The organism is Microcoleus sp. S28C3 (genome assembly GCF_036700785.1).
Classification (GTDB): Bacteria; Cyanobacteriota; Cyanobacteriia; order Cyanobacteriales; family Microcoleaceae; genus Microcoleus; species Microcoleus asticus.
In genome coordinates this window covers 1-57,671 of the sequence record NZ_JAUBPO010000019.1, presented here as the reverse complement: position 1 = coordinate 57,671, position 57,671 = coordinate 1, and the positions used below count along the sequence as shown (strand labels likewise).

The window sequence follows — 57,671 nt, the reverse complement described above, 5'->3', positions numbered from 1 at the left end:
AACGACACCAGAGTTTATGTTGCCTATCTTCCTTTAGAACAAGCTGAATGGTCGATCGCCCTCGTAATTCCCCGCGACAATCTCGAAAAACAACTGCTCCCCTTCAATCTACTAGCAGTAGCCGCCGCCGTACTTGCAGCCGCAGCTATTTTCGCAGCAATTGCCGCACTCAAGCTGTTTGCCCTAAATTGCAGCCGCACTCGCACAGAAGCCCTTCTCCACCGCTTGACTGGCCGCATTCGCGCTTGTTTGCACCTCGATCGCATCATCCAAACTACAGTAGACGAACTCGGTACTTTGCTGAAGCTCGATCGAGCAATTTTCGGATGGTACGATCCCCGACAAGATACTTTAGAATTTAGCTGGGAATATTGCCGGGAAGGTTTGCCCGGGCGCTTGGGAATCTTCGGCGTTCCAGGAGGGCCCTCTGGAGATTTAGCTGCACGCCTCCACCGCTGCGAAACGATACTGCTATATAAAACCGTCGCCCCTGATAGCGGAACGTCTCAGGAACACGCCTATATCGAACTAACAAACAGCCACTACGCAGCAGTACCCGTACTGACTCAGACTAATCGGCTCGGATATCTGTTCGCCTGTACAAACCGGCGGTTTGCGACTCCCGACGAGGTGGAAGTTTTAGAAGCAATTGCAGACTCGCTGGCGATCGCAATTTCCCAATCCCAACTCAACGGGCAAGTTCAAGAAAAGCTCAAACTTTTGGAAGAAGTATTAGCCAAACTCAGAAGAAATGAAGAGCATTTAGTACAAAGCGAAAAAATGGCTCTTGTCGGTCAACTAGCAGCCGAAGTTGCTCAAGAAATTAATAACCCGATTAACTTTATTTACGGCCGCGTGCTTCACCTCAACGATTATATCAAAGATTTGCTTAATATAATTCGCCTCTATCGCGAACAATATCCCGAACCTGTGCCGCGAATTGCCAAAGAAATACAGTCTGGCGACATAGATTTTATTAGCCAAGAGTTGCCGCAAATTCTCAATCTTTTGAAAATAGGAACCGATCGCATTCGCCAAATAGTCCTTGCTTTGTGGAAATTTTCGCTTCCTGACGAAGCCAACAAAGTACACGCCAACCTTAATGAAAGCATCGAAAATATTTTGCTGTTGCTAGCGAGCAGGCTGGAAAAAAAAATATTAGTAGTCAAGGAGTACAACAACCTGCCGCCAATTTTGTGTTATCCCGCTCAACTGAGCCAGGTATTCGCGAGTCTCCTGAGCAATGCCATTGATGCTGTTAACAGTATTGAAAACTCTGCTCAAATTATTACAATTAAAACAAATATTGTCGAGGATTCTCCAGGCAGGTGTATTGCAGTATCGATCGCCCACAACGGGTCCCGAATTCCGCCGGAAATTCAACACATAATATTTGACCAGTTTGGCCATAGTAAATTATTTAATAAGTTTACAGGATTGGATCTGTCGGTTTGCTATAAAATTATTGTAGAATTGCACGGCGGCAGCCTTAAAGTTGAATCTCCGGTTCAATCTCAAACTGGGGGCGGTGCTGAGTTTATAGTAAAATTGCCGATCGTTTAATTGAAAATTTTAACAGTCGATCGAGCATCGTAAATGATGAATGCTTTTGCCTCCCTCTTCCTCCGCGTCGGATCGATTTCAATCGCCCAGTTTTTATTTCAATTTATCGAAGCGTTAAATGCTAAGCTGTCGGGCATCTTGCGCTGTATTTTTCGGGGGCGGGACACCCCAGCAGAATTTCATCAAACTTGACTTTAAAATTTAGATGCGCCTGGGCTTAGTTTAGTCCTGAACGCAGAACCTCTATATTTAGGGTGCTACTTATGGCGATCGGGTACACCGCTATAAGTAGCACGTAAAACCACTTTTTGCGTCCAGAACTGTAGCTCATAATTTTTCATTATCATACAGATAAGCCCTGAGCTTTTGAATACCGTCAATTATGAAACCAATGTGATTTAAAAATGAATCAAATATGAAAAAACTGCAACTTTATCAAAATTTAGTGTAAAGTAAAACAGTCAAGAGGAACACTTTACCTATAACATCTAACAATTTACAAAAATGGATGCAGCCACTACCGTATTACTTTCCTTGGGACTAGCAGCAGATGCTTTTGCTGTCGCTGTTTCCAGCGGTTTAGCAATCAAACACATGAAGGTCAATAAAGCTTTAAAAATTGCCTTATTTTTCGGAGTTTTTCAAGCTTTAATGCCCGTAATAGGATGGTTAATAGGTCTTAGTTTTAGTTTTTTGATAACACCGATCGACCATTGGATAGCTTTTGGGCTTTTGAGTTTCATTGGCGGTAGAATGATTTATGAATCGCTGCAAAGCGAAGAATGCGAGAAAAAGTTTAATCCCTTAGATACGGGAACTTTGATAACGCTGTCGGTGGCGACGAGTATCGATGCCCTCGCAGTTGGTCTCGGATTTGCAGTGCTAAAAACTTCGATCGGCCCTGTCGTTAGTGCGATCGGATTTATTACTTTCTTGGTCGTATTTGCTGGCGTGTTTATCGGTCACAAGTGCGGCAACTTATTTGGAAATAAAATAGAGTTCCTCGGAGGCGTAATTTTAATTGCGATCGGCAGCAATATCTTATTTTCGCATTTAACAGCAGTGTCGGCAGTCATTAGTCATTAGTAATGGGTAATGGGTAATGGGTAATGGATACTCCTTCCAGGCTATGCCTGGGAACACATACCCGGAGGCTGTGGCTCCAATGCCCAATTCCCAAAAAATGCTATAACAGCAATATTGCATTAAAGGATAAAAATTCCGTGCTGAAACTTTACGGCGGAGCCCGCAGCAGGGCATCAATTGTCAAGTGGTATCTAGAAGAAATAGCGGTTCCCTACGAATTCGTCACCCTAGATATGCCAGCAGGGGCACACTTGCAGCCAGAGTATCTCGAAATTAACCCGATCGGCCAAGTACCGGCAATTGTTGAGGGAGATTTTAAACTTTGGGAATCCGGTGCAATTCTGCTGTATTTAGCTCAAAAACATGGTAAAATGCCCGAGACTTTGGAGCAGCAAGCTCAAATCGTGCAGTGGGTGATGTTTGCTAATGCCAGCCTCGGGCCGGGAATATTTACAGAAGCAACTCGCGATCGCGAAACTCCCCGCTTGTTAACACCGCTTAATCAAATCTTCGAGAAACAGCCGTTTTTAATGGGTGATGAATTCGGCGTCGCCGACGCAGCAGTCGGGTCAATATTGGGTTACATTCCGATGGTGCTACAGCTAGACCTCAGTCCTTATCCGGCTGTTGTAGATTACATCAAGCGGATCTCAGAAAGGCCAGCTTTCAAAAGTGCGATCGGCGGTGGCTGAAGCCAGAAAGAAGAACGAAACAAAACTTAATAACTAAAAGCAGGGGCAATTTGTGAATTGCCCCTGCTTTTTATGAAATCAAACTTATCTAAATCCGACAGCGGCCTGCCAAACAAAAGCCAGCAGCAAGAAAAACACGGGAATAACGGGCAAAACATTAACCAAAGGCTCAAAAATCGAATAAGCTTCGGGCAGTTTTGCTAAGAGTAATGCAGCTTCCATGAATCAACCTACCTATCCAACAGAATTTTCATAATTGTCGCATATCTTCACCCAAGGCAATCACGATCGATCGACTCTTGGTGCGAGCCAGCTAGCAAACTCTTCAGTAAATCGATCGGCCAAAATCGCCTCCCGCATCCTCCCAGTAAAGCGAATCAACTCCGTCACATTGTGAAGCGCCAGCAAAGTATACCCCAGCACTTCGTTAGCCCGCGCCAAATGTGCCAAATAAGCCCGACTGAATTTTTGGCAGGTATAACAAGGACAAGACTCATCCAGGGGAGCAAAATCCTCCCGGAACCGAGAATTTTTCAAATTCCAGCGTTCCCCACCCACAAAAGCCGTCCCGTGGCGGCCCAGCCGAGTCGGAATCACGCAGTCAAACATATCTACGCCACTCGCCACAGCCAACGCCATTTCCCGATAAGTCCCAATCCCCATCAAATAACGCGGTTTATTTGCCGGCAACAGGGGCGCCGTCACCCTCACAATCTCTGCGATCAAATCCCCCGATTCCCCGACACTAACCCCGCCGATCGCGTAACCGGGTAAATCCAAATCTACTAACTGGTTCGCCGCGCGCGATCGCAAATCGGGGAAAACACCCCCCTGCACAATGCCGAACAAAGCTTGATCGGGGCGCGAGTGAGCTTGAATGCAGCGTTGCAGCCAGCGGTAAGTGCGATTTGTTGCCGCCTCCACCTCCTCCCGCGTAGCGGGGTAAGGGGGACACTCGTCAAAGGCCATAATCACATCGGCCCCCAACTGATTCTGAATTTCGATCGATCGTTCCGGCGTCAAATTAATCCTGCGGCCGTCGCGGGGAGACCGAAAAGTCACCCCATCATCACTAATCTGGCGCATTTGGCTCAAGCTAAACACCTGAAAGCCGCCCGAATCCGTCAGAATCGGGCCCGGCCAAGCCATGAATTTATGCAATCCGCCGGCGCCTGCGACAATCGCTTCCCCCGGCTGCAAATGCAAGTGATAAGTATTTGCCAAAACCATTTGAGAACCCGCCGCCTCAAGATGTGCTGGTGTCAAAGTTTTGACATTAGCTAGCGTCCCCACGGGCATAAATTTAGGCGTTTCCACAACACCGTGGGGAGTGGAAAAAACCCCTGCACGCGCTTGGGTATGGCTGCAATTAGCCTGACATTTAAAAGAAAATCCCGTGTTGTCTTCAGTCATTAGTCCCCGACGATCGTTAACCGCTACTCGGCCGTCCGTGTTATCTAATCTATTGTTGATGACATCGCGACAAAAAACTCATGACCCCGCCCAAAAACGGATACAAGTTTCCGACAATCGTCGTGGAGGGCAAAAAATTTTAGACCTTAGTTCTAACTCCCAGATTCAATGCTGCAAGTAAATCTAAAATCTAAAATCTAAAATCTAAAATCGACAGACTGACGATTAAAAGGGGGAATCGTCCTCATCCAATGGCAGATCCCAGTTGCCTGAGAGTACCTGATCGACAACCGCATCCAAAGCCGCAGCATTTAAATTCCGGGCGAATTGCTCTTGCAAAGGATTGGAGAGGGGAATTAAGCGCAACTGCCGTCCGTCTTGAATCAAGTCAAAATAAGCACCATCTTCAGGGGACTGTTTCAGTTCGAGGTAATCAAAACTATACACGTTCAAATAAAGCGCATGGTTGGCAATCAGGGTAGAACGATGGGGGTTGGCGAAGACTTCGAGCACATAACCTTCCCCTTCGCTGTAAATCTTGCCATCTTGTATGTGAAGGTAGCGGACACGTCCTAAATCAAACAGCAATCTTTTGATATCGCGTTTGTTGACGACAATCCCTGTATCGATGATGCAAGGAGCAACTACCCTGTTATTCAATTGGTCGTGACTCATGGAGTAAAAGCCTCTGTTGTATTATGTTCCCGTCTTGGAAATCAGGGAGTTAGCTAGAATTCTTGGGAAGGGAAACGGGGATCTTGAGTTTAGTCATTTTAGATAGGGAGCTTCGGGATCGCTGCCGACAGAGGTTTTCCGGGGAAAAGAGCTCGGACAGGAGGAATGCCCGATCCAAAAAACTAGGGTGTTACAGCTCCAATTCTGGCACACGCTAAGGGATTGACAACTGCATACGAGATGAAAAACTTTCTATCTTATGGTGGATAATAAATTGGTTCGCTCTACGATCGGCTTTTTCCGGAATCAAGGCGCTGCCATCGCAGCCGCAGTCGCTTTTTATACTTGTTTGCCGGTGCCGATGTCTTGGACTTTGGAGTTTCGGGGCATTGCTCGCTTGGCACCGGCGATCGGGCTTTTGATTGGGGGGATGCTGGGACTGGCGGATCTTGGGTTGCAGTTGTTGGGAATGCCTGCTCTGACTCGATCGGCCTTAGTGGTAGTGTTGGGCATCGCCGTTACTGGCGGGCTGCACCTAGACGGGGCTATGGACGCGGCAGACGGGCTGGCTGTACCAGACCCCGTGCGCAGGCTAGAAGTCATGCGGGACAGCGTTACAGGAGCCTTTGGGGCGATGGCTGCGATCGCGATCGTGCTGCTGAAAACAGCCGCTCTCTCGGACTTGAATAACTATCGGTGGCTGGCTTTGATGGGTGTCGCCGGTTGGGGAAGGTGGGGCCAACTGGTGGCGATCGCCCGGTATCCCTATCTCCGGGCTGAGGGTAAGGGAGCTTTTCACAAAGAATCGATTTATTCTCCTTTTGATTTTATCCCAGGGGTGCTGTTGCTGCTGAGTTTGAGCGTGGTGCAAGTTGTTTTGGAGGGCGATCGGTGGCTGTTGGCGGTGGGGATGGCTTTGGGGGGAAGTGCGATCGGAATTTTTGCCGGAGCCTGGTTTAACCACCGTTTGGGCGGCCACACGGGCGATACTTACGGTGCTGTCGTCGAGTGGACGGAGGCTTTGTTGCTGTGTCTGTTGGCGGCTTTGGAAGGGTGAAGATGCAACGCTTGCGCTTTTTGTTGGAGACTGTCGTATCCAGCCTTCGCAAGCCGCCGAATCTGCAGCTTGCGAAGGCCGATCCAAGTGCGATCGCCCCTATCGTAGAAGGCTTGTTGCACGTGGTGCATCATTAGTTTGATCGACACAGATAAAATCTATGTTTATCTGTCTGCGGTTAAAATCTCATAAATTTTTACCCTGAAACCGAGCGACCGCAGCCTGCAATTTTTCCCCCAGTATCCGAACGTGAGGTTCTTTTAACATCCCAAGGTGGTTGCTGGGAATGTCGTAAACCTCTATTCCTCCCGTAATTACCCCACCCCAACCCAATTCGCGATCGGCACCAAACGCGGCCGCACTCTCAACAGCCTTGAAAATAGAAGCCCGGCCCGGATAAACTCCCGCTACGTAATGTCTCAATGCCTCATTATTTAATTCCCCATGAGTGAAGTTTTCCAAATAAATTGGCAAGGGACGCCCGATCGCCCCGTACAACTTGCACAAAATTCTCCACTGAATATAAGTGAGATCCTGGATTTTTCCCATCAGATTGCTCTTCGCTTTCTTGATAAATAAAGCAGGCGTGAGCCGTAAAACTTTCATCCCGCGTTGACTCTTCTTAATCTCAGACAAATTTTTGGAATTAGCCGGGCCGTAAGTGTCCAACAATCCCAGCAAAGCTACCTTCTCACCTAGATCGTGAAGTTGCCGAGCCATCTCAAAAGCTACCGTCCCCCCAAAAGATACCCCTAACAGAAAATAAGGGCCGTGTGGCTGGAAAGTTTGCATTTCTTTTATGTAATAAGCTGCCAATTCCTCAACTCGATTGGGGGGAGCCAATTTTTCATCCATAATCTGGCTTGACAGTCCCAAAACAGGCTGCGATGGATCGATATAATTCATTAAAGGACGGTAAAATTCCAATCCTCTACCGAGTACGTGGATGCAGAACAGAGGCGGTTTGTAACTTCCGGTTCCCGGTTGAATCACGACCATTGACGGAGAAGGCGAAGACCATTCAGGTTCGCGGAGAATGTCAGCCAATTGCTCAACTGTTGGCGATTGGAAAATAGCAGACAGCGGCAGCTTTTTGTCGAATACTTTCTCAATTTCAGCTAACAGGCGCGCTGCTAGCAGGGAATGTCCTCCCACCTCGAAGAAATTGTCCCTGATTCCCGTTGAATTGATGCCTAAAACTTTTTCCCAAATTTCTGTCACTTGGAATTCAAACTTGTCGCGGGGGGCAACAGCAATTGTTTCATTGGGCGCAGCGTCGCTAGATTGCCACTTTTGAGTTGCCAAAGCGCGACGGTCTACTTTGCCGTTGGGGTTTAAGGGCAAAGCGTCGAGGAAGACAAACCCAGCAGGTATCATGTAGTCTGGCAGTCTTTCTTGCAGGAAACTGCGCAGGGTACCGGCTGCGAGAATTTGACCTGGGCGGGAAACTGCATAAGCTGCCAGACATTTGTTGCCCGAAGCATCTAACTGAACTGCGATCGCCGCTTGGCTAACATCTGGATGTGCGGCGAGCACTGCCTCAATTTCTCCGACTTCTATGCGGAAGCCGCGAATCTTTACCTGATTGTCGGTGCGTCCGAGGTACTCGATGTTACCGTCACTCAGGTAGCGGGCTAAATCCCCTGTTTTGTAAAGGCGATTTGAAGAAGGAAGAAGGCTTGAAACCGATCGATTTTCTGCATTTTCCAATCCATCTTCTTGGTTTGTAAAAGGATTCGGAATGAACCTTTGGGCTGTCAAATCGGGGCGGTTGAGGTAGCCTCTGGCTAAGCCTGCGCCGCCTGCATACAATTCCCCCGGAACGCCGATCGGCACTGGCTGCAAATACCGATCGAGTATGTAAACTTGAGTATTGGCGATCGCCCGCCCGATAGGAACGGAATTGCTAATTTGACTGGCAGAGTCGATCGGCGCGCAGCAAGTAAAAGTCGTATTTTCGGTCGGCCCGTAACCGTTAATTAATTTGCAGTTTGGAACTTCTCGCAGCAACTTCTGAACGTGGGGAACAGATAAAACGTCACCGCCTGCCAACAGTTGGCGCACACCCTTTAAATCCTCAATGCGATCGTCCACCATCAAGTGAAACAGTCCGGCTGTCAGCCACAAAATTGTCACATTGTATAAGCGAATCGCCTCTCCCAACTCTGCCAAAGAAGGGCTGCCGGGAGGGAATACCGCCAGTTGCGCCCCGTTGAGCAGCGCTCCCCAAATTTCCAAAGTCGAGGCGTCGAAGGAAATCGGAGCCAGTTGCAGGAATACTTCTGCTGCGGTGAGGCTGGCGAAATTAGTGTCTTTGACTAACCGCACTACGCCCCGGTGGACGACGCAAACACCTTTGGGCTTGCCTGTCGAACCAGAAGTATACATTACATAAGCTAGATTGTCTGCATTCGCGAGACTGGCTGGGTTTATCTCACTTTGTGCGCCTATTTCCTGCTGCGCCGCATCCAGACAAATTACTTTTGCTCCGCAGTCGGGAAGTTTTTCTACTAGGTTCTGTTGAGTCAAAAGCACCGATATTTGGGCGTCTGACAGCATGAAATCCAGCCGCTCTTTGGGATAAGCGGGGTCTAAGGGCAAGTAAGCCGAGCCTGCTTTGAGAACAGCTAAAAGCGAGACGATCGCATCCATAGAGCGATCCAAACAAATGCCCACTAAAACTTCCGGGCCAGCCCCCAAAGTTTGTAAGTAATGTGCGAGTTGATTGGCGCGACAATTTAGCTGTTGGTAGGTTAGCTGTTGCTCTCCAAAAACTACGGCTACAGCGTCGGGAGTTTGTTCTGCTTGAACTTCAAATAGTTGGTGAATGCAGGCTGATTCGGGATAATTTGTTTGAGTGTTATTCCATTCAACTAATAGCTGTTGCTGTTCCGCTGCCGTCAAAATTGGCAAGTTTTTCAGCGGTTGCTCTGGATTAGCAACTATCCCCTCTAACAGCACCTCAAATTCAGCCATGCGGCGGCGGATTGTCGCAGCATCAAATAAGTTGGTATTGTACTGGCACTCCAGCACGAGTTTGTTTTTTGTTTCGCTGGCATTCACTGCCCATTCAAAGTTTTCCGAAGTTCTCGGATTCGAGAAGACTTCAGCTTCAAAACCGTCAAAATTAAGTTGCTCTTCTGTAAGCTGTACGTCCAGATTAAAAGTTACAGGCACTAGCGGAATGCGGCTGAAGTCCCGCGGCACTGCTAGTTTTTTTACCAGAGTACCGAAGGTAATCTGCTGGCAGTCGAGAGCATCTAAAATTGCCGTGCGGCGCGATCGCAAATAATCTCTAAAAGATTGTTCCTCGTTAATGCGGGTGCGCAGCGGCAGCAAGCTCACGCAGTGTCCCGCAAGCTTGTCTTTTCCTCCAACAAGTTGTCCCGCCGCCGGCATTCCGACAACCAAATCTTCTTGCCCGCACAAGCGGTACATAAAAGCTTCAAATGCAGCAAAGAGAGTTGTAAAAAAACTGCACCCTGCTTTTTTCCCGAGACGTTTGAGGTTAGCAACCAAATCTGGATTGAGTTCCCAATCTTCCCGCGAACCCTGGTAAGTTCTCAAAGCAGGTCGCGCTCTGTCAGTCGGCAAATCTAGCACCGGAATTGTGCCTGAAAACTGTTCTAACCAATACTTTTCAGCCTCAATAATTTCGGTTGTTGTTGAGTTTTCTTCTTGTGAAATTGCGTATTCTATAAAACTTTCTGGCTGTGGAAGATTGGCAGCTAACCCATGCTTTTTGGCAGAATAAATTGCTCCCAAATCCGGGAATAGTATGCCCCAAGACCAGCCATCGCAAATGATGTGGTGGCCGGTGAGAATCACGATGTGTTCCTGCTCTTGCAGCTTAATAATTTGACTGCGAAACAGCGGCCCGCGCACTAGATGGAAAGGGCGATCGACTTCTTGGCTGCGCAAATAAGCTAATTTCGATTCGCGATCGCGATCGTCCACACTTGACAAGTCGATCACCGGAATGTCGAGTTCGAGCGACGACGCAATACAAAGAGTCGATCCGTCAGGGCTAAATGTTGCCCGCAGCGCCTCGTGCCGCTGCACTAATTCCTGAATGGAAAATCGGAGAGATTGAATGTCGAGGTTTCCTTGCAATCGCAGACACATCGACTCGTTATAAGCACAATTTGCCTCGTCTCCCATTTGCACGGCAATCCAGATTTCTTTTTGAGATTCCGTCGCGGGTACGCAAGCAAAAAGTTCTCCGCCAGCGAAAGGATCGAAATCTACAGCAGTAAGTTTTGGGGGTAAATCTGCGGTTGTTTTCATTAGCTATGCGTTGGTTAGTATTTTGTAAGGTGCGTCGCTACCAGACTTTCGATTTTGTTTGGAGATTGTCGAGGGCGACGCACCCTACGGTATGCGGTAGCAATCTAAAATCTAAAATCTAAAATCTAAAATCTCTACTCCGTCCCCATCAATCTTTCGCGAGCACTCAACAAAGCACCTGCACCAGTCAGATAAGCATTAATCATCTTGGCTTTGACCGAATTGTTGCCCCTGGGGATGCAACATTCGTTGGTAAAAAATTTCCAATTTGATTCGCAAAGTTGGTCAAATGCTACGGAAATTGTTAAAGTCAGCGACCTTGCCGTGTGATACCAGCCGCAGGGAATAAAGAGCGTTTCACCGGCTGAAATTGTAATAGTTATTGGCGTAGCTTCAGCCAAAAGCGGATATTTTTTTAAGTCTGGATTGTGATGGTTCTCAATCTCAGATAGCCAAGGAGAACCTGGTTTTGGGTAAAGATACTTTTGCTGCTCCGGCGAAAAAATTGTAAATTCTTTTTCCCCGTAAATTTGATTTATATACGCATAAAGCCCGAGAAAATCGTAGTGCAAATAAGGAAATTCTCCGCCCGGCCCGCCGAAGAATATTTCTAAGTCGTACAAATCATTGAGCAGCATCTTCGGGATTAAGCTGCTGTGCGTGCGATCGGGTGTGGCAATACTCGGTCTGGGAGAAATATCGGGTTCTAAATCGGCAAAATCTTTGCGAACATTTAGTTTGAAGGGATAGGGAGCCGGATTCTCTTTTGTGGAATTCTTGAGCAAATCGAACAATTTGTTGAGCGTGTAAATTTTACCACCTATTTCAATTTCTCGATCGCCAAATCTTTCTTGAAAATACTCCGGCGTAAATTTCGTTTTGGCAGGCCAATCTTTTGATAAATCCGTGAAAATAACTGGTTTGCCAGGATTGCGGTACTCCCTGACAAATTCCGCGTGAGTCAGACCTGTGCGGCGGTCTACTTGAATAGTTTTTGCTGTTTGGAGCATTTTGATTTTTCCTGTGTTGGTTAGTTGAAATTCATTGCCGATTTGAAGAGATTTATCGTGTTCGTGGGGCGGGTTTGCGAGATTGTTGGTCTGAGGTAATTATTGTTGGTCAAACCCGCCCCTACAGGTAGATTGAGATTTACCGTTGGGTGGGGGCGGGTTTGCGAGATTATTTGTCTTACCCATAGATGGTTTGTAAAACCCGCCCCTACAGGATTTAACTACCAACCCTAACCGTCAATTTGATAAACTATCTCCTACTTGTAAATGTTTTCCTGGACGCTCTGGATCTGCGATATACCAAGCTGGATTGCCATTGGGATCTCGCCCTAATTTGGCACCGGGTACAGGAGAATTGCTTGCGAAAACAGTTGAGGATTTCGATCCATTTGTATTGCCATTTTTGTGGAAATCGATCGCCGGAACAGTCCCGCCAGACGGAGCGGCAAAAAATCCGGCTGACTGCAATTCGGCAATGCTGTTTTTAAATGCTTCCTTGGCAAAAGCAATATCTGCGTCGGAATGCGCTAGCGTCAGAAAACACGGACGGTGATCCCAAATGTGAATTCCTTTTTCGCGCAGCGAGTAAAACAGCAGTTCTCCATGAGTAAAATCTTGCGGGTAGGTGATTTTGAACAGGGAACCAAAGTTTTTAACTGTGAAAGGTGCTTGCTCTCGATCGAACATGGCGTTCAATTCTGCAACGAATTTGTCGGTTTTGGCATTGAGTTCGCGCTGCAATGAAGGCCCGCCCCGTTTCAAATATTCTAGGGATGCCTTGGCGGCTGCTAAAGTCAGGGGATGGCGCACAAAAGTCCCTGCAAAATAGGTAACGCCTACTTCCGGGAACGAGTCGTCGCCGAACTGCCAAAAACCGCCGTCTAAAGCGTCCATCCAGGCTGATTTGCCCGCGATTACCCCGATCGACATCCCGCCGCCGACGACTTTGCCGTAGGTGCCGATATCCGCTTGTACGCCGAAATATTCTTGGGCGCCGCCCGGTGCAACTCGGAATCCGGTAATCACTTCGTCCATAATGAAGGCGCAACCGGCTTGCTCGGTAATCCGGCGCACTTCGTGGAGGAATTCTCGGGGTTGCCAGTCGGGACGGCGACTTTGTACCGGTTCTACCATGATGGCTGCAAACTCGCCCGCCCGCGCTTTGAGGATTTCCAGGGATTCGGGTTCGCCGTAGTCGAGGATCAGGGTATTGTCAACAGCGGATTGAGGAATGCCCGGTGCTGCAGGGAGCGATCGCAGTTTTTTGGTGCCGCGCACGATCACTTCGTCGAAAATCCCGTGATAGTCGCCCGTAAACATGACGATCGTACTGTTGCCCGTGACGGTGCGGGCCAGGCGCATTGCGCCCAAAACTGCCTCAGAACCCGTGTTGCAGAAGGCTGCGCGATCGTGTTTTGTCATCTCGCACACGAGCTCGGCAACTTCCCCGGCTAGCGGTGTTTGCGGGCCGATTTCATACCCGCGCTGCATTTGAGCTGCGATCGCTTCTGTAATAAATGCAGGCGAATATCCGAAAAAGTTCGACCCGAAACCGTTGGTTAAATCTACATACTCGTTACCGTCTTCATCCCAAAGTTTAGAACCGGACGATCGCCCCACCACGATCGGATAAACCAACTCTTTCATCGTCCGGTTAAACCCCGAAACTACCCGCGGATCGGCGAGGTGGTGGCGGTGTGTCTGAGTGTACTGTTTGGATTTCTGAGTTCGCGCCGTATATCGCTTGACAAATGTTTCTAAATATGCTGATTGCGACGGAGTTAATCCGTCGCGATCGGATGTGTCGATGCGGGCGGCGGCACCGAACACTTTTTTTGGTTCTGCGGTTGGTTCTGCTGTTGGTGCTGCTGTTGGTGCGATCGCGCTGCCGTTAGTCTGGGATGGAGGGATATTTTGAACGGGTGCCGGCGGCTGCGGCATAACTTGACCGTTAGTTGTCGGTGCCGGCTGTGCGGGAACCAAACCAGCGCCGCCCAACAGTTCTAGCTGTCGCGACATAATTTGCAACTGCTGCCCGATCAGGTATTCGAGATTGCCAGACTGTACGGGAATCGCTGCGGGCTGGAGACTGGGCAAGGGCAGATTTACAGGGGCGCTGACTGCAACGGGACTGGCAATGGGCGCAGGAGGTGCTGCTGTCGGTGCGATCGCCGGTGCTGGTGCTGGTACGGGCGCGGCTTGTTGGACGGCAGGAGTTGCAGGCAAAACCTCCGGCGGCAGAGCACCATCGATAAATTCAGATAAAGTGCCGAGAGTGGGGAAAGTTTCTAATAGCTGGCGAAAGGTAATTTTGATGCTAAATTCTTTTTGCAAATTCAGCGCTACTTGAGTCAAAGACAGAGAATCTAAACCCATTTCTAGGAAAGTTAAGTCCTCATCAACACTGCCTAAATCCTCGCCAGAAGTTTCTTCTAGGATGTTTTTAATTACAGGGATAAGTCTGTATTTGCGCGCTGCTTGTTTGGTTTCAACCTGTGAATTTGGCATCAGTAATTGGGAATTGGTAGTTGGTAACTGGGAAGTGGTAATTGGTAATTGAGAAGCGGGCAATTCCTCCACTATTTCACTCTTGCCCTCTGACACTTTTGGTTCTATCCAGAAACGCTTGCTCTCGAAGGGATAAGTCGGCAAGGGAAGGCGATCGCGCGTTTCCTCTTGATAAAAGCTCTGCCAGTCGATCGATACTCCGCAAAGCCAAAGCTGTCCGGCTGCACTCAACAAAGCCCCCCATTCATTTTGATTTTCAGGGCTGTCGCCGAGGGAAGAAATGGCAACTTGTTTTTTCAAATCTTTGGCTTGTTTGCGAGCTAAAGTAGCAGCCGTTGTTCTCGGCCCGACTTCCAAAAGTATCCGGTTCGGATCTTGCCAAAGCTCTTTTATCCCGTCGGCAAAACGCACTGTTGCCCGCAAATGCCGCGCCCAATACATCGGATCTGTTGCTTGTTCCGCTGTTATCCAACTAGCAGTTACAGTAGAAACAAATGGGAGAGTTGGCGCTGACAACTGCACTTTTTTGACATATTCGGCGAAAGGTTCGACGATCGAATCTACCATCGGCGAATGAAAAGCGTGGGAAGTGTGCAGTTGTTTGCAGACAACGCTTTCGCTTTCTAGTTGCTGCTGAAAAAGTGCGATCGCCTCCGTCGGCCCGGAAACCACGCACAAATCAGGCGCATTCACCGCAGCCACTGCCAAATCCGCACTCAAGCGCCCCTCGACTTGCGCCGCCGGCAACCGCACCGACAGCATCGAACCCCCCGGCAAATCTTGCATCAACCGCCCCCTCGCTGCCACCAGCATCAAGGCATCCTCAAGGGAAAACACGCCTGCGATAGTTGCCGCCACAAATTCACCGATGCTGTGCCCGATCGCACCTTGGGGAGTGACGCCCCAACTCTGCCACAGCTTGGAAAGCGCGTATTCTACGGTAAATATCGCAGGCTGAGTCAAGAAAGTTTGGCGCAGCGATTCGGCTGCTGTCGCTTCATCGCTGCCGGGATACAGGACTTTCCGCAAATCTCGGCCGAGGTGCGGCTGCAAAATTTCGGCGCAGCGATCGACTGTTTCGCGGAATAAAGGCTCGGATTCGTACAAATTCAAGCCCATATTGACGTATTGCGACCCTTGTCCCGGAAACATGAAGATTACTGCCGGATTTCTCGATTCGGCGCAGCGGGTTGCTGTACGCAGCGGTGGCAGGGATTCGAGTACCTGCACGGCATCGGTGCGATCGCTGCAAACGGCGAAACGGCGGTAATTGAAGGCTTGCCGCCCGGTTTGCAGGGTGTAAGCAGCATCGGCGAGATCGATCTCCGGGTTTTGGGCGAGGTGCGATCGCAAATTTGCGGTAGCTGCGTCCAAAGCAGATGGAGTTTTCGCCGACAGCAGCAGCAACTGCCGCGGGCGAGAAGGACTTGACGGTTCCAGTGCGGGCGCTTCTTCGAGGACAACGTGAGCGTTGGTGCCGCCGACGCCAAACGAACTGACTCCGGCTCTTCTGGGCGTTTTGCCGGCTTTCCATTCCGAGAGTTCGGCGTTGACGTAGAAGGGGCTGTTGGCAAAATCAATGGCTGGATTCGGTTGCTCGAAGTGCAGAGTGGCGGGTATTTGCTGGTGTTTGAGGGCTAAAGCTGTTTTGATCAGCCCTGTGACTCCCGCCGCGGCGATTGTGTGTCCGAAGTTGCTTTTGACGGAGCCGAGCGCGCAAAATTGTTTGGCTGCGGTTTTCAGGGAAAAAGCCTGAGTTAGCGCTTCTATTTCGATCGGATCGCCCAGGGGGGTTGCCGTGCCGTGGGTTTCGACGTAGGATATGGTTTCGGGATTCACGTCTGCCATCGCGTGCGCCATCGCGATCGCCTCTGCTTGCCCGTCTACGCTTGGTGCCGCAAAGCTGACTTTGGCTGCCCCGTCGTTATTGAGCCCGACTCCGCGAATTACGGCATAGATTGTATCTCTGTCGGCGATCGCTTCTTCCAAACGCTTGAGTACAACAGCCCCGGCTGCGTTGCCGAACACGGTTCCTTCAGCCTTGGCGTCGAAAGGTTTGCAGTGTCCGTCGCTGGAGAACATCCCCCCTTCTTGATACAAATAACCGCTATTTTGGGGCACCGTAATTGATATCCCGCCCGCCAGCGCTAAATCGCATTGATAGCTCATCAAAGCATAAAAAGCTTGACAAACTGCAACTAATGATGTAGAACAAGCGGTATGTACGCTGACGCTCGGCCCCTTGAGATTCAGTTTGTAAGAGGTGCGGGTAGCAATGTAGTCTTTTTCATTGGCTACCATCACCTGAAACTCGCCCGCCCGGGAAATTACATCCGATCGTCCGGCGATGTTGTTGGGAAAATAAGTATTGTTGCCCGTGCCGGCGTATACTCCGATCGAGCCGTTGAAGGTATTCGGATCGCAGCCTGCATTTTCTAAGGCGGCCCAAGCTATTTCTAAAAAAACGCGCTGCTGCGGGTCTGTAATTTCGGCTTCGCGGGTACTCACGCCGAAAAATGCTGCGTCAAAGCGATCGGCACCGTCAAGAATTCCTCTAGCTTTGACGTAATTCGGAGCCTGTCTGAGATTCTGGTCAATACTTGGGTCTAGTTCGGCGTCGCTGAAAAACGCTGTGGACTCCACCCCGCCGCACAAATTCTGCCACAATTCATCGACACTGGCAGCACCGGGAAAGCGGCCCGCCATGCCAATAATCGCAATCCCGTCAAGTTCTGGGTTTTCTTGGGAATTAGTCATTAAATTAACGTTTTTTGGTAGATTGCTTCTGTCTGTTAAAAGCAGCTTTTTGCCGATCGGCCCTGTCTTGAAATTTGTTGTTAGATGGGCTTGCAGTCTGTCCCTGATTTAAATAATTTGCCAATTGGGCGATCGTCGGGTGCTGGAACAATTTGACAACCGGTAAGTCTTTAGCTAGCAGACCCCGGACTTGGACTGCAACTTGCAGCGTCATCAAAGAATTGCCTCCAATCTCGAAGAAATTGTCGTGAATGCCGACGCGATCGAGCTTCAGCAGCTTAGACCAAACACCCGCCAGCAAAAGCTCCAACTCGCTTTGCGGTGCAGCGTAACTCTGGGACTGTTCTTGTCGCTGCGAGTCAGGTGCCGGCAGGGCGCGGCGGTCGATTTTCCCGCTGGGCGTCTTCGGCATCGCCTCAACATTCACAAACACCGCAGGCACCATGTAATCTGGGAGTTGCCCTTGCAGGTAACGGCGGAGGTCGGCTATTGCCAATTGCTCCTCTGGATTCGCAACTATGTATGCAACCAGTCGTTTGTCCCCCGGTGCGTCTTCCCGCGCCAGCACCACAGCTTGTTTGACGGCGCGATGCTTTGCCAGTGCGGTTTCGATTTCTCCCAACTCTATGCGGAAGCCGCGAATTTTGACTTGGCCGTCAATCCGCCCGATGTACTCGATGTTACCGTCGGGCAGGTAGCGGGCTAAATCTCCTGTTTTGTAAAGACGATCTTCTTCATCCTCGATCGTGAGTATTTTATTTTGTCGAAAAGGGTTGGGAATAAATTTTTCAGCAGTCAAGTCCGGGCGGTTGAGATAACCCCGCGCTAAACAAATGCCCCCGATGTATAGTTCTCCCGCTACTCCTAAAGGTATAGGCTCACCATCTTTTTGTAACAAATATATCTGCGTGTTGGCAATAGGGCGGCCGATCGGAGGCAGTGCGGGCCAATCTCCGGGCGGGCCTGCCAGGGTATAAGCTGTAACAACGTGGCTCTCGGAGGGGCCGTATTGATTGTGCAGGGTACAATTTTCTAGCTGCTGAAAGAAACTGGCTATGTAACGGTTGACTTGCAACTGTTCGCCGGCGGTGATTACTTCGCGCAGGGATTTCGGTATTAGCTGATAGGTATCGGCTGCTTCGGCTAAATGTTGCAGGGCGATAAAAGGGACAAATAGTCTTTGAATCTTTTGTTTGTCGATTAGCTGCAACAAACTCTGGGCATCTCGCCGGATTTCTTCTGTGATGAAAACGAGGGTGCCGCCGGCACACCAAGTACAGAACATTTCTTGAAACGAGACATCGAAGCTGAGAGATGCAAATTGCAGGGTTTTGGCTGCGCCTTCAAGGGTCGAGTTTTGCAGTTGCCACGCAATTAGGTTGACTAGGGAACGGTGCGGGAGGGGAACTCCTTTGGGTTTACCGGTGGAACCTGATGTATATATTGTATAAGTTGAATTTTGGGGAGAGACGCTGCTAGCTGGGTTTTCCGTGCTGTGACTGCTGATGGTTTCCCAGTCTGCGTCCAAGCAAACGGCGCGGGCTTGGTGTGCGGGCAACCCCGATACTAAGTGAGATTGAGTGAGGATAACCGGAGCTTGGGTGTCGGCTAACATGAAGGTCAGCCGTTCTTGGGGGTAGGCTGGATCGAGGGGAACGTAAGCTGCGCCTGCTTTGAGAACGCCTAAAACGGCGATCGCAATTTCTAAGGAACGTTCCATGCAAATAGCTACTAAAACATCGGGCCCGACGCCTAATTGCTGCAAGTAATGGGCTAGTTGATTGGCTTTGGAATTGAGTTCCAGGTAGGTGAGTTGCTGTTGGAGATTTTGGGAAAAAACGGCGGCAATGGCATCGGGCGATCGATCGACTTGTGCTTCAAATAATTGGTGAACGCATTTGTCTTGCGGATAATTTGCTTGAGTTTGGTTCCACTCCTGCAACTGAGCAAGTTCGGCTGCTGTCAGCATTGACAATTTGCTGATTTTCTGCTGGGGATTCGCGGCTATACTTTCTAGCAAAGTTTGCAGGTGTCCCAACATTCGGGTAATGGCGATCGGATCGAACCGCTGGCGATCGCCAGCAATTTTTACCAGCAGTTCGGTTCCCCCGTATGCGTAAACTGTTAGGGGAAAACTTGTATGTTCTAAAAGCTGAAATTCTCGGTTTTGCCAGTTGCCGCCCAGAGCTTGCAAGGCAGAGTTAATGTGAGATTTTTCAACTACTAGCAGGCTTTCAAATAAAGCTGTGCCGCGGGAAATCTCGCTCCATTCTTGAGTTTTTGCCAGCGGCACGTTCCCGTATTCTTGAAATGCCGTCCACTGAGTTTGCAGTTGTTTGAGCCAGTCGATCGCTGGTAAATCGGGAGATACAATTACCCGAAATGGCAAAGTATTTATGAATAATCCTACCGCTGATTCTGCGTTTTCTAGAGTCTGCGATCGGCTGTTGCAAATAGTTCCAAATACTACATCTTCAGAACCGGAACAGCGGCTTAAAAGTAAAGCCCACGCTCCTTGCAGCAGGGTATTTAGGGTTAGTTCGTGTTCTTGAATTAGGGAGTTTAAGGCTGCGGTTACGGTGCTAGAAAGCCGAATTTCTGGTTCTGCTGATAAATTTTCTGTTGGTGTCAGGAACAGGCCAGATGCCTGTTCCACAACTGATGAATTTCCTGGTGGGACGGGCATCTTGCCCGCCCTTGAAAAATCCCCAACCAGAGGGGTAGGAGCGCTGAAACCGCTTAAGTATTGTTTCCAGAATGTTTCTGCTTTCGAGATGTCTGGCTGCTGCCTCCACTCGATGCAATCTCGATCCCAACGGGGCGGTTGTAATTCTAATGGTCGATCGGCACACAGAGATTCGTACAAGGTAAAAACTTCTTGCAAAACAGTTATTGCAGAGGTACTGTCAAGCAAAATGTGGTGATAAGTCCAGATGAGTTTGTACTCAGTTTCCGACCAGCGGAACCAAGCCAAACGCATCAGGGGGGGTTGAGTTAGGTCAAAGCCTTGCAGGCGATCGGCTTGCAAATAGGTTTCGAGTTGGTTGGTGCGATCGCCCTCCGACAAATTTCGCCAGTCTTGCTCAACACTTGGGAGTTCAACTTGGTGATGTACCATTTGCAGGGGAACTTCTTTACCTGACCAAGAAAAGCTGGTTCTCAAGATTGGATGTCGCTGCACTATTTGCTGCCAAGCTTTGATGAAAGCTGAAACATTCAAATTTTCCCGAATACTACAGATCGCTTGTTCGATGTCTATCCCTGATTGTTGACCCGAAAGGCTGTCGAACAACATCCCTTGCTGTATCGGTGAAAGTTGATAGGAAGATTCACTATCAGTAGTTGCGGATTGGGGGCGATCGTCTGCTGGCAAGGACATATTTATATGTAAGTATTGATGGAAAAGACTTGTGAGCAACTGTAGCCGGATTGTTAAGGTTTTTTTAAGTAACTATTTATCCCCAAGCACCGTAAAATTACGGTCAAATTATCGCTAGCGTGTATCTGAATGTTTGGTTTTTGGGGGTGCAATATTTTATCGGCTCAGCCGATGTTAACTCAAACTCTACCGCGCTGTAAAGTATCATTTATACATTTTACGGATACATTCGCTCAAGAGCATTTCCCGTTCAGCAACCGTGTAATTCCACAGCCTGTAAATGTGAAAATTGCTTAATATTTTGTGGACGATCGACTTTCTTCTCTCAAGAATAACTAAAGCCTTCAACATCTGCTATAACAGGCTGACATCCGCACTCAACAGCAATGATTTGCATCCTGTCTGCTGGCAATCGCTGCGCTAGATTAGCTACAGCCAACCTCAACCTTTAAAGAAAGCTATGGGGTATTTGATTGGTGCGATCGTCCTTGGAATGTTAATTTGGGCTGGATTCGATATCGCGCATACCATCCGCAACAGGGAACTGAATCGCTCCGAAATCAACAAAAAAATTCAAGCTGAAATGGTCAAAGAGACATATTGCTGTCAATGTTTTGATTTTGAATAACCACAGAAAGTATAAAATATCGTTCTGACGCGCCGTTTATTGGCTGGTTCGTCAGCGGAAGGGTGCATCAGATTAGAGACTTTCAAGTAGTATGAAGAATCGAATTCTGACGCACCATTTATATCATGTTCGGTAAATTAGTTATAATTTGTCATTGCGAGCGGAACGCACGCAGTGAAGCGAAGCAATTGCCACTATCTGAGATTGCGACACGTTCGCGAACAAGGACAAGTGATTAGCCGAACATGATATTATCGAGCGGTGCATCAGCTTGGAGATTGTTAGTTTGTGGCGCAAATAATGTGAATTGACGCACCCTACTTATGCGAGTATTTAATGAATGGAAAATACAATTTAAAATTTTCCATTCATTTATCGTTATTACCCCTTAGCCTCAACCCAAATCGTCATCCCCTCAACCCTCAAACCTTTGCCGCGAGTGCCGCAATATTGACCGTTAGCAGTAACAGGAGTATCGCCTACATTCTGAATGTGAGCCGTATAAAATACGTCGTATTTATCAGCTTGCGGCCCAGTCAGCCGCGCGGCAAATCCCTCAATGCGCTTCGCTTTGCCCCGGAAGCCAGCTAGCTCGCCTTCCGATATCCAAGCAGTGTCGCCAACTCCTTCAACGTGAGCCATGTACTGCAAATTTAAACCGGCAACGGGAGGCTCTATTTTAATTTGAAATCCTTCCACGCGGCGGCCTTGAGCGCGTGTGCCGGCATATTCTCGATCGCTAAAAGTTCGATCGCCAATTCCTTGAATGTGCGCCAACACTTTTAAACCCACAGGCGCCGCTGTTTGGGAACTCGCAGACGGCGCGATCCAAACTTTGATGCCCTCTATTCTTAAAGCTTTGCCGCGAGTGCCGCAATATTCGCCGTTGGAGGACACATCGGTGTCGCCGATATTCTGAATGTGAGCGCTATAAAATACGTCGTACTTATCAGCTTGCGGCCCGCTCAACCGCACTGCAAATCCTTCAATTCGTTTCGCTTGACCCCGAAAACCAGCCAATTCTCCTTCGCTGAGCCAAGGAGTATCGCCAACACCTTCGACGTGAGCCATGTACTCGACATTTAAGCCGGGAATTGGAGGATCGATATTAATTTGAAATCCTTCGACGCGGCGCCCTTGAGCTTTAGTACCCGCGTATTCTTGAGCACCGAAAGTTCGATCGCCAATTCCCTGAATGTGCGCCAAAACTTTGATTCCCAAAGCGCCCTCTACAGGAGCCTGTTGAACGTTGCGAGGTGCGCCAAAAACAATGTTCCCGGAGCCGGTTGTCTGGAGGGACTGAGGTACTTCGACGCTGGGAACGATAATCACCTCGTGCATGGGGGCCGAAGGTGCGGGGGATTCCAAAATCTGGATCTGTGGCGCAACTGCAACTTGTTTCGGCGCAACATTTCCCGACGGAATGATAATCACTTCGGGTAAGGGTTGAGCGCTGATTTTTGGTTCTGGCGCTGCTTTCAATGCGGGTTCGACTTTAGCAGGTGCTGCTTTTACCATCTCAGCAATGGTTAATTTGCCTCTGGAAATGGCGACGGCTATTTGTTTGCCAAAAGCGGCGCTGACTGTTTCTTCGAGGATGACCCACTGTTCGTCGTCTAATTTGTCTTGCTGTTCCACCAGGGCGAGCACTGCTGAAACTGGGTGCTTGCCGCTGACTAAAGATTCAGCGTCGGAATGCAGTTGAGTTGGGGTTGATTCGGAAATAGCGCGGTGCAGTTCGCGGGCTTTGGCATGAACTGATTGTAAGGGCGCGAAGTCGCTTTGTTCGCGGTGGGCGATCGCCAATACTCGATCGATAACTTTCAAAGCTGCGTCGCGAATTTCTGCTTTACCTTCGGAAGCTGCTACAGTCTCGACTAAGTTTTGAATGTCTTTGAGGGAAGCAATTTCCCCCGGCGCGATCGTGGATTTGTTGAGTTCGAGAGCTTGTTTTTGGACTGTGGCAAAGTTGCGGCTGTAGGCGGCTACTTCTTGCAGCAAGCTGTCAGAGGGAGGAAGGCCCGAGTCTTGCAGTTGTTTGGCTGCTTGGGAGAGGCGATCGGCCAAATTAGCATAAGTTTCCGATAGTCGGGCTATTTGTTGTAGCAAATCTTTATGAGCTGGTTCCATATGTCTTGCCGTAAATATTTAACTTGCTGATTATAGACGTTGAGCGTCTTCTGAAGGTACAAGGCAGTAGTCATTAGTCATTAGTCATTAGTCATTAGCCATTAGTCCGAGGGAAGAAGAAAAATGCTCCCACTGTGACACTCCCCCACTCGGACACTCTCCGACTCCACCACCCGGACACCCGGGCATTCTCGGACTCCCCCGTCCCCCACTCCTCCTTTGGCATCCCCCGCGTGATCGCCGTCACATCCGTGCAAATACTTAGTCACACTCTGCGACTCCGGCTGTCACCGCTGGCCTTTAACAATGTCACACCAATCGAGCAATAGCCGTCACTGCCGATTCGCTTAAAACCGTTGATACTGAAACTTCAAGCAATAAAACCCAGAAGTGTTATGGTACTGATTCGCGACCTCGCCCAACAAGCTCTGACCCTAGGCTATCTCACTATTGAAGCCGAAAATCAACTGCGGCGGATGTTAACTACTACCAAGTATGAGCTGGAAGACTTAAATGCTTTTATGGCTCTGCAACTAGCAGCTATGTCCGGAGGAGTGAAACAAGAGTCTCGCGAGCTGAGACAATTTGAAATGTTTGGCGAGACAGCCTCTAAAACTTCCTGTTAGTAATTAGTTGGCTTTTGATGGGTGCAAATTTAGTAAGGGACATTTCGATCGTGCAGATTCGTGAAGTTGTAAAACAAGCTATTGCCGCTGGATATCTTAGTCTGGAAGCGGAAAATGAAATGCAGCAGGTTTTTTCGTCAGCTAAGTGTGATTTGGAAGATTTGAATGCTTTTATGAGCTTGCAGTTAGCTGCGATGGCGGGTCGCGTGAGGCAAGAGTCCTTGGAATCGATAAGAGTGTCAAATTTTCAGGAAATAAATTAATCAACTTTATTCAATCATCTGACGCGATAAATATTAATTTATTTGCAAAAAACAGGCTTATATGATAATTAAATGCTGCTCAGCTTTATCCTAAATTCATTAATTTTAAAAATATTGCTAAGTGGGTTCGATCGGTATCGATCGAAATCCAATTAAATTTAAATCAATATTCAAGTTGGTAGTGAGGACTTGAGTTCTCAAAGGCAAGGCTTGGACGATCAGACATATCAAGGTGTAGTCAACGTGTTTGCGTCGTAACGGTTGAGCATTATTCTTGAGATGTTATTTATTATTAATTAGCTAGTAAATAAAAACATCACTCGCCGGAAACAGATATTTCGAGCATTTGAGCTACTTTTTTACCACCTATACAGGTCTGGCTTGGATGAGGGGCAACAATTTACGATCGGTGATTAACTGGACTTGGTATGAAACAGCTAATATTATGTACCCTCAATCGACCCCATCAAATTGGTTGGTAGTGAGGGCTAAAGTCCTGATAAAACTACTTCGGACTTTGGCCGTCACTACAAACTTTCTAACGGTTATTTTACCAGACATTATATAATAACTGAGACTATTTGCGACTCTGACGCTCTAACTCTTTAATTACTCTTAGAACAAACAGCGACATGAAAGCGCCAATTAATGCCAGTTGCCACAACCCGCATCCGGCAGCAGTTCCTAAAGCTGCTGATACCCAAATAGCGGCGGCAGAGGTGAGCCCGTGAACTTCAACTTTGCCTATTTCTTGTTGACTTTGCCGCAGGATTTCTCCGCCTCCCAAAAACCCAATCCCGGCAGCAATGCCTTGAATTACGCGCTCTACAGAATCTCGTCCGTTTTCATGTTGACCCATTGACAGCGGTATTAAAACAAACAGTGCAGAACCCATACTTACTAGCATATGAGTTCTCAAACCCGCTGGTTTGTGTCTGAGTTGGCGCTCCCATCCAATAATTCCGCCAACAAACATGGCTAGGCACAACCTTAACAGTATGCCTAGCCAATTATCGGGAGACCACAAGTTAGCGATCGACAATGTTTTGCTGCAAATAATTGATCGGAAGATATCAATATTAGCGGAGTACGATGTCCGATCGCAATCTCACTGCCAAATCTTGTTCCGGGCGAATCACGATCACGTCAACGCTGCGCCGCCCCAACAAGACACCAGCTAAAGCGCCGATCCCAGCACCTCCCAATACTTCTTCAGTGGCGATCGCTTTGTCGCCGGTAATGCCTGCTAGTGCTGCTGCTGCGGCTGCACCCAATGCTGCACCTTGGGCTAATGAACCTGTGCCAGCACCTTTTTGGACTCTTTCGGTTCTGGTAATAACTCCTGAATTTCCGTCAATCCGATAGCGTTGGCGGCGGCTGATAATTAACTCTCTGGCAACAAATTGAGTACCAATTTGATTGCCCCTTCTGACAGGTTGCAATACCCCTACTATCTGGCTGCCTGCGGGGATTAATACTCTGCCTTGACCTGTGCGGATGTCTCGCGCTACTGTTAAAGTTAAAGGTGCAGTTTCTTCGCGCGTGACAATAATTTTGTCTTTTTCATAGCTAACTGGAATTACACTGCCCGAGGGAATTCGGATGCTATCAAATTGGGAAATTCGTTGTTGAGCTTCTGCGGGAGTAGCTACTACCAGCGGCGCGCTGGTTGCAACTGTAATGCCCAGTGCGAGGATTGCTGCTGTTGCTGAACGCCATTTTTGAGAAGTAATCATATAAATTGTCTCCTTGCTTCGGTTTTGGTTTACTTAGGAACGCACTACTGCTAAATTTGTTTCTGGTTTCGCCTTCATCTGATGTTTTAATTATGGCAGGCTGGAATTCTACAAGTTGGGAAGATAAGGTAGATAATCCAGAATTTGAAAATTTGGAAAAATCGAGAAAACCCGCAAGACAGGGGCGATCGGGAAGATAAGGAAGATAGTCAACAGTCAGCACTCAGCACTCAGCAGTCAACAGTCAACAGTCAACAATTAATTGTTGAGAGCGTTTAAGGCTAACAATCCAGCACCGAAAGCTGGTTCGTATCGGGGCAAAATTACCTTAGCTGTCGGGGCGATCGCACTTATTGCCGCTTCAAACCGACCTCGGCAATTGGCCTCGCCACCCCACACACCTCCTACGAGCACAATTTCAAATTCTTCTCTGGGGTTAAATAGCGCTGAAATGGCTATTTTTGTTGAAAATGTTAATTCTGCCACGGCACTATTAATAATGCCGTCAGCGACGCGATCGCCCTCTGCTGCGACTCGATCGACAATCGGCGCTAAAGCTGCAATTTCTTTGACTCCCCAACCGCGCCGGTAAACGACTTCTACCAATTCTTCCAGGTGATTTAGGCCTAAATGGTTTTGAAAATTTTCTGCAAGTGCTGTAAACTCTCCGCGTCCGTCATAGAACTTCAAAGCCGCTTGCAAACCTTGAATGGCGATGTCATATCCGCTGCCTTCATCGCCTACAATATATCCCCAACCGCCGACTCGTTTCGTTTTCCCTTGACTGTTTTGCCCGAAAACAATCGAACCGGTTCCTGAAATAACGGTGATACCTACTGGATAGCCCGTGCCGCCAACAAGTGCGATCGCGCAGTCGCTGCAAATTACTATATTCCTAGGCAAGAACGATCGGGTTACTGGTAAAGTATTCGTCAACTGCAAGTTCTGCACTAGAAATTGCACTATTTCAATATCTTTTTGACGCCCCACGCCTGCTAGTCCCAGACAAATAGCTTCTATGTTGAAATTGCTATTCGCCTCGATTTTAGCGGACAGAACTGCTCGTTCGATCGCCAATTGAATGGATTGTTTGGCTCTCTCAATTCCCAGCGTTTGATAATTTGACTGCCCTGCTTCGCCGCGTCCCAAAACAAGGCTGTTTTCGTCCATTAAGATGCAAATAGTTTTTGTGCCGCCGCCGTCGATGCCCAATACATAACTCATGGATAATTTAGAGAATGAACCGCTGAGCAACCCCGCTCAACGCAGATATCTCTATTCTACGCTTTCTATAATTCGATTAAATCGACAGAGCAATGCTAATAAGAATTAAACCTAATAAAGCTAACCAAACGAGATGGCGCTGACACCAATTTTTGATTGATTGCGGCCAGCCGCCACTGATGTAACGGCTCGTCTGCGGCACAAGCGGCTCAGCTCGATCGTGATAAAGCGTGCATTCTTTGGCAAAAGGACGTTGCGGGTAGTTGCAAGTGTCATCTTCGTGATAAATACAGGTAGTGCACAGAAATTCTTCGGCTTGCGATCGATAAAGGGGGATACCCGGATGACCGAAAGCCTTGAGAGGGGTTTTGCAGTGCGCGCAGGCGATCGCTCGGGCGTCTACAGGTTGGTGACAGCGGGGGCAATCAGGCATATACAGGATGTGATTGGGTAATTTTGTCGGTAGCTCATTAGGGGGTTTACCGAACGCTGCTCGACACGCTCAACTCGCCATCAGGCGGCTGGATGCTCCAAAATAGAAAGGTAGGTGTGCGCTGATGTAACTTTAAGTGTACAGATAGTTTCGCAGCGACAGCAGGCGACCTGAGCCGATCGAGTATGAAGAGCAAACAGTAGGAAAAATATATGGATAACAATAGCAACTTACTCAAACAACTGGTAATGCTCGGCATTGGTACTACCTCCCTGGTGGCCGAGAAATTGCAGGAAGTCAGCGAGCAATGGGTCAAAGATGGCAAAATCAATTCCGACCAAGCCAAAACCTTTGTCGATGACATGACTGAGCATCTCAAGTCTGAACAGGGCAATTGGGATACGCAGTTGCAGCGGCAACTGCGGAATATGCTGCAGGATATGGGAGTCCCCCGACAATCCGAAATGGATGAGTTGCGGGGAAGGCTCGATCGTCTCGAACGTCAGATGCGGGATTTAGAAAACCGTAACTGGCGCTGAGTTCGATCGGGTCTGCCGGTTCGCTGCTATCTTGTGATAAGATTGTCACCCGAAGGCAGAAGGCTCAAAAAGGCACTTATGTAGAAGCCACTTATGTATAATTACAAACATTCTGACTTCATACTTTTGCCTTTAAAATTATCTGGAACCTGCCATCTTTTGGTGGAAAAGTTCAGATAAAATTTGGTAGTTATTGTTGTACTAGATGTCTTAGATATCTGAGATATCGGGGTTAAAATTATCAGGAGGATTAATTTTGCGAGGAGTTCTAGTGAGTTTGGGGGTAATGCTGGTTTGCTTTGTGTTTTTGATAGTCGCTCAAATGGGCGGTTCTGGGTCTCAAGCAGTTGCCGCCGAATTGAACAATCTTTTACCCGAGACTGCTATTGAGAATTTGTCAGCGCCGTCTTTGGAAGAAGATAGCTTGCTAGTAGCTGATGCTACTTTACCGGAGGTACCAGCTACTATCGCTGGCAATAATATGACTGATAATACTGAGAAAACTGTCACCACAGATTCAGGTCTGAAATATGTTGAATTGAAAGAGGGTAATGGAGCGACTCCAAAAACCGGGCAGACGGTTGTCGTGCACTACACTGGAACTTTGGAAGATGGCACGAAGTTTGACAGTTCGCGCGATCGCAATTCTCCTTTTCAGTTCAAAATTGGCGTGGGTCAAGTAATTAAGGGTTGGGATGAAGGTGTCGGTACGATGAAAGTTGGAGACCGCCGCCAGTTGATTATTCCCCCTGAACTCGGTTACGGTGCTCGCGGTGCGGGCGGGGTGATTCCTCCTAATGCTACGCTGATTTTTGATGTGGAATTGTTGAAAATCGCTGGCTAGGTAGCTCAATCTAATTCAACGTAAAACTTTTACGGTGTTTAGAAACCCGGTTTTTTTAAGAAACCGGGTTTCTGTGTAAGATCGCCTCTGGTAAATAACTACAATATTTGTAGTGGCAGGTTTCACCAACAATCTTTCATCGACATCGACAATATCTATAAACCCGCCCTCACTGTTTAGACAAAATTTTATAACGGCCAATTCAACGCACATAATATAAGCCCTGGTTGATTTACGATCGCTTCGGAGATGCCAGATTGCGAAAGCAGGTAAATTGGGCGTCGAATAATAGTTTGATGATTCCTGTGGGGCCGTTTCTGTGTTTGGTAATAATTACTTCTGCAATTCCGCGATCGGGCGAATCAGGATTGTAATATTCATCGCGGTAGAGCATAATTACTAAATCTGCGTCTTGCTCGATACTATTATGAGCGTACAATCCTTGTGTAACAAAGTTTTTAACTTTCTCTACCGTTAGATCGTAAACCATTTCTTCGCCGATGAAATCTATTTTTTTTATTTTATCCCAATAGATATCGCTAACAGCAATTTTCATAATTTCTTCAGAGTCTAGAAGAGTAGCTAACTGCGTAGCTCGTTCTCTACTGATATCACATTGATAGGAACTGTCGCCACAATAGCGCACGCCCAAACTTGCTTGAATTTGTTTAGTTGTTAAACCCAAACGTTCTCTGGCCATATTAACTTGGGTTCGCCAAACTTGGTTGGGAATTAAATCTCGGTTGGTATTAGCCCCTCCAGATTTTTCTAGATATATTTTGACGGCGGCTAAACTTTCTTGTTTATAATTGCCAATCGCACCAATCCGATATACAAATTTTTCTAGATCTTGCTTCCCACCTACCCATACTTGATATTGAGTTCGCCCTTTATTTCCTTGGGAAATGGATTTAAAAGAAGCATTAATATTCAATTTTAATAATAACGATCGAACTCCCCGCGCTAATTTTTCGCTACTAGATCCATAGTAAACACTGGGATAGTGGGAATTGTCTTTACTCGTACGGATACAACCATCAGTTGCCCATAGGTGTCGAAGGAAAAGAGCGATCGATTCTTGCGGTTGGGTAAATACTAAACTGGGAATAAATTTTTCATGGGAACGTAAACCAAATATTTCTAATTGGTCGAGCCATTTAGTAATCGGATTTTTAATATTGGGAGCGAGACGATAACTAGCGGGGAGATAAACTTGATACCAATCGCGTTCCCGTTTAATGCGGTAATTAATTTGATCGCCAAATACTTCTCTAGCCAAATGTGCAACTAATTCAGCTAAATCTAATTCTCGCGTCGTGTACTGAATGGTATGTCGGGGTAAAGTACAACCATCACCAATTAAATGTCCTAGTAAAGCTAATTCAGCATTACCCATCGTCTGCACTTCATTACAAGGAATTGAGCGTGGTGTAGCAATTCGATCGCCTATTTTAAATTCATCTAAACGCTTCCAACCATCTGATGTAAAGAACTTATGATTGCCTGTTGCTGTAATCGAATTTCCCAAGCAAGTCGTCATCTGCCAGACGGGCTTGACTCCAGTACAAAAAGCATTAGTCACCATCGCTTTTTCCTGTTTCAGGGTATCTGAATTTAATCCCCAAACAGCAAAGCCAGATTTGCCGACTAAATCACGAATCGGGACTTCTAATCCACTATCCGCCAGGGTAACTAAACTATCGCCACCGAGACATCCACTTTCTCTCAAATCAGACATCATCGGCCGCTTGTTTGTCCTCGCTTCCACACCCCGACTCAACTGAGATAAGGCAATAATCGGCACGTTGAGTTCGCGGGCTAAACCTTTAAGGCTTCTGGTAATTCGAGATAATTCTTGGACGCGGTTGTCGCTGCTGCCTTCCATTAATTGCAGGTAATCTAGCAAGATTAATCCTAGGGCTCCGCCTTGTTCTGCTTGGAGGCGGCGGGCTTTCGATCGTATTTCTGTGACGGTAATACTGGGAGTATCGTCAATAAACAGTGGCAGTTCTGATAAGTTGCCAATGGCTGTACTGATGGGTTCCCATTCGTTTTGACTGATTCTACCCGATCGCAATCGGTTACTTTCTATTTTGGCTTCGCTGGACAGGATACGCTGCACTAGCTGTTCTTTCGACATTTCTAAGCTGAAAACGGCGACCGGCAATTTCTGCTGTCCGGCTGCTATGTGGTGGGCGATGTTGGTACAGAAAGCGGTTTTGCCCATCGCCGGCCTGGCTGCAACGATGATTAAATCCGATCGCTGAAAGCCTCCTGTCATGGCATCTAAGTCATAAAAACCGCACGGAATACCGGGAAGTGTGAGGCCTTCATTGCGATTTTCTAGGTCTTGAAATGTTTGGTTTAGCGTTTCGCCGATCGACACTAAATCCTGTTGCGGACGTTCTTGAGTTATGCTGAAAATTTCTTGTTCGGCGCGGTCTAAGACTGTTTCTAGCGGTGTTGCCGTCTCATAACCTAATTGTACTATGTTGTTGCCAGCTTCAATTAATTTGCGGCGCTGATATTTGTCTTCAACTAAAACTGCATATTGGTCGATGTTGACGGCGGAAACTGTGCGATCGACTAATTGTGCTAATTTAGTTAGTCCTCCTACTTGCTCTAACTGGTTGCGGTCGGTTAGAGAAGTCGTTACCGTCATTAGATCCGTAGGTTGACCCTGTAAAAACAACCCTAATGCCGATCGATAAATGACTTGATGAGCGGCGATCGCAAAAAACTCCGGCCGCAGAAGTTCGGCTATTCGGGAAATAGCTTCGGGGTCAATTAAAATCCCGCCCAAAATTGCTTCTTCTGCCTCTATATTTGTCGGCATCAAATCGCTCATTAGTCAATATTTCTCAGTCATTTGTCATTTGTCATTAGTCATTTGTCATTAGTCATTAGTTTAGGACTTACGCACCAAATCTATCTGTAGGGTGCTTATGGGTGCACGTTATTCCTACGTATAGCGCATTAAACCATTTTTTGCGTAAATCCTATAGTTATTAGTTGCCAGTGATTAGTCTTCAGTTTTAAATCTGCAAGTTAGCAGTCCTCAGTCCTTAGTTAGCGTTACTCACTTCTTAGTTAGCGGTACTCAGTTCTTAGCTAATGACTAATGACTAACAACTAATGACTGATGACTGATGACTGATAACTCTTAATTACATCGGAACAACTTGAATATCAACTTCGGCGGTAACTTCTGCGTGTAGTTTGATTTCAGCTTTGTATGTACCAGTTTGGCGAATTTCGGGTAGGGTGATGCCGCGCCGATCGACTTCTTGACTGGTAGAGTTGAAAATCAGTTCTGCTACTTCTTGGTTGGTGACAGTACCAAAAATCGCGTCTCCTTCGCCGACTTGCTTGGAGATAATGAAAGGCCCGGCCGATTCGAGGGCGGTTTTGCGGACTTCAGCTTGCTGCTTGAGCTCTAGCTGGCGCAGTCTTTCTTCTTCACGGCGGCGCTCTGCTTGCTTGAGAATGCCCGGAGTGGCTCTAAATCCCATTCCTTGGGGTACTAGGTAGTTGCGGGCGTAGCCTGGGGCTACTTCTACTACGTCGCCAGCTTTGCCGAGTTTGCTGACATCTTTATTTAAAACTAATTGGACGCGCTTGGCCATGATCGTTGCTTGTGGGGTTTTAACTGCAACTTTTTATAATAGCGAAGTTTGAGGGGCGATCGCAAGGGAGAGGGAAGAAGGGAGAGGGAAGAAGGAAGAAGGAAGAAGGAAGACAGGCATAATATCTTTTAACTGGCAAATTCAGTTGGAAATTCGCCAAACGGGGAGGTGCTGGTCTTGAAGCTTATCTACCAAAGCGTCGAGAGCGCTCGCTCTCGACGCTCGCTCGCGCTACAGTAGCAACTAACTCAGTCGGATCGATCGGCTTGGCTAAGTGTTTGTCAAATCCGGCTTGCAAAACTTGGCGCTCGTTCGCTTCTCCAGCATAGGCCGTTAAGGCGATCGCCAACAACTGCCGATACTCAGGTGCAAGCTGAGTGCGGATGCGATCGATCAACATATATCCGTCCATCTGGGGCATTCCGATGTCGCTGACGAGCAAATCCGGTGCAGTTTGTGCGATCGACTGTAGCGCCTCAGCACCAGATGACAGGGAAATCACCTCTGCACCGGCTTCCTCAAGCACGAAAGCGACAAAATCTCGCGAGTCAGGCTCATCATCTACCACCAAAATCCTCAATCCAGTTAGCGGCAAGGATGAGATATCGGGACTAGCCGCCCAATGACGTTCTTCCTCCTCCTGCCTTCTAGAATCATCATTTAATAGCGGTAATCTCACCGTAAACGTCGCTCCTTGGCCTTCTCCGCTGCTTTCTGCAAACACCGTTCCGCCGTGAAGTTCGACGAGTTGGCGGACGATCGCCAATCCCAATCCCAAGCCGCCAAATTTGCGAGTGGTAGCGCTGTCTTCTTGTCGGAAATGGTCGAAAACATAAGGCAAGAAATCGGCAATAATACCTTTACCCGTGTCCGTGACTTGAATTTGAGCTTTGCCTTCGATTTGCGCTAATCGAACTTCAACTTGACCGCCTTCGGGCGTGAATTTCACCGCGTTTGATAACAAATTCCACACAATTTGCTGCAAGCGACTTGTATCGCCGAGAACTTGCCCGACATCGCGATTTAAGATTGTTTGGATTTGAATTTTTTTAGCTTCGGCTGCTAATTGCACGGTTTCCACCGCAGACGGAATAATCGTTGCCAGATTCACCGGAGCAACATTTAATGTGAGTTTCCCTTGCAGAATCCGAGACACGTCAAGCAAGTCTTCGATTAATTGAGATTGCAGTCTGGCGTTGCGCTCGATCGTCTCAAAGGCTTTGGCAGTTTTAGTCGCGTTCAGCTTGCCGCCGATGAGCAGTTGCGACCAGCCTAAAATCGGATTCAGGGGCGATCGCAACTCGTGAGAAAGCACGGCCAAAAACTCGTCTTTAATGCGGTTAGCTCGCTCGGCTTCCGCGCGGGCAGTTTGTTCTAATTGGAGAACCATATCGCGCTCGGTTTCCACTTGTTTTCGCTCTGTAATGTCGATTACAGAGCCGATATAACCCTCAAATTGTCCGCTTTCGGAAAATCTGGGAGCAGCCGCATCGATCGCCCAAGAATATCCGCCATCCTTGCGCCCTATGCGAAATTCTACGCGGTACGGCCCCTGGCGTTCGTTGGCGGTCAAAAATGCGTTTTTGGCCTGTTCTCGGTCTTCTGGATGCAGTGCGTTTACCCAACCCAATCCCAAACCTATTTCCTCAGTTTGACCTGTGAAGTCATACCAGCTTTTGCTCAAGAAAGTGCAATAGCCTGTGGAGTTTGTTACCCATACCATAAATGGAGCGTTGTTAGCCATATTGCGGAATCGTTCTTCGCTTTCTTGCATCGCTGCTTCTGCTTGTTTGCGTTCTGTGATATCCCGACAAACAATCACTCCGCCTTTGATTTCACTGCTAGCATCAACTACCGGGTAACCGCTGATACTGATCCAGCGATCTTCGGAATCTTCGCGGCGGACAAATACCTCTACATCATTGACATATTCACCTTTGATTGCTCTGGCTAGAGGTAGTTCAGCGTCGGGGAAGAGAGTGTTTTTGTCTGCCGTAAAAAGACCGTAGGTACTCGACCATTCCTCATAAGATTTTTCATTCGATAGCTGACCGAATATGCTTACGGCGGCTCTGTTAAACAGCACAAACTCCCCTTGTTGGTTGGCCAAAATCAAACCGTCACCAATGCTGTCAATAATTACTTGCAGTAACTTAGTTTGTTCTTGCATGGCGACTTCTGCTCGTTTGCGATTTGTGATGTCGCTGGAGATGCCAATCAGGCCGATGACTTCTCCCGCCTGATTGCGGTAGGGAGCTTTCATTGTCACAAATGTCCGGATGCCATCGGGAGATTCTTCGACGACTTCTGTTTGTCCGGATTCCATAATGCGCCGATCGTTTTCCGTGACTGTGGCTCCAAGTTCTGCTATTGGGTATAAATCGCGATCGCGCCGGCCAATTACTTCAGCAGCAGGTTTACCCAGCACCTTCAAGGTGGCTGGATTTGCATAAATAATCCGTCCTTCTCGATCTTTGACAAAAATTGGCGTGGGCGCTGACTCATTAATTAGATTCAAAATCGCATTCTTTTGCCGCAGTTCTTCTTCAGTGCGTTTGCGATCGCTAATATCGCTCCAATAAGCCGTAAGTCCTTCGGCCGCAGGATAGACGCTCACTTCTATATATCTCTGGAGCGACGGGGAAAACTCTTCAAATTTGACAGAAACTTGTTCGGAAACAACTCGATGCAATTCTTGATATGCCATTGAATAGGATTCTTTCTCGGCGGGAAATACCTCCCAGATCGATCGACCTAACAAGTCGTTTCTCGATCGAGAAAGCAGTTTTTCAGCAGTGGCATTAACGTAGGTATAGCGCCATTGTGAATCGATCGCCATAAAGGCATCGGTAATACTTTCTAGAATATTGCTGACTTGCTGGGAGGCCGCTTGCAGCGCGAGTTCAGCGTTTTTGCGCTCGGTGATGATTTCGCAAAAAATCATGATGCCGCCAATCTCATTGGTGTTGGTTCGCCAAGGGTGAATTTCCCAGCGCACCCAGTCGATTAAGCCATCAGGGCGGGGAAACTGCTCTTCTTGGCAGGTTTCGACTGCTCCCGCCAGACAGCGCTGGTGGATTTGTTTGAAAAGATCTGGCAAATTGGGAAAGATGTCGTAGTGCGATCGGCCTACAATGTTTTGAGTGCCGAGCCCGTAACTTGCCAGCCAGCGGTCGCTCACCAGCATATACCGCATCTGCCGGTCAAACATCGCCACCCCCGCAGGCGAGTGTTTGACGAACAGCCGCAGTTGCTCGGACTGTTGCTGCAGCAGATTTTCCGATTGTTTGCGATCGCTGATTTCTTTGAAAAGTAAGGCGACTTTTCGGCTCTGCGGCTCAGGAGTGCGGAACGCCGAAACCTCAAACCAGCGGTTCATGACTTCCGAGCCGTGCTCAAAACGCAAAGACTCCCCCGTCAGCGCGACTTTGCCGTACATCTCAAACCAATAATCTTCGAGTTCAGGAAGCATCTGTCGCGCCGTTTTACCCACAGCTTGTTCGAGTCCGGTTTGTTTCACAAAGGCAGGATTGACTTCCAAAAAGCGGTAGTCGATCGGCTTGTCGTTTTCGTCAAACAGCATTTCTATGACGCAAAAGCCTTCGTCTAGGGACTCAAACAAAGTGCGATAGCGTTCCTCGGAACGGCGCAAAGCAGCAAGAGCTCGTTTGCGCTCGCTAAGATCCACAAACGCCCCCACACAGCCGCGAACTGCACCTTGTTCGTCAAATAACGGCACCGCATTCACCAACCAATCAAAGGCCGCGCCGTCCTCGCGCACCATTTGAATTTCCACATCTCGCACTGCGACGCCGGAAGCCGCGGCCAGTTGCATGGGGAGTTGTTCTCCCGGAATTTCCTGTCCGTTGCGGAGTTGTCTAAACGGAAGGACTGCGGCTTGCTCTCCGGTTCCAGAAACATTGGTATCGGGCGGCACTTTCAACATCGACTCGGCAAACCGATTAGCGCGAATTACTTTACACTGTGGGTCGTCGGCGATCGTAATACCGACGGGTACAGCATCAAGTATCGATTGCAGTTCATTAACTCGCCGCTCTAGTTCTTGGTTGAGCCGTTGAATTTCTTTTTTGGTAGCTTTGCGTTCGGTAATTTCATGCACCGTCACATTCACGCCCAGCACGCGATCGTCCTCGGCCCTCAGCGGATAGAGACTCAACAGCCAATCCTGTTCTAGTTCTGGCTGTGCTGAGTTCGTCCTGCGAACTTCGAGCTGTTTGAGAGGAACTTTAGTTTCAATAGCTTGTCTGTAAAGCGGCTCTAAATCATCTGCCATTTCGGGCAAGATTTCGCGCCATGTTTTGCCGATGTGGGCGGCGGCTGGAACTCGGTTAATTTCTGCTAGGCGATCGTTGAGGCGGACAAACCGCAAGTCGGTATCGATAAAGCAAAGTCCGATCGGCGCACTAGCATAAATCGCCTCGATTTCTGCTAGTTGTTGCTGCACAGTTTGCGCTTGTTGAATAAAAATAGCGCGAGCCACTTTCTCCTCGGTCACATCTTGAAAATAAACGGCAAGTCCCGATGCGATCGGATAGGCTCGTACCGCATACCAAGCATTGAGCGGCGGATAAAAAGATTCAAAACTAACCGTAACTTGGAATGTCGCGGCGTGGCGATATTTCTTTTCAAACAAACTGCCCACAGATTCGGGAAACTCTTCCCAAATGCTGTTGCCAATCAACTCTTCCGGGAGTCGATTCAGCCACCGTGCCGCTTGCAAATTGAGGTAAGTAAATCGCCAGTCTCGATCCAAAGCAAAGAACCCATCCGAAATACTTTCGAGGGTGTCTGACAGTTGTTGGGCGGGCGCGTGACAGACTGCTTGTGGCTGAGGTTGAGCGAGCTCGGTGAAGGTTGTTACTACCGCATAGGGAGTCGATCGATCTCCCTGAAATAAAGGTTGAGAATTGAGTGTCAACCAAATCAATTCTCCCTGTGACCGATAAAAGCCCATGATGATATTTGAGCACGATCGCCCGGTTTGCAGCGCCACCATCGCCGGATGCTTCTGGTCGGGAAAATCCGAGCCATCTTCACGCACAGTCTGCCACAGACTATTGATTGAAGTGCTGCCCTGCATCTGTTCGGCTGTCATCCCCAACAGCTCCTGGGCGTGAGAATTGCACCCCTGAATGCTACCATCTGCCAATTGCAGAACCATCCCTACATCTGTGGGAAAAGGCGCGGCTGGGTAGAACGCTTTGCGAGAATCCGTTGAAACAGAGGGGTCGATTTTCGGTTGAGGTTCAGTGTTGCCTGGATTTTGCATCGGTTTCTAACAACGCTCATTTTACTTTTGGCCAAGCCAATCGCGCTCATCAATGAATAGGGAAATAATTCAGAGGAACTTTTGATTGAATCAGGGTGACAATTCAAACCTCAGAGGGATGTCAATCGTCCTGCGGGAAGATCGAGATCTCGACACTTTATTTTATAGTAGAATCCTACGTCCTAACCAGTTGCGAGATTCAGCACAGGCGACGGGCAAATTTCTGGCTGTTTCAAATGCCAGGTCAGTAAGTCTCATCAGTTTTCGGCGTTGCTGCATATTACCGACGGCTGTTGCTCGTTTTGGGGCGCGAACAGATGAAACTTGCGCACAGGTAAATAATAAGTGGATGAAGCTTGAAAATACATAAGGTTTCTCTCGGAGCGAGTGAAACGAAGCAATCGCTCTTGTTACGCCCTTCTTACATTCTGTTATATTGTAAACTTTATTTCTGCCTACCTACTTAGAAACCCCGTTTTTTTGTGTAAACCCGCTCGTAAATTGAGGCAAGATTATGTTGGTCTCAACGGTAAACGGGCGATCGCATTTACCCCACCAATACAGGGCTGCCTGCTTCCTCCAGTCCCAGCGTTTGTATCGCGTTTGACCGTGCGCCTTTTACTGCCATTCATTTCACAAACTTAATCCTATGCACATATTCACAGCCGCCGATCGCACCTATATTCTGGGGTTAGCAGCACTTCTCAAGTCTGTAGATCTCAATGTTAGCGAATCTGGGAAGCAGCCGGTAAAAATTAGCATTGTATCTACCAGGATAGATCCACAGCAAAAGAAACAGTTACAGAATTGCTGCAAATACCAGATTGAATGGCAAGAATTGCAATCTAATTACGACCAACTGCTTTCGGTGTCAGGTTCTAAACTTCCTTACGTTAAATTGGAGCCGCGAAAATATACGAAAGAAACAGAAAGGCTGATTTGGCTCGACAGCGACACGATCGTTTTGGGGAGTTTAGAGCCGCTGTGGAACCTAGATTTTCAAACTATGCCGGTAGCAGCCGCAGCTAACGTCTGGGGAAATTGCAACAATTATCAAGATCGAAACCCTTATTTCAATAGTGGCGTTTTAGTTTACAACATGAAGCTTTGGGAGGAAGAGAAACTGTCCGAAAAGTTGCTCCAAAACGCTAGGGTTCACGTTTGGGGCGATCGCGATCAAGGTGCATTAAATTCTGTTTTAGTGGGAAGGTGGAAGCAATTAGGGCAAATATGGAACAACCACGATACTGATGATAAGTCAAGTAAAGTGATGCACTTTATGTCAAGACCGAAACCGTGGGAAAGCTCCGCCCCCAATCAATTATGGCTGGATATGTTGTCTAAGACACCGTTTAAGGACGAAATAGAAAAAATTCCAAATAAGTTTAAGGGGCTGTCGAGCTTTCAGGTAAAATACAGAAGATTAGATCGGTGGTTGAGCGAACCGATACTCAAGTTTAAGAGTTACCTGAAAAAACAAAAACGTTAAGGTCAATCGATTTTAGATTTTAGATTTTAGATTTTAGATTGAAGCATTGACCCCACGGATGAATCCGGGGGCTTGTATCCTGGATGCTTTCGGTCAAAATCGGTCTTTCATGCCGCGCAATCGAGCGAAGGTTTGCACTGGATCGCGGCTGTTTGTGGCTGATTGGAGATTGGGACAATCCCAGCGCAAAAATGGGTTTGTGCTTTTTTCGATGCCGATCGATGATGGTATTGTAGGTTGCGATCGACTGCGCGCTTCTTTGACTTCGCCCAAGCGGTGCTGTAAATCTAGATTGTCGCCATCCACGCTCAAGGCAAATTGTAGGTTGTTCAGCGTGTATTCGTGGGCGCACCAGACTCTCGTACTGTCGGGCAAGTTTCGCAGTTGCCCGAGGGAGGCTAACATTTGAGTTGGAGTGCCTTCAAATAGTCTGCCGCAGCCTCCAGCAAATAAAGTGTCGCCGCAGAACAATTCGCCGGTTTCCCCTGGGTTGCTGGGGGGGAAATAGTAGGCGATGTGAGCTTTTGTGTGACCGGGTACGAAGAAGATTTCGGCGCTTCTGCCAGCAAATTCAACGCGATCGCCCGCTTGTAAAAACACTTGCTGTCCGGGAATTCTGCCTCGGTCTTCTGCGCCGCCGTAAACTTTAACTTGGGGAAAGCGATCGATCAGTTGCTGGTTGCCGCCTACGTGGTCGCTGTGGTGGTGCGTGTTGAAAATTGCGGTTAATTCGGCTCCGAGCGATCGCAGTTGCTGCAAGACCGGCTCTGCTTGGGCTGGATCGACGACGGCTGCTGTGCGGCGATCGGGGTCGTGCAGCAAGAAAATGTAATTGTCGGACAGTACCGGAAGCCTATAAACCTGCATAGAAAACTGCCTCTCTAGGAAAAATATTATATAATTAAATTAGTCTGAACCGTATCCGAAGGCTGAATGCAGACTTATCAAGTCTGCACATCTATCTTTGGAACTAAAACTCTGATAGCTTATTTCTGCTGTTGAGCAAATTGAGTTACAGTCTGGTACGCACGATTTTTGGTTTTGGGTCAAAAACTGCAATCCCGTTTAACTATTGTGACATAGAAGCGATCGAATAAATGCGAACATCTCACAACAAATCGAACTTAACAATTTCTCAAATGGTCGATCGGATTGTAGCGTCTGGCAAGATTACTCGCCGGGAACATTTAGTTTTGACTTCTGCTATCCTGTCAGATGATAAAATTTCAGAAGAGGATCGACACCAAATCAATCGGATATTTGATTATCTCCAAATTGGTCGCCTCAAGTTTATCGATTGAACTGAAGAGTGGCGCAGTCAGCATCCCTCTGGAGTGTAAAAAGCGTTTTTTCGGAGTGCGATCGTGCCGCACAGGAAAGTCTATATATCTCGCTTGAGTTCTCCGGCTCATGTGGAGTGTGAAAGCGTCAGTTGTAGAAGTCTCAAATTAACAAGGCTCTTGGCAATCCCAGCTACAAAAACAGGCAGAATAAAATGAGTGCAGAAAAACAAACTATTTTGGTGACGGGTGGAGCCGGATATATTGGCTCTCACGCGGTATTAGCACTGAAAAACGCCGGTTACGGTGTGGTAATTTTGGATAATTTAGTTTACGGTCACCGAGATATAGTAGATCGGGCTTTGCAGGTGGAGTTGGTAGTTGGCGATACGAGCGATCGCACTCTTCTGGACAACCTGTTCGCTACGCACAATATTGCTGCGGTAATGCACTTTTCTGCATACGCTTACGTGGGCGAATCTGTTACCGACCCAGCTAAATATTACCGCAACAATGTCATCGGTACTATTACTCTTTTGGAAGCAATGCTCGCTGCTAACGTGAAGAAATTTGTGTTTTCTTCTACTTGCGCGACTTACGGCGTACCGCAGAAAATTCCGCTCACAGAAGACCACCCACAAAACCCGATCAATCCCTACGGCGCTACTAAGTTAATGGTAGAACGGATTTTGTCGGATTTTGACGCTGCGTACGATTTTAAGTCTGTGTGTTTCCGCTATTTTAACGCGGCTGGGGCAGATCCGAACGGGTTGGTAGGAGAGGATCACAATCCAGAAACTCACCTAATCCCGCTGGTGTTGTTCGCTGCTTTGGGGAAACGAGATTCGATCGCGATTTTTGGCACGGATTACGATACTCCTGACGGTACTTGCATTCGCGATTACATTCACGTTAACGATTTGGCATCGGCTCACATTTTAGGATTAGAATATTTGCTAAATGGTGGCAAATCTGATTTCTTTAATTTGGGCAACGGCGGCGGGTTTTCGGTGAAAGAGGTGATAGAAACGGCTCGCCAAGTGACGGGAAAAGAGATTAAGGCTGTTGAATGCGATCGGCGTCCGGGCGACCCTCCTGCTTTAGTTGGCAGCAGCGAGAAAGCCATAAAAACCTTGGGTTGGTCTCCAGAATATCCCGACATTAAGAACATTATCTCCCATGCTTGGCAGTGGCACCAAAAACGCCACAATTCTTAGTCGGTAGGGTGCTTAGGGCGCACCTTACCATTGTGTAGCGTGCGCCCTAAGCACCTGATATTAATAAAAAACAGTGAGTATGCTAATAATATCTGCTAAATCGGGACAACTCGGCAACCGACTGCTGCTTTTTGCTAATTTCATTGCTTGGGCGATCGAGCATAATTTGACTGTTCTCAATCCTGCTTTTGACGAATATGCAGAATTCTTTGTGGGAACCGCTAGGGATTTTTTGTGTTGTTATCCTCCTCCACTTTTTACCGCAGCAGGTAACAAGTTTGTCAGAAGTAAATATTATAATTTTATTAAGTATTTAAGTAACAAAACAATAATATTAAAAACGCAAGAAATAACCAGAAAAGAACCTTTTAGTTGGCTCAAGTATCAGGAAATAGAACAAATCAAGCACCGTTCAATTGTTGCTTTTCAAGGCTGGCTATTTCGAGATGGCTGGTTTGTAGAAGATGTCCCCAAGTTACACAAGTACGCCGACCAGATTAGAGCATATTTTGCACCATTAGAACGATATAGAATCAATGTAGAGCGTTTGATATTGAATGTCAAAAATAACTCTGATATGATCGTCGGAATTCACATCCGTCAAGGGGATTATGCTCAGCATCAAAAGGGGAGATACTTTTACACAACTGAGCAATATTTAGAAGTCATGAATTCTCTGGTAAGGCTATTTGAAGGAAAAACAATCAAGTTTTTGATTTGTTCTAATACTTCGCAAAAACCGAGTTTATTTGATAATTTTAACTGTGAATTTGGCAGCGCTCATTTAATTGAAGATATGTATGCTCTGGCTGAGTGCCACTATGTTGTCGGGCCGCCTAGCAGTTATACTATGTGGGCTTCTTTTTATGGAGATAAACCTCTTTATATGATCCGCCAAGTCAATAAAACAATTAACCTAAAAGATTTTGTACATTTTTATGAATGGCAAGGAGTTTTTTACGATCGAGATAAGTGGAGTGAGAGCTTTTGGGAGTGGACACACTGAGAGAAAGAAGTAAATCAATAAGTAAATTAATGAATTCACATAATAAATTAGCAGTTAAGGGATTTATCACTATTTTAACTGGTCTTTACTCTTTCCAGGATTGCATTCATTTTCTGGCGTCTGTCAGGAAGTTTCACCGCGAACCCATTATTGTTTTAATAGATAGAGTTCCTCAAATTTTATACCCTTTACTTCAGGTGTTCGGAAATGTCATATTGAAACCTGCACCCTCTCACGAAAATCCTGTTTTAGCGTCGCGGCTAGCTAAGCTGGCTTTGTACGGGGAATCTCTGTTTGAGAAAACTATTTATATGGATTGTGATATTTGTTTGCTGTCGCCAATAGATGAGGTTTTTGATTTTCTTGACGGGGTGGATTTGTTGGTGACGGAAGATGTGCAGCCTGCGATTGCTAAAGCTGCAAATTTATTAAGAGTCAAGCAGGATATTCTGTCAACTTTGCAGGCTGTCGGGTTACCGCTCAATGAAAATAGCATTCAATACAATGGCGGATTTATCGCTTTTACGAAAAGCAGTAAAACTCAGGAATTGTTCACAAATTTTAAGAAATATTTCGATATGGTAGTTGCGCATCAAAATGTGCTATTATTGAAAGATCAGGGCGCTTTTGCGGCGGCTGTTGAATCGGTGAAACCGAAAATGACAACTTTGTCCCCTGTTTACAACTACTTGGATAAGTGGAAGGAAATTTATGCGATCGACAAACCGATTAAAGTAATGCACTGCACTTATCCTTACCGCCCTCAGTACGCGAAGAACGTGACGCGATCGCTCTTTACTAGAATAGTCGATCGCATCGCTAAAATATTTTTACAAAATCAACTTAACAATCCCTGGCGTTTAAAATAATTAAAGTTTGTTGACAAACTGCATCAAAAGCAACAAAATTAAGCCAATAATTCCAAAAAATTAGCCTCAACATATCCGAAACTTTACCTATAGTAAGTATTGCTGGCTTGAATAAAAGTCATAGATACATCACTGCGCTTTTTTTACCAAAATACTTCGTTGCTGCCCTTTTCCCTGGTGAAAAACCAGGTTTCTTTGGTCTGGGGCGTGCAAGTCCCGATTGCCTTGACAAAAGTTCGGTTAAGCAGGAAAATCAAACAAATGTTTTAAACAAAATACTCAGTGAAAGTTTCATTAGTAGTAAGCGATTTGTCAGGAGGAGGTGCAATTCGTGCTTTTCTTTTAGCTCAAGTCCTTAGCGAGCTTAAATGTGATGTAGAAGTTGTTGGATTTCAGTTTGGCAACGAATTGTATGCTATTCCTCCCAGAGACATCCCGGTATGTGCGATACCGGGTAAAAATTATCCGGGGTTTTTGATGGATGCTCAAAAACTTTTGAAAAAAATAGATGGGGATATTATTTATGCAGTCAAACCTAAACCTACAAGCTTTGGTTTATCGCTGCTAAAAAAACTGGCAACTCGCCACTCTATAATTTTAGATATAGACGACTGGGAACTGAGCTGGTACAGTGGAGATGAATGGCAATACCGTCCCTCTTTCAAACAACTTTATCGAGATATTTTCAAACACAACGGTCAATTGAGAGAACCAGATCATCCCCTCTATCTCAAGTGGATGGAAAGTCTCGTCCACCGTGCTGATGCAGTCACTGTTGATACTGAGTTTTTAAAACAGCGTTTTGGTGGTGTATATTTGCCTAATGGCAAGGATACTGCAATGTTCGACCCTGCTAAATACAATCCTGAATTGAGCAGACAGCGTTACGGCTTGTCCGGGTATAGAATTTTGATGTTTCCCGGAGCACCACGACCTCACAAAGGTGTTGAGGATGTTTTGATGGCTCTCGAACAGTTAAATGAGCCCGATTTAAAATTAGTTATCGTCGGCGGAAGTCCTTATGATGATTATGATGATAAACTTGTGAAACAATGGGGGCGTTGGATTGTGAAACTGCCACGGTTTCCAGTCGAGACGATGCCGTCCGTTGTAGCGGGGGCTCATGTTGTCGTTGTTCCTCAGCGAGAAACTCTCACAGCCGTGGCTCAGTTTCCGCTCAAGCTGACAGACGGCATGGCAATGGCTAAGCCTGTTTTGTCTACGCGAGTGGGGGATATTCCAGCAATTTTAGGAGGAACGGGTTATTTAGTCGATCCGAGTTCTCCCGCTCAAATTTCACAAAAAATTAAATGGATATTTCAAAATTTTACAGCGGCTAATTTACAAGGAATGAAAGCTCGGGAAAGATGTGTGAAAGAATATAGTATTCAAGCAATGAAACCGATACTTTCAGATATAATTGCAGGTATGTAAAGGTTATTTTAAAACTACTCAATGGAGGAAGAAAAACTGGCTGTTATTAAAGAATATTTTGAGATGCCGTACTGTTTAGCTGGGAATGCTTCATGTCTGCCAATAAGCTACTCCTAAAATTTGCCAGACGATATCCCGGCAGGATTCTCTTAACCGTGGTGCTGGGCTTTTCTGGCGCTTTATTCAACGGTATCAGCACTACTCTGATTGTACCAGTGCTTTTAAGTTTTTTAGAGGAAGCTATCGAGCTGCGCGGCGCTCCACCTCTAATTAAAACTTTGATGTATCCCTTTGAGGGAATGCCAGGAAATCAGCGTTTAATGGTGATGACCGGCGCGATTGTTCTGGCAATTTTTTTGAAAAATATTGCGAGTTATATCAATACTTTAGTAGCTACTTCTCTGACGCGCTCTCTGACTTTTGATTTGCGAGAAGCAGGTTTGCGGTTGTTGTTAGAAGTAGATTTAGATTTTTACTCTAAAACTAAAGTCGGGGATTTAATTAATAGATTGGGCGGAGAGATTGGTCGGACTGCTAGTGCAGTTGGCACGGCGATAGGAATGTTTACTACCTCAATCACGGTTTTGGTGTTTGTGGGTCTGCTGCTTTCTCTCTCGTGGAAACTGACGGTGACAGCTACAGTTTTGCTGTCGTTTGTTGCTTGGACAAATCAATATATTATTAACCGTTCCAAGCATTTTGGCTACCTGCTTTCTGAAATGTCGAAAGATTATTCGATTAGGGTGCTGGAAACCATTACTGGGATTCGGCTGGTCAAGTCAACAGGGAACGAGGAAAGGGAGTATCAGCGGATCAAGCATTTAATTCAAAGGCGAGAACAAGCGGATTTTCAGGCTCAGGTAAATTATGCGGCGATCGCCCCTATTAACGAAGTTGTTAATTTAATAGTTATAATTTTGATTGTATTTATAGGTCGCACAATATTTGCGAATGAGATAGAGTCTATTTCTACCATTTTATTGACCTATTTATTGGTAATGTTTAGGTTAATTCCTTTAATTTCTCAATTGAATAGCGGGCGCAGTCAATTTGCTAATACATCGGCTAGTGTAGAGGTGGTTAATGAGTTTTTGAGGTGCGACGACAAGCCATTTATGCTGAACGGTTCTGTGCCGTACACTCATTTGCGATCGGGAATTCATTTTAATAAAATATCTTTTAGTTATCCGAATCACAAAAATTTAGTTCTTAAAGGAGTAGATTTATTTCTACCTCACGGCACTACGTTGGCTTTGGTAGGAACTTCGGGTTCTGGTAAGTCAACTTTGGCAGATTTACTGCCGAGATTTTACGATCCTACTGAAGGTCATATCTCGATCGATGGCAGGGATTTGCGCGAATTTGAGCTAAAAAGTCTCAGACAAGCGATGGGTATTGTTAGCCAAGATACGTTTTTGTTTAATGCTTCAGTGCGCGAAAATATTGCTTACGCTAGGCCCCAAGCGACTGAGGAAGAAATTGTGGAAGCGGCGAAGGGAGCGAATGCTTACGAGTTTATCCAACTGTTGCCGGAGGGGTTTGATACTCAAATTGGCGATCGGGGCGTGATCTTATCGGGAGGGCAGCGTCAGAGAATTTCAATTGCTAGAGCTTTGCTACAAAACCCGGAAATTTTAATTTTAGATGAGGCAACGAGTTCGCTGGATACGGTTTCGGAAAGGTACGTGCAAGCGGCGATCGAGAAATTGAGCTGCGATCGCACAACCTTAGTCATCGCCCACCGCCTCTCCACAGTCCAAAAAGCCAACAAAATCGCCGTGATCGATCGCGGACAAGTCGTAGAAATGGGCTCCCACGAAGAATTGCTAGCAAAAGGAGGTTACTACACTCGCTTGTATTCCGTGCAATTTGCCGAAGAAACCGCTCGTGACGAAGCTCTAATTAGAGGTTCTTACGAAATTCGCACTCGCCTGACTCCCATGATAGCTTACCTCAAATTGCTAGTAGATGAAATGGTAGACTCTCCCGAAGAAAGAGACGAGTTAATCAGAGAATCTTTTCACTCCGCTGCTAATATTTTCACTACTTTAGAATTTATAGAAAATACTATTAAGCGTCAAGCTATTAAAAAATAGTCATTTGGCAGTTGGCAGTTGTTATTTTCCCAATTCCCAATTCCCAATTCCCAATTCTCAATTCCCAATTCCCATGTCCAAATATTATGTATTTTTTACCAGAAATATTTTGCCGCAACCCAATGTAGCGAGCTTAGTTCAAGTTGCGCACTCTGCCAATGCCGCAGCAAACCTCGGTTATCCAGCAGTTTTGGTATACCTCCGCAAAGGATGGAATGCTTGGAATCCCGTTGATTTACTTCGTCCTTTTCAACCGAGGAAACCGGATGACCAACTTGCAAAAATTTACAATCTTCAGGAACAATTAAAAGTAGCAGATTTGCCCGTCCCGTGGCCGATCGACCTTTTGGACAGCAAGTGGACGAGTGCGAGTACGATCGTCTCAAAATACTATTTACCGATTCACCTGGTTAAATCCACTAAAATTGTCCACACCCGCGACTGGAACTTTGTCAAAGCTGCCATTAAAAACGGTATTCCCGCTATCTACGAACAGCACCACCACGAAGACAAAAGTTTTCAACCAGAAATAGTTCGCAATCCTCTATTTCAAATTGCTGTAACTGTTGCAGATACTGTCCGAGACAGCATGATTAAAAATGGGATGCCGCCGGAAAAAGTAATTAAGCTGCACAACGGTTTTAACCATTTGTTTCTCGCCCGACAAACAGAAGCTGCCCAGAATTGGCGACACCAATTATTAGAAGATGACAGACAGCATTTAGCAGTTTATGCGGGAGGACTTTACCCGTTTAAAGGTGTTGATATGTTGGTGGATGTGGCTAAGGAATTGCCGCGGGTTCAATTTGCGATCGCGGGCGGTGATTCATCCCAAGTAACAGCCTACCAGCAATTAGCAAAATCCAAGCAAGTTAACAACATTAAATTTCTCGGATACCTGCCTCAAAATCAACTGGCTAGCTTGCTGCAAGCAGCCGATGTTTTGACTCACCCGCACTGTTTGACAGAGGCCGCGACGTTCACATCTCCTTTAAAATTCTTTGATTACATGGCATCAGGAACTCCGATTGTAGCGACGGAGATTGCATCTTTAATGGAATTTAAATCGGGAAATATAGCAGCCACTTGGTGCGAACCGGATAACCCGCACCACTTTGCGCAAAGCATTCGAGATAGTTTAACCAAATATCCAAGGAAGAGCGAAGGTTATGCAGAAACAATGGATTTTGTCAAGCAATTTTCGTGGGAAAATCGGATCGAGAGAATTTTGAGTTATGTGGATGACCAAGTGTGATCGCAAATTATTCATTAATCCGCATCCCATAATTTAAAAATCCGTATGGGCGGGTTTCACCCACAATCCTCGCCTCAAATAAATAATCTCATAAACCCGCCCCGTCCACGCGAAAACCAGATTTATTATTAAAATGAACCCAAAAATCATCGGCACAATCACCACCTATCCAGGCATGAACCAAAGCGACTGGCTGTGGCAACAAACCCCCCACAACTTCGGCAAATGGGGAAACATTCAAATGCTAGCAAATCACCCAGAACCAGACTTTTTACTCATGTATCAATTCGACTTTCCCCGATCGCCCAAAAAGCAGTCATGGCTCGACAAAATCCGCCGTCCAAGCCCCCAAAATCCAGAAAAGGACATTCGAGAAAAATTGCGCGGTGTCCCCAAGGAACGCATAATTTACCTGATCCGCGAGCCACCATTACCAGAAGTTATTGAAATTACCAAAGCCAACTACGAACAAGCCAAACTTTATTGCGGTTACGTTTCCGGGCCAGACGACTTCGCACCAAAACCAGATTATATGCCCGCGATTTGGTATCACTCTAACTCGTTTCGAGAACTCGATGAAATGCCTGCGCCGCCGAAAACTAAATCCTGTTCTTGGATTACTTCAGGTGTTAGCCGCACCGCCAATCACCGCCACAGACTAGACTTTATCAAATTGCTGCGATCGCAAAAATTAGATTTTGACCTTTACGGGCGAAACTTGCCAACTTGGGCACAGGGAAACGGCACTGTAAACAATAAATGGCACGCCGTCGCACCATACTATTACAACTTAGCTATTGAAAATTATGCAGAAAACGATTTGTATGTCAGCGAGAAGCTTTGGGATGCTTTATTAGCTTGGTGTTTGCCAATTTATTACGGAGGTTCTGCGGCGGATAAATTGTTGCCGGCAGGGAGTTTTCTGAGGCTGCCGAGTTTGGATGAGAACGGAGTAGAATTTATTAAAGAGGTTGTTGCTAATGCGGATTATTGGCATGAAGCGAGGGAGAAAATTGCCGAAGCCAGACAAATCATTCTCCATGAATTAAACTTGCTCAATTGGTTGTCTAACTTTGTATCTCAGGAAATAGTGCAATGACACAAAACCAAAATCAACCCAGAGAATACGATGCCGTCAAGGGCGGTGAATCTCAAGTGCCATTGGGTGCAGCCGTTTTAGGCGGGATTTCCGGCGTTAAGAGTCGTTTGGATTCACCGATTGTCGAGGTAAAAATTGCTGCACTGTCTGAAGCAATCAGATATGGAGATGTTGGTTTAGATTTGATCGTTGGGGCACTGCAAGATGAATCGCTGCAGGTGAAGTTTGCAGCCTTTTTGGTGCTGAAGGATAGAGATGAACCAAATATAAAAAAGCAGTTACAAAAATATTTTCCAACTTTTGACTTTGATGCGATAACAGTAAATGCTAAAGGAAAAGAAAACAGTCGCTGCCCTTATTATGCTCACTTCTTCGCCGAAGACTTAGGGAATGGAGTTGTGCTGGAAATGGTTTATATTGCCGGAGGCACATTTATGATGGGTTCGCCTAACAGTGAACAAGGACGATATGATTACGAAAATCCGCACCATCTAGTCACGGTACCGGCTTTTTTTGCAGGCAAATACCCCATCACCCAAGCACAGTGGGAAGCAGTAATGGGAAACAACCCATCGGGTTTCAAAGGTGAAAAACGTTGTGTAGAAAATGTATCGTGGGATGATGCCGTCGAATTCTGTGCCAAAGTCTCGCAAAAAAACGGGAAAAAATATCGCCTCCTGAGTGAAGCAGAATGGGAATACGCCTGTCGTGCGAAAACCACAACCGAATTTCATTTTGGAGAAAACATTACCCCGGATTTAGTAAATTATCACGGATACTACCCCTACGCAAACGCTCCCAAAGGACTTTCCCGCAAAGAAACAACCAATGTCGGGAGATTTCCCCCCAATGCCTTTGGACTGTACGATATGCACGGCAATGTTTGGGAATGGTGCAGCGATAGGTGGCACGAAAACTATAACGGCGCACCAACTGACGGAAGTTGCTGGGAAACGGGCACATCTGAATACCGTATGCTGCGTGGCGGTTCCTGGGACAACTATGCGGTCAATTGTCGCAGTGCCGATCGTAACTGGCTTTCGGCGGGCGGTCGCCGCAGGAAGATCGGTTTTCGCGTAGCTGTGGATTTGGCGTAGTCTCCGGTTTTCGGTTCTGTGCTGCAGTCACCCGGGCTCGCCCTCCTCTACCATTTTACTAAATGATTCGGCGGTTGAAACCGCTTCTACACAAACAAAGTCCGCCTTCGCGAGACTATATATATGAATGGAATTTGCACGCTTGCCAACGATACAGTTTACGACCAACTAATTGCCTTGCTCAACAGTATTGAAGTTATCTTAGGCTCAAATACTCCTGTCTGTATTTATCCTTTCGACGACCAAATCGAGCAAATCAAAGCTGAAATAGTCAACCGTCCCAACGTCTTTGTTTATGAAGATAGCGCATCTATTCAGCGATGGGATAAATTCATGCAAGCAGCCGCACCAGAGCGTTTGAACCCCAAAAAATTCCGGCTTTACGGCGCACACCGACGCTTTTGCGCTTTCGACGGCCCGTTTGAAAAGTTTATCTATATGGATGCCGATACTTTGGTGATGAATTCCCTTGATGCGGTTTTTCAGAAGTTAGAGGAATCTGATTTTGTGGTTTATGATTTTCAATTTCGCGACCCAACTAAAGTATACAATATTCAGTCACCAAAACTCCTCGAAGTTTTTGAGCAAAATCGGATAGACTCGGAAATATTTTGTTCTGGATTTTACGCCAGCAAGCAAGGATTGTTTGAGCAAAATACTAGGGAATGGCTGCTAGCTCAACTGCAATCGGGCGAGGCGGAAATTCTTTATGAAGGTGCGGGAGAACAGCCGTTGCTCAATTATATGGTGATGAAAACGGGGATGAATAGCTATAATTTTGCTTATAGCCTCCCGGATGGCGAAAAAACTGGGTGCAGCGTCACTTCTAAACATTTTGAAGAGCAATATCGGATTTTGTACGACAAGGGAAACCGACTTACTTACATTCATTATATTGGTGTGCAGCCGGATTTAATTCGGAGAGTTTGTGCGGGGGAAAATATTGAGTTTCCCTATCACGATTTGTTCCTGCATTACCGCTATCTCCGCGAACCGTCCAAGCGTCCGATTTTTGCCCAAGCGCCAAAGTCTTATACTGAGGTTCCTGCGCCGAATTTGTTAAAAAGGGTATTGAGAAGGTTGAGGATAAATGTATGAGTCGCGGTATTTATATTGTTGCGAATGATAAGGTGATCGAAAGTGCGATCGCACTTTTAAACAGCATACGTCTGTACAATTGTCAAGTACCAATTTTTATGATTCCCTTCGACGACAATTATCAGCAAGTGGCAGCCGCACTCAGCAGTCTCCACGGGGTGCGATTGTTCCCAAATCTGGAGTTTGTGGAACAGTTTACCAGAGAAATTGGCCAAATGTTCGATCGCAACTTTTTAGCACTGCCTAATAAAATGCGAAAACTCGCCGCCTGGTTTGGCCCCCTTGATGAATTTCTGTACATCGATACCGATATCATCGTCTTTGAAGACATCGCAGCCAACCTTAACAAACTATCAGAAGTAGACTTTTTTTGCTGCGACTACCACCACCTCAGCGAAAAACTGCGAAATGTATTCTCACCACTTGTAAAAGAACAAAATATTTTTACAGACTCCCAGCTTCAAGATGTATTCAACAGCGGTTTTTGGGCTTCCAGAAAAGGAACTATTACAGAATCGCAAATGTATGAAATTTTGCGAGAATGTTCGCAGCATCGAGAATATTTTGACTTTACTCAAAATGTCACAGACCAACCTATACTAAATTATATCATTCTCAAGCTCATTCCCAAACGCTGCAATCTTGTTAAAGATTCAGCAACCGAACCTGGAAGCTGGGCTGGTTCCAAGCATTTTAAAGAAATAAATTATGTTCTTTATGACAAAGGCAAAAGGTTAAAATATATTCACTGGGCTGGCATACCAATTAAATCGGGTAGTCCTTATTGGAAACTTTGGAAACATTATCGTTATCTCAATGAGGAAGAGGAAAAACAAAATTTAGTGCAAAAAATATTTCGATATTGGCATGGATAAATAATATTGTTTGTAGTCACACGGCGATTAAAATCTCTAGCAACGCAAGCACACAAACAAAGTCCACGCGGACTAATAAATTAACTGATTTCCAGACCGAGCCTAGTAACGAGTAGAATTCTTCAATCTAAAATCTAAAATCTAAAATCTAAAATCCGATGACTGATGGCATTTATATTCTAGCAAATGATGTTGTTTTCGACCACTTAGTCGCTTTATTAAACAGTCTCGAAGTCAACGGGGCAAAAAATATTCCAGTTTGTATCATTCCCTATGATAATCGACTGAAAAAAGTGCGAGGAGAAATTGCAACTCGTCCTCATGTCACCCTGTTTAAAAATAGCGATTCAATCATTTTCTGGGAAGACTTTGCAACTCAAATTTGGAAAACTCATGCAAAAGCTCAAAAAGTTTGGCAATCTAAAGGTTTGAAACCTGTTCAATGTTTGGAAATGCACCGAAAATTATGTTGTTTCGACGGCCCTTTTGATAAATTTATCTATTTTGACGCAGACACTCTGTTAATGGGTTCTCTAGACTACATTTATCAACAGCTTGATGATTTTGATTGGGTAGCAAACGATTTTCAATACAAATCAGACCTCAATTATATATTTGATTTGTCATCCCCAAAATTACCTCAAATTTTAAATTTGGACGAACTGAAATCTCATACTTTTTGTGCGGGTTGGTTTGCGTCAAAACCAGGGGTTTTCAATCGAAATAATTGCTATCAACTTTTAGAAAAATTAACATCAGGAGAATCGGAAATTATGTCTTTACGGGGCGCTGACCAATCTTTACTTAACTATTTAGTCGCCCGCAGCAAAATCTCTTTTTACAACTTTGCATATGCTCAACCCGAACAGGTAACGGGAAATCATTGGTCTTCTCAATTTGATGTGATAGATGATGTTTTATATGATAAAGGACGGCGGCTGACTTATTTGCACTACATGAGTATTTCGGCTGCAAAGTTTACTCGATTGTGTGCTGGCGAAGATGTTGAGATTCCGTATCGGGAGGTATTTCTGCACTACCGCTATTTGAATTCGCCGGAAATACAGCCAAAACTCGCGCCTCCAAATTTGTTGGTTCGCTTGCAGAGAAATCTCAAAAGTTGGGGAATTCAAAAAGTTAACAATGTTCAATTTAAGTGGCGTAATTTCTGGGATAGATATAGCAATCCTAAATGAGTCGTAAATTTTTTACCCCACCCCAACCCTCCCCAAGGCATCGGGGAGGGAGTAAGAAATTCACAAATGATTTAGGATTGCTATAGCATCTAACTGTAATCTAACTGTACAAAGACTGAATCCACTCCCATTCGCGCCTTAAACCTTCTTCTAAAGCAACCTGCGGCTGATAGCCTAAGATTTTATTGGCTTTAGACACATCCGCGCTAGTGTGCCGCGCGTCTCCCCTCGCAGCTTCGGTAAAATCGATCCGAATTGGTCGATGGACAATTCTCTCTATTGTATCAATAACTTCTCTCAAAACTACCCGGCTTCCCCCACCAATATTAAAAACTTCCCCCGCAGCTTCCGGAACCTCAGCCGCCGCTAAATTCGCAGCAACGCAATCGCTGATAAACGTAAAATCGCGCGTTTGCAATCCGTCCCCGAAAATTGAAATCGCCTCGTCAAACAAAATCGATTTAAAAAACTTGTGAAAAGCCATATCGGGGCGCTGTCTCGGCCCGTAAACAGTAAAATAGCGCAGCGAAGTAGTCGGAAGGCCAAAATTTTTGTAATAAAGCCCGCACAAACGTTCACCGGCTAATTTCGTAATTCCGTAAGGAGAAACTGGCTGCGGACAAGCATTTTCATTCGTGGGAAAAGATTCAGCATTGCCGTAAATTGAAGAAGAAGAAGCATACACAAACTTTTGCAATCTTGGCGCATCTTTGGCCGCTTCTAACAATACTTGAGTGCTGTTAATATTGCGTTCGGTATAGCTGCGAAAACCGTCGCCCCAGCTAGCACGAACTCCTGCTTGCGCCGCCTGATGAAATATTACCTTAACATCAGATAAAAGACCTCGCCAATTTAGAGACAAAATATCGCCTTCCACCAATTCAAAACCCGGATACTTTTCAAATCGTGCAATATTCTTGCGCTTGAGGGCCGGATCGTAATAATCGTTGAACTCATCAACACCGATCACCGTCTCTCCTCGATTTAAAAGAGTTTCTACTAAGTTAGACCCAATAAATCCCGCCGCACCCGTAACAATTAAAATACTCATTCGATTTTAGATTTTAGATTTTAGATTTTAGATTTTAAATCTTGAAAATTTTACACAAATTACTGCCTAAGTTGTCATCCTCTTCTTTCTCTTCATCTGCGTTCTCGGCGGTTCCCAAAGCCTCTAATTAGGATAATCCTAGATAACTAGATAACTATCAACCCCCTTGCTACTCACAAAAGAGGTTGATAGTTAACTCTTATCCTTCAAAAGAATCCAGATCCAGCGCTTGGGAACCTCCCCGTTCTAGCTCGATCAAAAGCTTGCCTAGCTGAGTCCAAACTAGCCAGGCAGTAAGTACCGTCAGTGGCAAAGCTAGCGCATAACAAAGTAGTTTTGGGAAGGCAAAAATCTCCATCCCCGAAGCTAAAAATACACAAATTCCGCCAGCCATTCCCAGAAAAGGTATCAGCAATTGCAGCCCTTGCAGGTCAGCCAAAGTGCGAGTAGAACGATTTTTAGACCACAGTTGTACGGCTTGTTTGAGAGTTGCTTCAAATGCTAGGCCGGAAGCCATACCTGCTAGTAATCCAGCCGACATTAAAAAATAGGGAGGTTCTGGAAAATAATACACGAATAATTCCTTAATTTGGTAATTGGAAATTGAGAATTAGGAGTGGGGAATTGAGAATTAGGAATTGGGAATTGGCAAAAGTATAATTATTTTTATTTCTTTTTCCCTCTTCCTTCTTCCTTCTTCCCTCTTCCTTCTTCCTTCTAATTAAAATCGAGTTAGCGCCGCTGCTCCTGTTGTGGAAAAATCCGCCAAAGCGCCTAGAGCAACGTTAAACAGGCGACCTGGTTGCAAGTCTTCCTTGACTAAGTTCCACAGGCGGCGAACTTCTTCGGTGTGGAGTCGATCGTCCTCTATCAAAGCCAATATCAATTGGCGTCTCAAAAACGACCCTTCATCTGACAGCAAATATTGCAAGCCTAGTTGGGCGGTGGGGAGCAAGTCGAAACTGCGATCTGATCTGGCGATCGCGATCATCTCCTCCAACCTGTTCCACTGGAATTTGCCATCTTTGAATAATACCTCAATCAGACGCCGCCGCAGTGCCGGAGATTCTCCGTTCAACAAACGCCGCGCTACATAAGGATACGCCACCTCGACTATCTTGAAATCGGGATTCAGCGTCAGGGCCAAACCTTCTTCTGTCACCAGAGAGCGAATAATTAAGGCAAATTTCGCCGGCACTCGGAAAGGATAATCGTACATCAACTCCGAAAACTGGTCTGTAATCGTCTTGAAGTTAAAATCTGACACCTTTTCGCCGACGATATCACCGAGTACAGATTCCAACGCCGGGACGATCGGCATAATATCTGTATCTGGAGTCAAAAAGCCAAGTTTTACAAAATCCTTGGCTAACTCTAAATAATCTTTGTTGATCAAATGAACGACAGAATCAACCAAAGTTTCTTTAGTTGTTTCTTCCATCTGATCCATCATCCCAAAATCAATGTAAGCCATGCGGCCGTCCGCTAAGGCAAACAGATTTCCCGGATGGGGGTCAGCGTGAAAAAATCCGTGTTCGAGCAACTGCCGCAAACCGCTGCGGACTCCGACTTCAATTAAACTATCGGTATCCAAACCTGCGGCTTTAACACGTTCTATATCTGTCAGCTTGATGCCCTCAATCCATTCGAGAGTCAGAACGCAATTTGATGTATAACGCCAGTAAATACTCGGAACTTTTACTGTCGGGTCGTCGGCAAAATTTGTAGCAAATTTCTCGGCGTTCCGCCCTTCATTGATATAATCAATTTCCTCGAACAATTTGATACCGAATTCATCGACTATTAAACAAAGGTCGTGACCGAGATTCAGCGGCAACAATGGGCCCAACCATCCAGCCGCCCAGCGCATTAAATAAAGATCGAGGCTCAAGACTGGTAGCAAATTCGGTCGCTGAACCTTGACTGCTACTGCTTCCCCGGTGAGGAGGCGAGCTCGGTAGACTTGACCGAGACTTGCCGCTGCGACAGGTTCGGGGGAGATTTCGCTATAGGTTTCGCTAATTTTGCGATCGAGTTGCGCTTCAATAATCTCGAAAGCGCGCACCGAGTCAAACGGTGGCAATTGATCCTGAAGTTTGATCAATTCTTCGAGAAAGTCTTTGCGGATCAAATCCGGTCTGGTAGAAAGGGCTTGACCGACTTTAATGAAAGTGGGGCCCAAGCGAGTGAGTATTTGTCGCAGGTGGGCGGCCCGTTCCGGCTGGTGTGCTGCGACTTCGTGCTGCCAACTGTCCCACAGCATCCCCAGCACAAAGCCTGCAAAAGACCAAATAACGGTAATTGCGCGCCAAATTGCTTTCCAAGGACGTTTGCGGTAATACTGAGCGATCGCTTGTGGATCGTAGCGTCTAGCCTGAGTGAATTGATACTGAGGCACTCGTTTATTTTCCTCTTATCTTCTGAAAATTACAGGTTAAATTGAGAATTGGGCATCGGGCATCGGGCATCGGGCATCGGGCATCGGGCATCGGGGATGGGAAGTCGAAAGTTCAAACATTCTTTATTCTTCCTTCTTCCTTCTTCCCTCTTGCTTCATCCCTCTTCCTTCTTCCTTCTTCCTTCTTCATCATTGACCGATCGCATTGCAAGTTTTAGGCGAGCGGAAAATGCACCCGTTCGAGGCGGATTGCTAGCCTAAATTTGTTTCTTTTCATTAAATATAGTACATAAAAGTACAAGTGATCGGTCAAAATACTTAACGGCTCTCCCTGACCCAGCCCAAAAACGGATACGCTGCCACGTACTTACAGCGGTTCCCGCTGTTATGAAGTACAATAGCAACAATTAGCAAACCAATTTCTTAAATGTTGAGGATTGATTAA

The 57,671-nt window shown here is 46.5% G+C and carries 43 protein-coding genes (1 of these 43 running past the window's edge); 23 read left to right on the top strand and 20 right to left on the bottom strand.

The features are described from left to right. The 3 genes from QUA13_RS08280 to QUA13_RS08270 form a co-directional block, all read left to right on the top strand. Positions 1-1,563 carry the 3' portion of a cache domain-containing protein gene (locus QUA13_RS08280; protein WP_333197878.1) on the top strand. It extends 831 nt beyond the left edge of the window, so the window shows 1,563 of its 2,394 coding nt (coding positions 832-2,394); its start codon lies off the left edge, out of view; the stop codon is at positions 1,561-1,563. Positions 1,564-2,067: 504 nt separating this feature from the next. Continuing rightward, positions 2,068-2,649 carry a manganese efflux pump MntP family protein gene (locus QUA13_RS08275; protein ID WP_333197877.1) on the top strand — a complete coding sequence of 194 codons (582 nt, stop codon included), beginning with the start codon at positions 2,068-2,070 and terminating at the stop codon, positions 2,647-2,649. Positions 2,650-2,786: 137 nt separating this feature from the next. After that, a complete protein-coding gene (locus QUA13_RS08270) occupies positions 2,787-3,341 on the top strand; it encodes a glutathione S-transferase family protein (RefSeq protein WP_333189970.1) in 555 nt (184 codons plus the stop codon). An 84-nt stretch (positions 3,342-3,425) separates the two neighbouring features. Here the strand turns inward: QUA13_RS08270 and QUA13_RS08265 are convergent, their stop codons facing one another. The 3 genes from QUA13_RS08265 to QUA13_RS08255 all read right to left on the bottom strand — a co-directional run bounded on the left by QUA13_RS08265 (position 3,426) and on the right by QUA13_RS08255 (position 5,429). Further along, on the bottom strand, positions 3,426-3,563 hold the full coding sequence (locus tag QUA13_RS08265; RefSeq protein ID WP_006634808.1) for a photosystem II reaction center protein K: 138 nt from the start codon (positions 3,561-3,563) through the stop codon (positions 3,426-3,428). Positions 3,564-3,623: 60 nt separating this feature from the next. Continuing rightward, positions 3,624-4,754, bottom strand: a complete 1,131-nt coding sequence (gene tgt, locus QUA13_RS08260) for a tRNA guanosine(34) transglycosylase Tgt (protein ID WP_333197876.1) — start codon at positions 4,752-4,754, stop codon at positions 3,624-3,626. A 225-nt stretch (positions 4,755-4,979) separates the two neighbouring features. Continuing rightward, positions 4,980-5,429: a hypothetical protein gene (locus tag QUA13_RS08255; RefSeq protein ID WP_333189974.1), complete on the bottom strand. Its 450-nt coding sequence runs from the start codon at positions 5,427-5,429 to the stop codon at positions 4,980-4,982. 259 nt (positions 5,430-5,688) lie between these two features. Here QUA13_RS08255 and cobS point away from each other — a divergent pair, with 259 nt between their 5' ends. Then, positions 5,689-6,486, top strand: coding sequence for an adenosylcobinamide-GDP ribazoletransferase (cobS, locus tag QUA13_RS08250; RefSeq protein WP_172187060.1), 798 nt, complete (start codon positions 5,689-5,691; stop codon positions 6,484-6,486). Between the two features lie 186 nt (positions 6,487-6,672). Here the strand turns inward: cobS and QUA13_RS08245 are convergent, their stop codons facing one another. The 4 genes from QUA13_RS08245 to QUA13_RS08230 all read right to left on the bottom strand — a co-directional run bounded on the left by QUA13_RS08245 (position 6,673) and on the right by QUA13_RS08230 (position 20,427). After that, entirely contained in the window at positions 6,673-10,773 is a 4,101-nt protein-coding gene (locus QUA13_RS08245) for an amino acid adenylation domain-containing protein (protein ID WP_333197875.1), read from the bottom strand. 134 nt (positions 10,774-10,907) lie between these two features. Continuing rightward, positions 10,908-11,783, bottom strand: coding sequence for a cupin-like domain-containing protein (locus QUA13_RS08240; RefSeq protein ID WP_333197874.1), 876 nt, complete (start codon positions 11,781-11,783; stop codon positions 10,908-10,910). A gap of 237 nt (positions 11,784-12,020) precedes the next feature. Further along, positions 12,021-17,048: an aminotransferase class III-fold pyridoxal phosphate-dependent enzyme gene (locus QUA13_RS08235; protein ID WP_333197873.1), complete on the bottom strand. Its 5,028-nt coding sequence runs from the start codon at positions 17,046-17,048 to the stop codon at positions 12,021-12,023. A 4-nt stretch (positions 17,049-17,052) separates the two neighbouring features. Further along, positions 17,053-20,427 (bottom strand): amino acid adenylation domain-containing protein, encoded by a 3,375-nt coding sequence (locus QUA13_RS08230; RefSeq protein WP_333197872.1) that lies wholly within the window; start codon positions 20,425-20,427, stop codon positions 17,053-17,055. 460 nt (positions 20,428-20,887) lie between these two features. Between QUA13_RS08230 and QUA13_RS08225 the strand changes: the two genes are divergently transcribed. After that, on the top strand, positions 20,888-21,055 hold the full coding sequence (locus QUA13_RS08225) for a hypothetical protein (RefSeq protein WP_333197871.1): 168 nt from the start codon (positions 20,888-20,890) through the stop codon (positions 21,053-21,055). Between the two features lie 381 nt (positions 21,056-21,436). Here the strand turns inward: QUA13_RS08225 and QUA13_RS08220 are convergent, their stop codons facing one another. After that, on the bottom strand, positions 21,437-23,185 hold the full coding sequence (locus QUA13_RS08220) for a hypothetical protein (RefSeq protein WP_333197870.1): 1,749 nt from the start codon (positions 23,183-23,185) through the stop codon (positions 21,437-21,439). A gap of 101 nt (positions 23,186-23,286) precedes the next feature. Then, a complete protein-coding gene (locus QUA13_RS08215; protein ID WP_333197869.1) occupies positions 23,287-23,454 on the bottom strand; it encodes a hypothetical protein in 168 nt (55 codons plus the stop codon). A 126-nt stretch (positions 23,455-23,580) separates the two neighbouring features. Between QUA13_RS08215 and QUA13_RS08210 the strand changes: the two genes are divergently transcribed. Then, the gene (locus tag QUA13_RS08210; RefSeq protein ID WP_333189990.1) at positions 23,581-23,811 is read left to right on the top strand and encodes a hypothetical protein; all 231 of its coding nucleotides are present in this window, start codon (positions 23,581-23,583) and stop codon (positions 23,809-23,811) included. 17 nt (positions 23,812-23,828) lie between these two features. After that, positions 23,829-24,074 carry a hypothetical protein gene (locus tag QUA13_RS08205; RefSeq protein WP_445242690.1) on the top strand — a complete coding sequence of 82 codons (246 nt, stop codon included), beginning with the start codon at positions 23,829-23,831 and terminating at the stop codon, positions 24,072-24,074. A gap of 577 nt (positions 24,075-24,651) precedes the next feature. Here the strand turns inward: QUA13_RS08205 and QUA13_RS08200 are convergent. Beyond that, the gene (locus QUA13_RS08200) at positions 24,652-25,050 is read right to left on the bottom strand and encodes an MgtC/SapB family protein (protein ID WP_333197868.1); all 399 of its coding nucleotides are present in this window, start codon (positions 25,048-25,050) and stop codon (positions 24,652-24,654) included. 103 nt (positions 25,051-25,153) lie between these two features. Further along, positions 25,154-25,810, bottom strand: a complete 657-nt coding sequence (locus QUA13_RS08195; RefSeq protein WP_333189993.1) for a hypothetical protein — start codon at positions 25,808-25,810, stop codon at positions 25,154-25,156. Between the two features lie 144 nt (positions 25,811-25,954). On the opposite strand from QUA13_RS08195, the gene QUA13_RS08190 reads away from it, so the two are divergent. Further along, complete coding sequence (locus QUA13_RS08190) at positions 25,955-26,089, top strand: hypothetical protein (protein WP_333197867.1); 135 nt, start codon at positions 25,955-25,957, stop codon at positions 26,087-26,089. On the opposite strand, the gene QUA13_RS08185 is transcribed toward QUA13_RS08190, so the two are convergent. After that, entirely contained in the window at positions 26,069-27,034 is a 966-nt protein-coding gene (locus tag QUA13_RS08185; protein ID WP_333197865.1) for a BadF/BadG/BcrA/BcrD ATPase family protein, read from the bottom strand. The two genes, QUA13_RS08190 and QUA13_RS08185, sit on opposite strands and share 21 nt — an antisense overlap. Positions 27,035-27,110: 76 nt before the next feature. Beyond that, positions 27,111-27,467: a zinc ribbon domain-containing protein gene (locus tag QUA13_RS08180; protein WP_172185914.1), complete on the bottom strand. Its 357-nt coding sequence runs from the start codon at positions 27,465-27,467 to the stop codon at positions 27,111-27,113. 212 nt (positions 27,468-27,679) lie between these two features. On the opposite strand from QUA13_RS08180, the gene QUA13_RS08175 reads away from it, so the two are divergent. Continuing rightward, a complete protein-coding gene (locus QUA13_RS08175; RefSeq protein ID WP_333189997.1) occupies positions 27,680-28,006 on the top strand; it encodes a phasin family protein in 327 nt (108 codons plus the stop codon). 256 nt (positions 28,007-28,262) lie between these two features. Further along, a complete protein-coding gene (locus tag QUA13_RS08170; RefSeq protein WP_333197864.1) occupies positions 28,263-28,850 on the top strand; it encodes an FKBP-type peptidyl-prolyl cis-trans isomerase in 588 nt (195 codons plus the stop codon). A 232-nt stretch (positions 28,851-29,082) separates the two neighbouring features. Here the strand turns inward: QUA13_RS08170 and QUA13_RS08165 are convergent, their stop codons facing one another. The 3 genes from QUA13_RS08165 to QUA13_RS08155 all read right to left on the bottom strand — a co-directional run bounded on the left by QUA13_RS08165 (position 29,083) and on the right by QUA13_RS08155 (position 37,766). Beyond that, positions 29,083-31,698, bottom strand: coding sequence for a replicative DNA helicase (locus QUA13_RS08165; protein WP_333197863.1), 2,616 nt, complete (start codon positions 31,696-31,698; stop codon positions 29,083-29,085). A 319-nt stretch (positions 31,699-32,017) separates the two neighbouring features. Further along, positions 32,018-32,476, bottom strand: a complete 459-nt coding sequence (gene rplI, locus QUA13_RS08160) for a 50S ribosomal protein L9 (protein WP_015177225.1) — start codon at positions 32,474-32,476, stop codon at positions 32,018-32,020. Positions 32,477-32,660: 184 nt separating this feature from the next. Next, complete coding sequence (locus QUA13_RS08155) at positions 32,661-37,766, bottom strand: PAS domain-containing protein (protein WP_333197862.1); 5,106 nt, start codon at positions 37,764-37,766, stop codon at positions 32,661-32,663. 649 nt (positions 37,767-38,415) lie between these two features. On the opposite strand from QUA13_RS08155, the gene QUA13_RS08150 reads away from it, so the two are divergent. Continuing rightward, the gene (locus tag QUA13_RS08150; protein WP_333197861.1) at positions 38,416-39,255 is read left to right on the top strand and encodes a glycosyltransferase; all 840 of its coding nucleotides are present in this window, start codon (positions 38,416-38,418) and stop codon (positions 39,253-39,255) included. Between the two features lie 93 nt (positions 39,256-39,348). Here QUA13_RS08150 and gloB read toward each other — a convergent pair whose 3' ends face one another. Next, complete coding sequence (gene gloB, locus QUA13_RS08145; protein ID WP_172185921.1) at positions 39,349-40,122, bottom strand: hydroxyacylglutathione hydrolase; 774 nt, start codon at positions 40,120-40,122, stop codon at positions 39,349-39,351. Between the two features lie 230 nt (positions 40,123-40,352). Here gloB and QUA13_RS08140 point away from each other — a divergent pair, with 230 nt between their 5' ends. The 12 genes from QUA13_RS08140 (at position 40,353) to QUA13_RS08085 (ending at position 53,777) form a co-directional block, all read left to right on the top strand. Further along, the gene (locus QUA13_RS08140) at positions 40,353-40,556 is read left to right on the top strand and encodes a hypothetical protein (RefSeq protein ID WP_333197859.1); all 204 of its coding nucleotides are present in this window, start codon (positions 40,353-40,355) and stop codon (positions 40,554-40,556) included. 194 nt (positions 40,557-40,750) lie between these two features. Further along, complete coding sequence (gene galE, locus QUA13_RS08135; protein ID WP_333197858.1) at positions 40,751-41,752, top strand: UDP-glucose 4-epimerase GalE; 1,002 nt, start codon at positions 40,751-40,753, stop codon at positions 41,750-41,752. Between the two features lie 79 nt (positions 41,753-41,831). Further along, positions 41,832-42,758: an alpha-1,2-fucosyltransferase gene (locus tag QUA13_RS08130; RefSeq protein ID WP_333197857.1), complete on the top strand. Its 927-nt coding sequence runs from the start codon at positions 41,832-41,834 to the stop codon at positions 42,756-42,758. A gap of 29 nt (positions 42,759-42,787) precedes the next feature. Continuing rightward, the gene (locus QUA13_RS08125; RefSeq protein ID WP_333197855.1) at positions 42,788-43,627 is read left to right on the top strand and encodes a hypothetical protein; all 840 of its coding nucleotides are present in this window, start codon (positions 42,788-42,790) and stop codon (positions 43,625-43,627) included. A gap of 282 nt (positions 43,628-43,909) precedes the next feature. Continuing rightward, positions 43,910-45,061: a glycosyltransferase family 4 protein gene (locus tag QUA13_RS08120; protein WP_333197854.1), complete on the top strand. Its 1,152-nt coding sequence runs from the start codon at positions 43,910-43,912 to the stop codon at positions 45,059-45,061. A 92-nt stretch (positions 45,062-45,153) separates the two neighbouring features. Beyond that, positions 45,154-47,157, top strand: coding sequence for an ABC transporter ATP-binding protein (locus QUA13_RS08115; protein ID WP_333197853.1), 2,004 nt, complete (start codon positions 45,154-45,156; stop codon positions 47,155-47,157). A 73-nt stretch (positions 47,158-47,230) separates the two neighbouring features. Then, complete coding sequence (locus tag QUA13_RS08110) at positions 47,231-48,412, top strand: glycosyltransferase family 4 protein (RefSeq protein ID WP_333197852.1); 1,182 nt, start codon at positions 47,231-47,233, stop codon at positions 48,410-48,412. A 133-nt stretch (positions 48,413-48,545) separates the two neighbouring features. After that, positions 48,546-49,511: a glycosyltransferase family 10 domain-containing protein gene (locus tag QUA13_RS08105; protein WP_333197851.1), complete on the top strand. Its 966-nt coding sequence runs from the start codon at positions 48,546-48,548 to the stop codon at positions 49,509-49,511. Next, positions 49,508-50,608, top strand: a complete 1,101-nt coding sequence (locus QUA13_RS08100; protein WP_333197850.1) for a formylglycine-generating enzyme family protein — start codon at positions 49,508-49,510, stop codon at positions 50,606-50,608. The genes QUA13_RS08105 and QUA13_RS08100 overlap by 4 nt, the downstream gene beginning before the upstream one ends. Positions 50,609-50,731: 123 nt before the next feature. Further along, complete coding sequence (locus QUA13_RS08095) at positions 50,732-51,706, top strand: Npun_R2821/Npun_R2822 family protein (RefSeq protein WP_333197849.1); 975 nt, start codon at positions 50,732-50,734, stop codon at positions 51,704-51,706. Further along, entirely contained in the window at positions 51,703-52,581 is an 879-nt protein-coding gene (locus QUA13_RS08090; protein ID WP_333197847.1) for an Npun_R2821/Npun_R2822 family protein, read from the top strand. Before QUA13_RS08095 ends, QUA13_RS08090 begins: the two co-directional genes overlap by 4 nt. A 158-nt stretch (positions 52,582-52,739) precedes the next feature. Continuing rightward, positions 52,740-53,777: an Npun_R2821/Npun_R2822 family protein gene (locus QUA13_RS08085; RefSeq protein ID WP_333197846.1), complete on the top strand. Its 1,038-nt coding sequence runs from the start codon at positions 52,740-52,742 to the stop codon at positions 53,775-53,777. A 100-nt stretch (positions 53,778-53,877) separates the two neighbouring features. Here the strand turns inward: QUA13_RS08085 and QUA13_RS08080 are convergent, their stop codons facing one another. From QUA13_RS08080 to QUA13_RS08070, 3 genes are all read right to left on the bottom strand, one after another. Further along, positions 53,878-54,828 (bottom strand): NAD-dependent epimerase/dehydratase family protein, encoded by a 951-nt coding sequence (locus tag QUA13_RS08080; RefSeq protein WP_333197845.1) that lies wholly within the window; start codon positions 54,826-54,828, stop codon positions 53,878-53,880. 199 nt (positions 54,829-55,027) lie between these two features. Then, positions 55,028-55,402 carry a hypothetical protein gene (locus QUA13_RS08075; protein WP_172185935.1) on the bottom strand — a complete coding sequence of 125 codons (375 nt, stop codon included), beginning with the start codon at positions 55,400-55,402 and terminating at the stop codon, positions 55,028-55,030. A 147-nt stretch (positions 55,403-55,549) separates the two neighbouring features. Beyond that, positions 55,550-57,226, bottom strand: coding sequence for an AarF/ABC1/UbiB kinase family protein (locus QUA13_RS08070; RefSeq protein WP_333197842.1), 1,677 nt, complete (start codon positions 57,224-57,226; stop codon positions 55,550-55,552). Positions 57,227-57,671: the final 445 nt, after the last annotated feature.

Excerpts from the sequence above, each read along its gene's own strand:
- QUA13_RS08080 (WP_333197845.1), bottom strand. The coding sequence starts at position 54,828 with ATGAGTATTTTAATTGTTACGGGTGCGGCGGGATTTATTGGGTCTAAC.
- QUA13_RS08225 (WP_333197871.1), top strand. The coding sequence starts at position 20,888 with ATGGGGTATTTGATTGGTGCGATCGTCCTTGGAATGTTAATTTGGGCT.
- QUA13_RS08265 (WP_006634808.1), bottom strand. The coding sequence starts at position 3,563 with ATGGAAGCTGCATTACTCTTAGCAAAACTGCCCGAAGCTTATTCGATT.
- QUA13_RS08185 (WP_333197865.1), bottom strand. The coding sequence starts at position 27,034 with ATGAGTTATGTATTGGGCATCGACGGCGGCGGCACAAAAACTATTTGC.
- QUA13_RS08155 (WP_333197862.1), bottom strand. The coding sequence starts at position 37,766 with ATGCAAAATCCAGGCAACACTGAACCTCAACCGAAAATCGACCCCTCT.
- QUA13_RS08090 (WP_333197847.1), top strand. The coding sequence starts at position 51,703 with ATGAGTCGCGGTATTTATATTGTTGCGAATGATAAGGTGATCGAAAGT.
- rplI (WP_015177225.1), bottom strand. The coding sequence starts at position 32,476 with ATGGCCAAGCGCGTCCAATTAGTTTTAAATAAAGATGTCAGCAAACTC.
- QUA13_RS08125 (WP_333197855.1), top strand. The coding sequence starts at position 42,788 with ATGAATTCACATAATAAATTAGCAGTTAAGGGATTTATCACTATTTTA.
- cobS (WP_172187060.1), top strand. The coding sequence starts at position 5,689 with ATGGTGGATAATAAATTGGTTCGCTCTACGATCGGCTTTTTCCGGAAT.
- QUA13_RS08110 (WP_333197852.1), top strand. The coding sequence starts at position 47,231 with ATGTCCAAATATTATGTATTTTTTACCAGAAATATTTTGCCGCAACCC.
- QUA13_RS08175 (WP_333189997.1), top strand. The coding sequence starts at position 27,680 with ATGGATAACAATAGCAACTTACTCAAACAACTGGTAATGCTCGGCATT.
- tgt (WP_333197876.1), bottom strand. The coding sequence starts at position 4,754 with ATGACTGAAGACAACACGGGATTTTCTTTTAAATGTCAGGCTAATTGC.
- QUA13_RS08085 (WP_333197846.1), top strand. The coding sequence starts at position 52,740 with ATGACTGATGGCATTTATATTCTAGCAAATGATGTTGTTTTCGACCAC.
- QUA13_RS08115 (WP_333197853.1), top strand. The coding sequence starts at position 45,154 with ATGTCTGCCAATAAGCTACTCCTAAAATTTGCCAGACGATATCCCGGC.
- QUA13_RS08240 (WP_333197874.1), bottom strand. The coding sequence starts at position 11,783 with ATGCTCCAAACAGCAAAAACTATTCAAGTAGACCGCCGCACAGGTCTG.
- QUA13_RS08195 (WP_333189993.1), bottom strand. The coding sequence starts at position 25,810 with ATGATTACTTCTCAAAAATGGCGTTCAGCAACAGCAGCAATCCTCGCA.
- QUA13_RS08165 (WP_333197863.1), bottom strand. The coding sequence starts at position 31,698 with ATGAGCGATTTGATGCCGACAAATATAGAGGCAGAAGAAGCAATTTTG.
- QUA13_RS08210 (WP_333189990.1), top strand. The coding sequence starts at position 23,581 with ATGGTACTGATTCGCGACCTCGCCCAACAAGCTCTGACCCTAGGCTAT.
- QUA13_RS08180 (WP_172185914.1), bottom strand. The coding sequence starts at position 27,467 with ATGCCTGATTGCCCCCGCTGTCACCAACCTGTAGACGCCCGAGCGATC.
- QUA13_RS08245 (WP_333197875.1), bottom strand. The coding sequence starts at position 10,773 with ATGAAAACAACCGCAGATTTACCCCCAAAACTTACTGCTGTAGATTTC.
- QUA13_RS08105 (WP_333197851.1), top strand. The coding sequence starts at position 48,546 with ATGAACCCAAAAATCATCGGCACAATCACCACCTATCCAGGCATGAAC.
- QUA13_RS08100 (WP_333197850.1), top strand. The coding sequence starts at position 49,508 with ATGACACAAAACCAAAATCAACCCAGAGAATACGATGCCGTCAAGGGC.
- QUA13_RS08255 (WP_333189974.1), bottom strand. The coding sequence starts at position 5,429 with ATGAGTCACGACCAATTGAATAACAGGGTAGTTGCTCCTTGCATCATC.
- QUA13_RS08130 (WP_333197857.1), top strand. The coding sequence starts at position 41,832 with ATGCTAATAATATCTGCTAAATCGGGACAACTCGGCAACCGACTGCTG.
- QUA13_RS08275 (WP_333197877.1), top strand. The coding sequence starts at position 2,068 with ATGGATGCAGCCACTACCGTATTACTTTCCTTGGGACTAGCAGCAGAT.
- gloB (WP_172185921.1), bottom strand. The coding sequence starts at position 40,122 with ATGCAGGTTTATAGGCTTCCGGTACTGTCCGACAATTACATTTTCTTG.
- QUA13_RS08150 (WP_333197861.1), top strand. The coding sequence starts at position 38,416 with ATGCACATATTCACAGCCGCCGATCGCACCTATATTCTGGGGTTAGCA.
- QUA13_RS08140 (WP_333197859.1), top strand. The coding sequence starts at position 40,353 with ATGCGAACATCTCACAACAAATCGAACTTAACAATTTCTCAAATGGTC.
- QUA13_RS08235 (WP_333197873.1), bottom strand. The coding sequence starts at position 17,048 with ATGACTAATTCCCAAGAAAACCCAGAACTTGACGGGATTGCGATTATT.
- galE (WP_333197858.1), top strand. The coding sequence starts at position 40,751 with ATGAGTGCAGAAAAACAAACTATTTTGGTGACGGGTGGAGCCGGATAT.
- QUA13_RS08205 (WP_445242690.1), top strand. The coding sequence starts at position 23,829 with ATGGGTGCAAATTTAGTAAGGGACATTTCGATCGTGCAGATTCGTGAA.
- QUA13_RS08095 (WP_333197849.1), top strand. The coding sequence starts at position 50,732 with ATGAATGGAATTTGCACGCTTGCCAACGATACAGTTTACGACCAACTA.
- QUA13_RS08220 (WP_333197870.1), bottom strand. The coding sequence starts at position 23,185 with ATGGAACCAGCTCATAAAGATTTGCTACAACAAATAGCCCGACTATCG.
- QUA13_RS08200 (WP_333197868.1), bottom strand. The coding sequence starts at position 25,050 with ATGTTTGTTGGCGGAATTATTGGATGGGAGCGCCAACTCAGACACAAA.
- QUA13_RS08230 (WP_333197872.1), bottom strand. The coding sequence starts at position 20,427 with ATGTCCTTGCCAGCAGACGATCGCCCCCAATCCGCAACTACTGATAGT.